General features: G+C 66.0%; 62 protein-coding genes and 2 pseudogenes (1 of these 64 running past the window's edge). 30 read left to right on the top strand and 34 right to left on the bottom strand.

Features of this window, described 5'->3' with window-relative positions:
- The first annotated feature begins 87 nt into the window (after positions 1–87).
- From WS89_RS25640 to WS89_RS25595, 10 genes are all read left to right on the top strand, one after another.
- Positions 88–438 carry a RidA family protein gene (locus WS89_RS25640; protein WP_059794321.1) on the top strand — a complete coding sequence of 117 codons (351 nt, stop codon included), beginning with the start codon at positions 88–90 and terminating at the stop codon, positions 436–438.
- A gap of 23 nt (positions 439–461) precedes the next feature.
- Positions 462–1,706, top strand: coding sequence for a D-amino acid dehydrogenase (locus tag WS89_RS25635; protein ID WP_059506133.1), 1,245 nt, complete (start codon positions 462–464; stop codon positions 1,704–1,706).
- The gene (locus WS89_RS25630) at positions 1,703–2,500 is read left to right on the top strand and encodes a maleate cis-trans isomerase family protein (protein WP_059794318.1); all 798 of its coding nucleotides are present in this window, start codon (positions 1,703–1,705) and stop codon (positions 2,498–2,500) included. The genes WS89_RS25635 and WS89_RS25630 overlap by 4 nt, the downstream gene beginning before the upstream one ends.
- A 90-nt stretch (positions 2,501–2,590) precedes the next feature.
- On the top strand, positions 2,591–3,292 hold the full coding sequence (locus WS89_RS25625; RefSeq protein ID WP_059506129.1) for a GntR family transcriptional regulator: 702 nt from the start codon (positions 2,591–2,593) through the stop codon (positions 3,290–3,292).
- Between the two features lie 155 nt (positions 3,293–3,447).
- The gene (locus tag WS89_RS25620) at positions 3,448–4,332 is read left to right on the top strand and encodes a glycosyltransferase family 2 protein (RefSeq protein WP_034209155.1); all 885 of its coding nucleotides are present in this window, start codon (positions 3,448–3,450) and stop codon (positions 4,330–4,332) included.
- A gap of 78 nt (positions 4,333–4,410) precedes the next feature.
- Positions 4,411–5,346, top strand: a complete 936-nt coding sequence (locus WS89_RS25615) for a dihydrodipicolinate synthase family protein (RefSeq protein ID WP_059794315.1) — start codon at positions 4,411–4,413, stop codon at positions 5,344–5,346.
- Positions 5,347–5,450: 104 nt separating this feature from the next.
- Complete coding sequence (gene rhmD / locus WS89_RS25610) at positions 5,451–6,629, top strand: L-rhamnonate dehydratase (protein ID WP_059794312.1); 1,179 nt, start codon at positions 5,451–5,453, stop codon at positions 6,627–6,629.
- A 93-nt stretch (positions 6,630–6,722) separates the two neighbouring features.
- On the top strand, positions 6,723–7,511 hold the full coding sequence (locus tag WS89_RS25605; protein WP_059794309.1) for an SDR family NAD(P)-dependent oxidoreductase: 789 nt from the start codon (positions 6,723–6,725) through the stop codon (positions 7,509–7,511).
- A gap of 17 nt (positions 7,512–7,528) precedes the next feature.
- Entirely contained in the window at positions 7,529–7,843 is a 315-nt protein-coding gene (rhaM, locus tag WS89_RS25600) for an L-rhamnose mutarotase (RefSeq protein WP_034209484.1), read from the top strand.
- Between the two features lie 88 nt (positions 7,844–7,931).
- Entirely contained in the window at positions 7,932–8,828 is an 897-nt protein-coding gene (locus tag WS89_RS25595) for an amidohydrolase family protein (protein ID WP_059794307.1), read from the top strand.
- 209 nt (positions 8,829–9,037) lie between these two features.
- Here the strand turns inward: WS89_RS25595 and WS89_RS25590 are convergent, their stop codons facing one another.
- A complete protein-coding gene (locus WS89_RS25590; RefSeq protein WP_059794304.1) occupies positions 9,038–9,892 on the bottom strand; it encodes an SDR family oxidoreductase in 855 nt (284 codons plus the stop codon).
- 187 nt (positions 9,893–10,079) lie between these two features.
- Here WS89_RS25590 and WS89_RS25585 point away from each other — a divergent pair, with 187 nt between their 5' ends.
- Entirely contained in the window at positions 10,080–10,367 is a 288-nt protein-coding gene (locus WS89_RS25585) for a winged helix-turn-helix transcriptional regulator (protein WP_236872845.1), read from the top strand.
- Between the two features lie 375 nt (positions 10,368–10,742).
- On the opposite strand, the gene WS89_RS25580 is transcribed toward WS89_RS25585, so the two are convergent.
- From WS89_RS25580 to WS89_RS25555, 7 genes and pseudogenes are all read right to left on the bottom strand, one after another.
- Positions 10,743–11,057, bottom strand: a complete 315-nt coding sequence (locus WS89_RS25580; protein WP_059506115.1) for a hypothetical protein — start codon at positions 11,055–11,057, stop codon at positions 10,743–10,745.
- A 132-nt stretch (positions 11,058–11,189) separates the two neighbouring features.
- Entirely contained in the window at positions 11,190–13,235 is a 2,046-nt protein-coding gene (gene tkt, locus WS89_RS25575; RefSeq protein ID WP_059794301.1) for a transketolase, read from the bottom strand.
- A 562-nt stretch (positions 13,236–13,797) separates the two neighbouring features.
- Positions 13,798–14,181, bottom strand: a complete 384-nt coding sequence (locus WS89_RS33195; protein WP_082741968.1) for a type II toxin-antitoxin system VapC family toxin — start codon at positions 14,179–14,181, stop codon at positions 13,798–13,800.
- A complete protein-coding gene (locus WS89_RS25570) occupies positions 14,178–14,384 on the bottom strand; it encodes a DUF2191 domain-containing protein (RefSeq protein ID WP_059506299.1) in 207 nt (68 codons plus the stop codon). The genes WS89_RS33195 and WS89_RS25570 overlap by 4 nt, the downstream gene beginning before the upstream one ends.
- A 507-nt stretch (positions 14,385–14,891) precedes the next feature.
- Positions 14,892–15,632 (bottom strand): Crp/Fnr family transcriptional regulator, encoded by a 741-nt coding sequence (locus WS89_RS25565; RefSeq protein WP_059794297.1) that lies wholly within the window; start codon positions 15,630–15,632, stop codon positions 14,892–14,894.
- Between the two features lie 516 nt (positions 15,633–16,148).
- Positions 16,149–17,207: a helix-turn-helix domain-containing protein gene (locus tag WS89_RS25560; RefSeq protein WP_156440342.1), complete on the bottom strand. Its 1,059-nt coding sequence runs from the start codon at positions 17,205–17,207 to the stop codon at positions 16,149–16,151.
- 294 nt (positions 17,208–17,501) lie between these two features.
- A pseudogene (locus WS89_RS25555) lies at positions 17,502–17,750 on the bottom strand (efflux RND transporter permease subunit); the annotation flags it as partial.
- A gap of 454 nt (positions 17,751–18,204) precedes the next feature.
- Here WS89_RS25555 and WS89_RS25550 point away from each other — a divergent pair.
- The 6 genes from WS89_RS25550 to WS89_RS25525 all read left to right on the top strand — a co-directional run bounded on the left by WS89_RS25550 (position 18,205) and on the right by WS89_RS25525 (position 22,781).
- The gene (locus WS89_RS25550) at positions 18,205–19,113 is read left to right on the top strand and encodes a DUF6662 family protein (protein WP_059794288.1); all 909 of its coding nucleotides are present in this window, start codon (positions 18,205–18,207) and stop codon (positions 19,111–19,113) included.
- 11 nt (positions 19,114–19,124) lie between these two features.
- The gene (locus WS89_RS25545) at positions 19,125–19,646 is read left to right on the top strand and encodes an FMN-binding protein (protein ID WP_059794286.1); all 522 of its coding nucleotides are present in this window, start codon (positions 19,125–19,127) and stop codon (positions 19,644–19,646) included.
- Position 19,647: 1 nt separating this feature from the next.
- Entirely contained in the window at positions 19,648–20,478 is an 831-nt protein-coding gene (locus WS89_RS25540; RefSeq protein WP_059794282.1) for an FAD:protein FMN transferase, read from the top strand.
- Positions 20,475–21,038 (top strand): hypothetical protein, encoded by a 564-nt coding sequence (locus WS89_RS25535; RefSeq protein ID WP_179949819.1) that lies wholly within the window; start codon positions 20,475–20,477, stop codon positions 21,036–21,038. Before WS89_RS25540 ends, WS89_RS25535 begins: the two co-directional genes overlap by 4 nt.
- Positions 21,039–21,108: 70 nt before the next feature.
- A complete protein-coding gene (locus WS89_RS25530) occupies positions 21,109–21,420 on the top strand; it encodes a hypothetical protein (RefSeq protein WP_082741967.1) in 312 nt (103 codons plus the stop codon).
- 323 nt (positions 21,421–21,743) lie between these two features.
- Positions 21,744–22,781 carry a hypothetical protein gene (locus WS89_RS25525; RefSeq protein ID WP_257126929.1) on the top strand — a complete coding sequence of 346 codons (1,038 nt, stop codon included), beginning with the start codon at positions 21,744–21,746 and terminating at the stop codon, positions 22,779–22,781.
- A gap of 119 nt (positions 22,782–22,900) precedes the next feature.
- Here the strand turns inward: WS89_RS25525 and WS89_RS25520 are convergent, their stop codons facing one another.
- Complete coding sequence (locus WS89_RS25520) at positions 22,901–24,163, bottom strand: glycosyltransferase family 9 protein (RefSeq protein ID WP_059794277.1); 1,263 nt, start codon at positions 24,161–24,163, stop codon at positions 22,901–22,903.
- A gap of 472 nt (positions 24,164–24,635) precedes the next feature.
- Here WS89_RS25520 and WS89_RS25515 point away from each other — a divergent pair, with 472 nt between their 5' ends.
- Together WS89_RS25515 and WS89_RS25510 are read left to right on the top strand one after the other, a co-directional pair.
- Positions 24,636–24,956: a hypothetical protein gene (locus WS89_RS25515; protein WP_059794274.1), complete on the top strand. Its 321-nt coding sequence runs from the start codon at positions 24,636–24,638 to the stop codon at positions 24,954–24,956.
- A 538-nt stretch (positions 24,957–25,494) separates the two neighbouring features.
- Positions 25,495–26,678 (top strand): annotated as a pseudogene (locus WS89_RS25510) (porin).
- A 124-nt stretch (positions 26,679–26,802) separates the two neighbouring features.
- Here WS89_RS25510 and WS89_RS25505 read toward each other — a convergent pair.
- From WS89_RS25505 to WS89_RS25465, 9 genes are all read right to left on the bottom strand, one after another.
- Positions 26,803–27,690, bottom strand: coding sequence for an ABC transporter permease (locus WS89_RS25505; RefSeq protein ID WP_059794271.1), 888 nt, complete (start codon positions 27,688–27,690; stop codon positions 26,803–26,805).
- A complete protein-coding gene (locus tag WS89_RS25500) occupies positions 27,687–28,676 on the bottom strand; it encodes an ABC transporter ATP-binding protein (RefSeq protein WP_059794268.1) in 990 nt (329 codons plus the stop codon). Before WS89_RS25500 ends, WS89_RS25505 begins: the two co-directional genes overlap by 4 nt.
- Positions 28,677–28,743: 67 nt before the next feature.
- Complete coding sequence (locus tag WS89_RS25495; RefSeq protein WP_059794265.1) at positions 28,744–29,775, bottom strand: ABC transporter substrate-binding protein; 1,032 nt, start codon at positions 29,773–29,775, stop codon at positions 28,744–28,746.
- A 48-nt stretch (positions 29,776–29,823) separates the two neighbouring features.
- The gene (locus WS89_RS25490) at positions 29,824–30,750 is read right to left on the bottom strand and encodes a TauD/TfdA dioxygenase family protein (RefSeq protein WP_059794262.1); all 927 of its coding nucleotides are present in this window, start codon (positions 30,748–30,750) and stop codon (positions 29,824–29,826) included.
- Positions 30,751–30,950: 200 nt separating this feature from the next.
- Positions 30,951–31,955, bottom strand: coding sequence for an SDR family oxidoreductase (locus WS89_RS25485; RefSeq protein ID WP_059794259.1), 1,005 nt, complete (start codon positions 31,953–31,955; stop codon positions 30,951–30,953).
- A gap of 58 nt (positions 31,956–32,013) precedes the next feature.
- Positions 32,014–32,295 (bottom strand): hypothetical protein, encoded by a 282-nt coding sequence (locus WS89_RS25480; protein WP_059794255.1) that lies wholly within the window; start codon positions 32,293–32,295, stop codon positions 32,014–32,016.
- A 120-nt stretch (positions 32,296–32,415) separates the two neighbouring features.
- The gene (locus WS89_RS25475) at positions 32,416–32,685 is read right to left on the bottom strand and encodes a DUF2934 domain-containing protein (RefSeq protein ID WP_179949653.1); all 270 of its coding nucleotides are present in this window, start codon (positions 32,683–32,685) and stop codon (positions 32,416–32,418) included.
- 26 nt (positions 32,686–32,711) lie between these two features.
- Entirely contained in the window at positions 32,712–33,137 is a 426-nt protein-coding gene (locus WS89_RS25470; RefSeq protein WP_059794252.1) for a CBS domain-containing protein, read from the bottom strand.
- Between the two features lie 71 nt (positions 33,138–33,208).
- The gene (locus WS89_RS25465; protein ID WP_059794250.1) at positions 33,209–33,919 is read right to left on the bottom strand and encodes an MgtC/SapB family protein; all 711 of its coding nucleotides are present in this window, start codon (positions 33,917–33,919) and stop codon (positions 33,209–33,211) included.
- 407 nt (positions 33,920–34,326) lie between these two features.
- On the opposite strand from WS89_RS25465, the gene WS89_RS25460 reads away from it, so the two are divergent.
- Entirely contained in the window at positions 34,327–34,611 is a 285-nt protein-coding gene (locus WS89_RS25460; protein WP_059499329.1) for a helix-turn-helix domain-containing protein, read from the top strand.
- Entirely contained in the window at positions 34,601–35,905 is a 1,305-nt protein-coding gene (locus WS89_RS25455) for a HipA domain-containing protein (RefSeq protein WP_059794247.1), read from the top strand. Before WS89_RS25460 ends, WS89_RS25455 begins: the two co-directional genes overlap by 11 nt.
- A 63-nt stretch (positions 35,906–35,968) precedes the next feature.
- Here WS89_RS25455 and WS89_RS25450 read toward each other — a convergent pair whose 3' ends face one another.
- The gene (locus WS89_RS25450; RefSeq protein WP_059794245.1) at positions 35,969–36,934 is read right to left on the bottom strand and encodes an SDR family NAD(P)-dependent oxidoreductase; all 966 of its coding nucleotides are present in this window, start codon (positions 36,932–36,934) and stop codon (positions 35,969–35,971) included.
- Between the two features lie 139 nt (positions 36,935–37,073).
- On the opposite strand from WS89_RS25450, the gene WS89_RS25445 reads away from it, so the two are divergent.
- Positions 37,074–37,994 (top strand): AraC family transcriptional regulator, encoded by a 921-nt coding sequence (locus WS89_RS25445; protein ID WP_059499326.1) that lies wholly within the window; start codon positions 37,074–37,076, stop codon positions 37,992–37,994.
- Between the two features lie 159 nt (positions 37,995–38,153).
- Here the strand turns inward: WS89_RS25445 and WS89_RS25440 are convergent, their stop codons facing one another.
- Both WS89_RS25440 and WS89_RS25435 read right to left on the bottom strand, forming a co-directional pair.
- Positions 38,154–38,366, bottom strand: a complete 213-nt coding sequence (locus WS89_RS25440; protein ID WP_006489184.1) for a twin transmembrane helix small protein — start codon at positions 38,364–38,366, stop codon at positions 38,154–38,156.
- Positions 38,363–38,713, bottom strand: coding sequence for a hypothetical protein (locus tag WS89_RS25435; protein ID WP_059779919.1), 351 nt, complete (start codon positions 38,711–38,713; stop codon positions 38,363–38,365). Before WS89_RS25435 ends, WS89_RS25440 begins: the two co-directional genes overlap by 4 nt.
- A gap of 240 nt (positions 38,714–38,953) precedes the next feature.
- Here WS89_RS25435 and WS89_RS25430 point away from each other — a divergent pair, with 240 nt between their 5' ends.
- Positions 38,954–39,712 (top strand): YoaK family protein, encoded by a 759-nt coding sequence (locus WS89_RS25430; protein ID WP_059499325.1) that lies wholly within the window; start codon positions 38,954–38,956, stop codon positions 39,710–39,712.
- An 89-nt stretch (positions 39,713–39,801) separates the two neighbouring features.
- Positions 39,802–39,987 (top strand): ribbon-helix-helix protein, CopG family, encoded by a 186-nt coding sequence (locus WS89_RS25425; RefSeq protein WP_006489181.1) that lies wholly within the window; start codon positions 39,802–39,804, stop codon positions 39,985–39,987.
- A gap of 57 nt (positions 39,988–40,044) precedes the next feature.
- Here WS89_RS25425 and WS89_RS25420 read toward each other — a convergent pair whose 3' ends face one another.
- Positions 40,045–40,881, bottom strand: coding sequence for a spermidine synthase (locus WS89_RS25420; RefSeq protein WP_059794242.1), 837 nt, complete (start codon positions 40,879–40,881; stop codon positions 40,045–40,047).
- Between the two features lie 66 nt (positions 40,882–40,947).
- On the bottom strand, positions 40,948–41,301 hold the full coding sequence (locus WS89_RS25415) for a zinc ribbon domain-containing protein YjdM (RefSeq protein WP_373558396.1): 354 nt from the start codon (positions 41,299–41,301) through the stop codon (positions 40,948–40,950).
- A gap of 358 nt (positions 41,302–41,659) precedes the next feature.
- Between WS89_RS25415 and WS89_RS34315 the strand changes: the two genes are divergently transcribed.
- The 3 genes from WS89_RS34315 to WS89_RS25400 all read left to right on the top strand — a co-directional run bounded on the left by WS89_RS34315 (position 41,660) and on the right by WS89_RS25400 (position 43,116).
- A complete protein-coding gene (locus tag WS89_RS34315; RefSeq protein ID WP_059794240.1) occupies positions 41,660–41,923 on the top strand; it encodes an HPr family phosphocarrier protein in 264 nt (87 codons plus the stop codon).
- 66 nt (positions 41,924–41,989) lie between these two features.
- Positions 41,990–42,211: a hypothetical protein gene (locus WS89_RS25405; protein WP_034209183.1), complete on the top strand. Its 222-nt coding sequence runs from the start codon at positions 41,990–41,992 to the stop codon at positions 42,209–42,211.
- 338 nt (positions 42,212–42,549) lie between these two features.
- Positions 42,550–43,116: a GNAT family N-acetyltransferase gene (locus tag WS89_RS25400; RefSeq protein ID WP_059794238.1), complete on the top strand. Its 567-nt coding sequence runs from the start codon at positions 42,550–42,552 to the stop codon at positions 43,114–43,116.
- A 21-nt stretch (positions 43,117–43,137) separates the two neighbouring features.
- On the opposite strand, the gene WS89_RS25395 is transcribed toward WS89_RS25400, so the two are convergent.
- Together WS89_RS25395 and WS89_RS25390 are read right to left on the bottom strand one after the other, a co-directional pair.
- The gene (locus tag WS89_RS25395) at positions 43,138–43,359 is read right to left on the bottom strand and encodes a hypothetical protein (protein WP_059794237.1); all 222 of its coding nucleotides are present in this window, start codon (positions 43,357–43,359) and stop codon (positions 43,138–43,140) included.
- Between the two features lie 23 nt (positions 43,360–43,382).
- Complete coding sequence (locus WS89_RS25390) at positions 43,383–43,715, bottom strand: hypothetical protein (RefSeq protein ID WP_059794235.1); 333 nt, start codon at positions 43,713–43,715, stop codon at positions 43,383–43,385.
- 589 nt (positions 43,716–44,304) lie between these two features.
- On the opposite strand from WS89_RS25390, the gene WS89_RS25385 reads away from it, so the two are divergent.
- Entirely contained in the window at positions 44,305–45,015 is a 711-nt protein-coding gene (locus tag WS89_RS25385) for a response regulator (protein WP_059499320.1), read from the top strand.
- Positions 45,016–45,080: 65 nt separating this feature from the next.
- Here the strand turns inward: WS89_RS25385 and WS89_RS25380 are convergent, their stop codons facing one another.
- The 3 genes from WS89_RS25380 to WS89_RS25370 form a co-directional block, all read right to left on the bottom strand.
- Positions 45,081–46,724: an efflux transporter outer membrane subunit gene (locus WS89_RS25380; protein ID WP_059499319.1), complete on the bottom strand. Its 1,644-nt coding sequence runs from the start codon at positions 46,722–46,724 to the stop codon at positions 45,081–45,083.
- Position 46,725: 1 nt separating this feature from the next.
- Complete coding sequence (locus tag WS89_RS25375; RefSeq protein ID WP_059794234.1) at positions 46,726–48,318, bottom strand: DHA2 family efflux MFS transporter permease subunit; 1,593 nt, start codon at positions 48,316–48,318, stop codon at positions 46,726–46,728.
- A gap of 85 nt (positions 48,319–48,403) precedes the next feature.
- Entirely contained in the window at positions 48,404–49,792 is a 1,389-nt protein-coding gene (locus tag WS89_RS25370; RefSeq protein WP_059794232.1) for an HlyD family secretion protein, read from the bottom strand.
- Positions 49,793–49,963: 171 nt separating this feature from the next.
- Here WS89_RS25370 and WS89_RS25365 point away from each other — a divergent pair, with 171 nt between their 5' ends.
- Together WS89_RS25365 and WS89_RS25360 are read left to right on the top strand one after the other, a co-directional pair.
- Positions 49,964–50,164: a hypothetical protein gene (locus WS89_RS25365; RefSeq protein ID WP_059499316.1), complete on the top strand. Its 201-nt coding sequence runs from the start codon at positions 49,964–49,966 to the stop codon at positions 50,162–50,164.
- Positions 50,165–50,363: 199 nt separating this feature from the next.
- Positions 50,364–50,837 carry an NUDIX hydrolase gene (locus WS89_RS25360; RefSeq protein WP_059499315.1) on the top strand — a complete coding sequence of 158 codons (474 nt, stop codon included), beginning with the start codon at positions 50,364–50,366 and terminating at the stop codon, positions 50,835–50,837.
- Here the strand turns inward: WS89_RS25360 and WS89_RS25355 are convergent.
- From WS89_RS25355 to WS89_RS25330, 6 genes are all read right to left on the bottom strand, one after another.
- Complete coding sequence (locus WS89_RS25355; RefSeq protein ID WP_059794230.1) at positions 50,812–51,294, bottom strand: hypothetical protein; 483 nt, start codon at positions 51,292–51,294, stop codon at positions 50,812–50,814. The genes WS89_RS25360 and WS89_RS25355 overlap by 26 nt on opposite strands.
- A gap of 111 nt (positions 51,295–51,405) precedes the next feature.
- A complete protein-coding gene (locus tag WS89_RS25350) occupies positions 51,406–51,885 on the bottom strand; it encodes a BON domain-containing protein (RefSeq protein WP_059794228.1) in 480 nt (159 codons plus the stop codon).
- A 181-nt stretch (positions 51,886–52,066) separates the two neighbouring features.
- Positions 52,067–52,570: a low affinity iron permease family protein gene (locus tag WS89_RS25345; protein WP_059499312.1), complete on the bottom strand. Its 504-nt coding sequence runs from the start codon at positions 52,568–52,570 to the stop codon at positions 52,067–52,069.
- A gap of 161 nt (positions 52,571–52,731) precedes the next feature.
- Entirely contained in the window at positions 52,732–53,472 is a 741-nt protein-coding gene (locus WS89_RS25340) for an FRG domain-containing protein (RefSeq protein WP_059794226.1), read from the bottom strand.
- 127 nt (positions 53,473–53,599) lie between these two features.
- Positions 53,600–53,983: a CopM family metallochaperone gene (copM, locus tag WS89_RS25335; RefSeq protein WP_059499348.1), complete on the bottom strand. Its 384-nt coding sequence runs from the start codon at positions 53,981–53,983 to the stop codon at positions 53,600–53,602.
- A gap of 98 nt (positions 53,984–54,081) precedes the next feature.
- Positions 54,082–54,418, bottom strand: partial view of a GMC family oxidoreductase gene (locus WS89_RS25330; RefSeq protein ID WP_059794224.1) — the 3' portion only. 1,334 nt of this gene lie beyond the right edge of the window; 337 of the gene's 1,671 nt are visible here — the last part of the coding sequence; the start codon falls outside the window, past its right edge; the stop codon is at positions 54,082–54,084.

Below are 54,418 nucleotides of genomic sequence, written 5' to 3'. Positions count from 1 at the left end.
CGAGAATATTTCTGAAAAAAGTGTATACAGAGGTGAATTGCAGTGCTTAAATCAGCCCAACTCGACACGACCTTGGAGGGCTGTCAGATGGTGGAGATCAAGCGATACGGCGCAGGTGAACGGATGAGCCAGCTGGTGGTCGCGGGCGGGCTGGCATTCGTCGCCGGGCAGGTGGCGGACGACACGTCGCTCGACGTTGCGGGGCAGACCCGGCAGATTCTCGACAAGATCGACCGGTTGCTCGAAAGCGCGGGGCTCGACAAGCGCCGGATCGTGTCCGCGAGCATCTGGCTGGCCGACTATCGCAGCTTCGCCGAGATGAACAGTGTGTGGGACGCGTGGGTGCCGAAGGGCGAGCCGCCGGCGCGCGCGTGCGTCGAATCGAAGCTCGCGTTTCCGCAGTACACGGTCGAGATCGCGGCGATCGCCGCGAGCTAGGACCAGGACAGGAGAACCGGACGATGAAGACGATCGTGCTCGGCGGCGGCATCGTCGGCGTGACCACTGCGTATTTTCTCGCGAAGGCGGGCGACGAGGTGACGGTGATCGAACGTCGCGACGGCGTCGCGCTCGAAACGAGCTTCGCGAATGCGGGGCTGATCGCGCCGGGCCATTCGTATACCTGGGCATCGCCGCGCGCGCCCAGGATTCTCTTCAAGTCGCTGTTTGCCGACGGCCAGGCGCTGCGGCTCAAATGGACGCCCGACTGGCGCATGTGGGCCTGGTGCGCGCTGTTCCTGCAGAACTGCACGGCCGAGCGCTCGCGACGCAATACGTCGATCAAGGTGCGGCTGTGTCGTTACGCGCAGCAGCGGCTTCAGCAGGCGACGCGCGACGAACGGCTCGAGTACGACCGGACGAGCGGCGGGCTGTTGTACCTGTATCGCGATCCGGCGTCGTTCGAGCGGGGCGTCGCGAACATGCGGATTCTGACCGACAACGGTCTGCCGCTCGACATCCTGGATGCGCGGGCCACCGTCGAACGCGAGCCGGCGCTGCGCCACGCGGCGGCCGGGATCGCGGGCGCGATCCATTGCCCGAGCGACGAGAGCGGCGACGCGCACCTCTTCACGCGCGCACTCGCCGAGCGCTGCCGCGCGCTCGGCGTCGAATTCCGCTTCGGCGCGTCGATCGACGGCGTGCGCGCGAGCGCCGATGCGATCGACTATGTCGAAACGTCGCAGGGGCGCGTGACCGGCGATCGATACGTGCTCGCACTCGGTGCGTACTCGCCGTTCGTCGCGCGCGCGCTCGGCTACCGGCTGCCGATCTATCCGGTCAAGGGGTACTCGGTCACGCTGCCGATCGGCGACACGCACGAGCCGCCCGCGCTCGGCGGCGTCGAGGAGAACCAGCTCGTCGCATGGGCGCGCTTCGGCGACCGGCTGCGGCTGACGGCGACCGCCGAGTTCAGCGGCTACGACACCACGCATTCGCCGCACGATTTCGCGCACATGCTCGCGACCGCGCAGGCACTGTTCCCGAACGGCGCGGACTACGCGAAGCCGTCGTACTGGGCCGGGCTGCGGCCGATGACGCCGGAGGGCACGCCGATCATCGGCGCATCCCGGCACCGCAACCTGTTTTTCAACACCGGCCACGGCCATATGGGCTGGACCATGTCGTGCGGCACCGCGAAGATCGTGGCGGATCTGATCCACGGCAAGCGGCCCGACATCGACATTACCGGGATGACCCTGCAATGAGCGAACTTCTGTCACCCTCCGAGGCGTCCGATCCGGGCGTCGGCGCCTACGCCCGCTTCGATTTCTCGCTCGACGCCGGCATCGCGCGGCGCGCGGCGATCGGCCTCGTCGTGCTGGCGACCGATCATACGATCGAATACGAGTGGCGGCGTCTGCTCGCGATCGATGGCGTCGCGTTCTACGAAAGCCGGATCGCGAATTCGGCCGAGATCACGGCCGAGACGCTCGCGCAGATGGACGGCGGGATCTGCGCCGCGGTCGAGTTGATCCGGCCGGGCGAGCGGCTCGACGTCGTCGCATTCGGCTGCACGTCGGCGTCGATGGTGCTGGGCGAGGAGCGCGTCTTCGAGCGCATCCGCGAGGCACGGCCCGGCGTCGCGTGCACCACGCCGATTACCGCGGCGCGCGTCGCGCTGACGGCGCTCGGCGCGCGTGGCGTCGCGCTGCTGACGCCGTACGAGCGCACGATCAACGATGCGATGGCCGCGTACCTGCGCGCGCGCGGCGTCGATATCGTGCGGGTCGGCTCGTTCGAGCACCGCGACGACAACGAGGTCGCCCGCATCGAGCGCGCGTCCATCGAGCATGCGGTGCTGACGCTCGCCGCCGATCCGGCCGTCGATGCCGTGTTCGTGTCGTGCACGAGCCTGCGCATCGTCGATGCGCTGGCCGACATCGAGGCGCGCGCAGGCAAACCCGTATTGTCGAGCAATCACGCGCTCGCGTGGCACGCACTGCGGCTCGCGGGCGTCGACGATCCCGTGCCGGGCTTCGGCAGCTTGCTGATGCGCTGACGCATGGCTCGTGCATGCAACAAGACGCGCGCGGGCGAACTGCCGGTGGATAATGACGCGCGGTGACAACAGGTGGATCCAGGAGACGAGATGTCGACTTCCGTTATGGCTGGCCGGGAGACCGCGGCGCCGATGCGCACGGGCCTCACGGTCAACGAGATTTACGAGCAGTTGAAACAGATGGCCGTGCTGTACGAGATCCGGCCGGGCGAACGGTTCAACGAACTGGAGCTCGCCGAGCGCTTCAACGTGAGTCGTACGCCGATTCGCGAGGCACTGAACCGGCTCGTTGCCGAAAACCTGCTGGTGTTCGTGCCGAACCGCGGTTTCTTCATTCGGGAACTGGAGGGGAAGGATGTGTTCGATCTGTTCGAATTACGTCGCTCGATCGAGACGACCGCGGCGATGCTCGCGTGCGAGCGCGCATCGGACAACGACATCAAGGCGCTGCGACGCTTCTGGAAGCAGGTGATGAAGAATGCCGCGCGAATGTCGTCGTCGGAGCTGGTCGTCAAGGACGAGGAGTTTCACCTGGAGCTGGCCGCGTTGTCGGGCAACGCCGAGATCGGCCGAGTGCTGCAAGGAATCAACGCGCGGATTCACTACGTGCGCTGGGTCGATGTCGATCAGCGACGCAACGAGGCGTTTACCGAGCATCTCGAGATTCTCGACGCGCTCGCGGAACGCGATGCGGCACGTTGCGCGGCGCTGACCGACACGCATATCCGCTGGCGGATGGAGGAGATCACGCGCGTCGTCCAGGCAAGCGTCGTCAAGCTGTACGCAAAATAAAACCAGACCGGCCGCGGCGCCTGCGACGCTCGCGCGCAGCACGCGAGCGGGGCAGCGCGGGCCGGTCGACGAGACAAGCAGTCGTGCAAAGGAGGACGGGCCGCCCGGATCGACCGGCGCGGCGCATCGCTACTTGATCGTCACGAGGTGCCGTCATGACACACGGTACGTTGGTCACGCTGTACAAGCCGTCCGCAGCGCAGATCGAGCATTTGCTGACCTTGCCCGCGAAAAGCCCCGCCGTCGTCGCGGTCGACAATTCACCCGTCGCCGATCGTGCGCTGTACGCACGGCTTGCCGAAGGCGGCGTCGACGTGATCGCGAATCACAATCGCGGCGGCATCGCCGGGGCGTTCAACGCCGGCGTCGAATTCCTGATCGGCCGCGGCTGCGACGTCTTCTTCATCTTCGATCAGGATTCGTACGTTCCGGACGACTATTTCGACCGAATGCTGGCCGGTTGCGCTCGGGTGGGCGACAGCCGCTTCCTGGTCGGGCCGCGGATCTTCAACCGCAATTTTCAGCGTGACCTGCCGTTGTTCACGGTGCGCCGCTGGTCCGCGCAGATCACGCCGATCCACGGCGGCGCGCATGGCCTGCTGTCGTGCTCGGTCATCATCTCGTCGGGCACCGCGATCTCGCTCGACGCGTATCGCGCGCTCGGCCGCTTTCGCGAGGATTTCTTCATCGACCACGTCGACGCCGAATACTGCATGCGCGCGCAAGCGCACGGCGTGCCGGTATGCGTCAACGCCGACGTGTCGCTGCCCCACGAACTCGGCAGCCCGTCCGCGCAGCAGCACTGGCCGCGTGTCGAGATATTCGACCAGAGTCCGCTGCGCCACTACTATGCGGCGCGCAACTGCATCCTCGTCGCCCGCGACTACTGGCGGCGCTATCCGGCGATGCTGCTGATCAATCTCATCACGCTCAAGCACGTCGCGTTCGTGCTGCTGCATGCGCGCAACAAGCGTCTGAAGCTGAAGGCGATCTATTGCGGCGTGACGGACGGGCTGCGAGGACGGTACGGGCGCGTGTGACGCGTGATTTATCGTGGTATTGGCGCACGACCCATGCACCATTAAATTCGGATCACTTATTATAAGAGAGGATTCCAGATGAGCTTGACCAAGCCGATTCACCGTCGCTATACGGGCGCGTTCTCCGTCGCGCCGACGATCTTCACCGAGTCGGGCGAGATCGACATGCCGGGCCAGAAGCGCTGCGTCGACTTCATCATCGACGCCGGAGCGGACGGCCTGTGCATCCTCGCGAACTACTCGGAACAGTTTTCGTTGACCGACGACGAGCGCGAGCGGCTCATCGCGGCGATCCTCGAGCACGTGGCGGGGCGCGTGCCGGTGATCGTGACGACCACGCATTTCAATCCGACGATCTGCGCGGCGCGCAGCCGCGCCGCGCAGGCGGCCGGTGCGGCGATGGTGATGGTGATGCCGCCGTACCACGGCGCGACGATTCGTTGCGGCGAGGCCGCGATCGAGCAGTTCTATGCGGAGCTCTCCGACGCGATCGCGATTCCGATCATGTACCAGGATGCGCCGATGAGCGGCACGCAGGTATCGGCCGCGTTTCTGGCGCGCATCGCGCACACGATTCCGAATCTGCGCTATTTCAAGATCGAGGTGCCGCAATCGGCGGCGAAGCTGCGCGAGCTGATCGCGCTCGGCGGCGATGCGATCGAAGGGCCGTTCGACGGCGAGGAAGCGATCACGCTGCTCGCCGATCTCGATGCGGGCGCGACCGGCAGCATCCTCGGCGGCGGCTACCCGGACGGGCTGCAGCCGATTCTCGCCGCGTATCTGGCCGGGCAGCGTGACGACGCGGTCGCGCGCTATGAGCAATGGCTGCCGTTGATCAATTACGAGAACCGTCAGGCCGGCCTGCTGGCGGCGAAGGCGCTGATGAAGGAGGGCGGCGTGATCGCATCGGACGCGCCGCGCCGCCCGCTCGCGCCGCTGCATCCGGCGACGCGCGCGGGCCTGATCGAGATTGCGCGACGCCTCGACGCATTGGTGCTGCGCTGGGCACGCTGACGCGGCCGCCTCGCGGCACGACGTGGCGATTTGCGCCGCAGCCGGTGCGCACGACGCGTACGGGCGGCCTTCGCACCCGATAACCCAACCAAGGAATCCGAAGAATGAGCATGCCGACGATACGCGCGGTCCGCGCGCTGACGGTGCGTGGTGGCGGTGCCGACTATCACGATCAGGATACCGGTCACTGGATCGACGACCACATTGCGACGCCGATGTCGCGCTACCCCGAATACCGGCAGAGCCGCCAGTCGTTCGGCATCAACGTGCTCGGCACGCTCGTGATCGAAGTCGAGGCCAGCGATGGAACGGTCGGGTTTGCGGTGACGACCGGCGGCGAGATCGGCGCGTTCATCGTCGAGCGGCATCTCGCGCGCTTCATCGAAGGGCAGCGCGTGACCGACATCGAGAAGATGTGGGACCAGATGTTCTACGCGACGCTGTACTACGGACGCAAGGGCGTCGTACTCAATGCGATTTCCGGCGTCGATCTCGCGCTGTGGGATCTGCTCGCGAAGGTCCGGCGGGAGCCCGTGCATCAGTTGCTCGGCGGCAAGGTGCGCGACGAGCTCGAGTTCTACGCGACCGGTGCGCGGCCCGATCTCGCGAAGGAGATGGGCTTCATCGGCGGCAAGCTGCCGTTGCATCACGGCCCGGCCGAGGGAGAGGCCGGCCTGCGCCGCAATCTCGAGGCGCTGGCCGAGATGCGTTCGCGCGTCGGCGCCGGTTTCTGGCTGATGCTCGATTGCTGGATGAGTCTCGACGTGCCGTATGCGACGCGGCTCGCGCACGAAGCGCACGCACTCGGTTTGAAATGGATCGAGGAATGCCTGCCGCCCGACGACTATTGGGGCTACGCGAAGCTGCGCCGCGACGTGCCGCGCGGCATGCTCGTCACGACCGGCGAGCACGAGGCGACCCGCTGGGGCTTCCGGATGCTGCTGGAGATGGAGTGCTGCGACATCATTCAGCCGGACGTGGGTTGGTGCGGCGGGCTCACCGAGCTGATCCGGATCTCGGCGCTCGCCGACGCGCGCGGCGTGCTGGTGATTCCGCACGGCTCGTCGGTCTACAGCTACCACTTCGTCGCGACGCGGCACAACAGCCCGTTCGCCGAATTCCTGATGATGGCGCCGCAGGCGGATCGTGTCGTGCCGATGTTCGATCCGCTGCTGCTCGACGAGCCGGTGCCGGTCGGCGGACGGATGAGGGTGCCCGACACGCCCGGCTTCGGCGTGCGCCTGAATCCGGACGTGCGCATGCAGCGCCCGTACGAACACTGAGCGCGCGCAGGCGTGCACTCGCATCGTGAGGCCGGCCGGCTCGAATGGCGGCGGCCGTTGCCGAACGCGTGATGGTCGAGAGAGGAGGGCGCAATGACGAAGTTGCTCGAAGACAGGATCGTCGTCGTGACAGGCGGATCGCGCGGGATCGGCCGCGCGATCGCGCTGGCGTGTGCGCGGCATGGCGCCGACATCGTCGTCAACTACTGGACCAACCCGCTGCTGCCTGCGCAGGCCGATCACGAGATCGACGCGCTCGTCGACGCGATCCGCGCGACGGGGCGCGACGCGCTGGCCGTACCGGGCGACGTCGCGCAGCCCGACACGGCCGGCGCGCTCGTCGCGGCCGCGGTCGAGCGATTCGGCCGGATCGACGTGCTGGCGAGCAATGCCGGAATCTGCCCGTTCCATGGCTTCCTGGACTTGCCGCCCGAACTGCTGCAAAGAACGATGGCAGTGAACCTGCACGGTGCGTTCTACATGACCCAGGCCGCCGCACGTCAAATGGCCGCGCAAGGGCGTGGCGGCGCGATCGTCGCGACGAGTTCGATCAGCGCGCTGGTCGGCGGCGGCATGCAGACGCACTACACGCCGACCAAGGCCGGCGTCCATGCGCTGATGCAGTCGTGCGCGGTTGCGCTCGCGCCGCATCGGATTCGCTGCAATTCGGTGCTGCCCGGCACGATCCGCACCGAGATCAACGACGACGATCTCGCCGCGCCCGGCAAGACCGAGTACTTCGAGCGCCGGATTCCGCTCGGCCGCCTCGGCGAGCCGGACGACGTCGCCGACTGCGTCGTGTTTCTCGCGTCCGACATGGCGCGCTACGTGAATGGCGCCGCGCTGCTCGTCGACGGCGGCATGTACGTGAACCTGCAATGACCCCGCGAGGCATGGGCATGGAAACGATCGCCTTCAGGATGCGCCTGCACCCCGGCAAGCAGGACGAATACCGGCGCCGGCACGATGCGATCTGGCCGGAACTGGCCGACGCGCTTCGTGCAGCGGGCATCTCGGACTACTGGATCTTTCTCGACGACGACACCCATCACCTATTCGCCGTGCTCAAACGGCCGGCCGATCATCGGATCGCGCAACTTGCCGAAACGGACGTGATGCGTCGCTGGTGGGCGTACATGGCCGACCTGATGGCGACCGGACCGGACGGACGTCCTGTGGAGAAAGCGCTGGCGCCGATGTTTCATCTGGAATGAGGTCGGCCCGTTCAACGGATCGGCAGCGCTCGACGTGCGCCGAACCGTTGCAGCGGATCATCGTGTCGCATGAACTCACGGAGCCCACATGCAGGTTGTCGATCCCCATGTCCATTTCTGGGACGCCGATGCGCTGAGTTACGGCTGGCTCGATCGCGCTCAGCCGGCATTCTCCGGCGCGGTGGCGGATTTGCCTCGCCGCTACCTGCCCGCGGACCTGCGTGCGGACGCCGGCGCGGATATCGACGTGCTGAAGGTCGTGCATGTCGAGGCGATCCACGATGCGTGGACGACGCCGAGCGAAGTCGACTGGCTGCAGGCGCTTGCCGAGGCGCCGGCGAGCGGCGGGATGCCGGACGGCATCGTCGCCGGCGTCGACCTGTTCGCGCCGGACGCACGCATCCGGCTCGCCGACGCGGCGGCGCATCCCAACGTGCGCGGCATCCGGCAAGTGTTGAACCGGCATCCGGACCCTTGGTACAACTACGTCGACGTGGACTATCTGGCCGAGCCGCGCTGGCGCGAGAACTTCGGCATGCTGAGCGAGTTCGGTTTGTCGTTCGACCTGCAGCTGTACCCGGCCCAGGTCGGCGCCGCGCTCGCCGTCATCGATGCGCACCCGGACACGCCCGTGATCGTCAACCATACGGGCATGTTCGTCGACCGGACCAGCGTGCACGGCTGGCGCGAATGGCGCGACGGACTGCGCGGGCTCGCGCGGCGAGCGAACGTGACGATGAAGCTGTCCGGGCTCGCGATGTTCGACCATCGTTGGTCGGTCGAGAGTTTCCGCCCGTACGTGCTGGAGGCGATCGACGTGTTCGGCGCGGCGCGCTGCATGTTCGCGTCGAATTTCCCGGTCGATCGGCTCCATGCCGGCTATCAAGCGCTCTGGCACGCCTATGCGGAGATCGTCGCGGGCGTCCGCGACGATGAGCGCGAAGCACTGTTCGTCCACAATGCGCTGCGAACTTACCGGTTGTGAGCCACGTGCCACTGTGAACGTCAACGGACGTGCAATGCGCGCGTCGTCGATCGGCGTGATTTGCACCGCGCCGCAACGCGCGCATCCGCCGGTTCCGACGGGCCGCGAGCAGCGAGGCAGCCGGCGAGATCGATGCGGCTGTGCAGGCGCCGGCCACACTGCCCGACGTCGAGCGGTGCTGGCCCGCGCCTTCCCGGAGCTTGCCTGCTTTAACCGCGCAACGCAGTCGCGACGACGTTCGCCAACGGCGTCGTGGGTCGACCGATCAGTCGCGCGAGGGCGCCGCCGTCGTCGAACAGCGCACCGCGCGAGGCGGCCACGTCGGCATCGGCCAGGATGCCGGCAAGCTCGGGCGGCAACCCGGCGCTCGTCAGCGCGTCCGCATAGGCGTCCTGCGCAAGATCGTTGTAGACAACGGTCTTGCCGGACTGCCGCGAAACCTCCGCGACCAGCTGCGCCAGCGTGAACGCATCGTCGGCCGCGAGTTCATACGTCTTTCCTGCGTGGCCGTCCGTCGTCAGTACCACGGCTGCCGCCTCGGCATAGTCCTTCCGCGCGGCGGCAGAGAAGCGCCCCGCCTTGGCGGCCCCGATGAACGCGCCGTGCTCGAGCGCCGCTGGAAGGGCCATCAGGTGGTTCTCGGTGTACCAGCCATTGCGAAGGATGACGGCGGGGAGGCCCGACGCCGCAATGACTTCTTCCGTCTGCCGATGCTCGATCGCGAGCCGGGCAGGCGAAGTGTCGGCGTGCAGCATGCTCGTATAGGAGAGCAACGAGACGCCGGCCTGCCCGGCCGCATCGATCACCGCGCGATGCAACGGCAAGCGGCCGGCGACTTCGGTCGACGAGATCAGCAGGAGCTTGTCGACACCGACGAACGCGGTGGCGAGCGTTTCAGGCCGCTTGTAGTCGGCCTCGCGCACCACCACGCCGCACGCCTCGAGGTCGCGCGCCTTCGCGGGATCCCTGACCGCCGCGACGATCCGGCTGGCCGGCACGGTTTCAAGCAACGCGTCGATCACAAGGCGCCCGAGTTGTCCGGATGCTCCCGTTATTGCATACATGTTCGTTCTCTCCGTGTATCGGTAGGTGAGGTTCCAAGTGTAGGGATGAAGGTTTCCGTTGGAAACCACCTATCCATCGGTTACCATCATTTTCAAGTAACCAAATGGAAACCTCGGTGGGACGACGATGGGCTTGAGAATGCGAAAGAAGGTGGAGCCGCTTCCCGGCTGTCCGATGTCGAAATGCATGGCGTTGATCGGCGGCCTGTGGACGCCCGAACTGATCTGGTGCCTGAGCAACGGCCCGCGTCGGTTTTCGGAGTTGCGGCGCGACAACCCGACCATCACCGCGAAGGTGCTGACCGGCAGGCTGCGCGATCTCGAGGAGCGGGGCGTGATCCGGCGAAGCGTGTTGCCGACGTCGCCGCCGTCCGTGGAATACGAGTTGACGTCGCTGGGCCGGGAACTGCTGCCGGCGATTACGTCGATCGTGGAAGTCGGGTCGCGTCTGCTGCTTCGCGACCGGCCGCGCTAGCCATTCGTAACGAGACCGAGAGCCAGCGCTTCAACGAGATTGGTTGAGGAAGATGATGGGCGCTCAGGAAACTATTTCGCGCGACACAGTGCCGGCTGGTCGAAGCAATCGCTCGAAGACGAACGGGTTGGGCGCGCGCCACCTCGTCTTCGTCGGTACTTTCGAGAAGTAAGCATCGCGCGGATTGAGTTCGTCTCCACGGACCTGCTCGGCGCGGAAGGGCGCCCACCATGCTGAAGAGGGCGTGTACGACATTGGCGAGACCTGCACCGGAACCGCACAGCCCACGATCATGACAAGCGGGTCGCGACTCAACGGGCCGGCCAACAGCCGGCTCGCGGCAATCAATCCGCCCGATCCCGCCGACGCAACGCTTTACGCGTCTTTCAGCCAGGGCATTTCCACGGGTGACACGACCAGTTGCCGGAATTCGCGTTTCAAATCGAAGATGAAGCCGACGAGGATCATGGAGTCGGCGTAAGGAATCGGAAAGACATGCGGATTTTCCGGCGTACGCAGCGGGCGCTCCGGCGTGTCCGCCGTCGCCGCGGCGTTCTCGCGAACGCTTTCCAGCTCGTCGGCCATGGCCGCGCCACTGACTTGCAGCACACGGCTACGCAGGTCGCTGAAGGGCTCGATGCGCGCAGCGTCTTCGTGGTATTCGGGCACTTCATAAACGAACCAGGACATTATCGTCTCCCATGAGAAGGGGCGCTATTCTAACGCTACGCGAGAATCCATCGAAAATCGACCGCGCCCACTTCTCCAGGCACATCCACGAACCCTGCGAGGTCATCGCATCTCGAGCGGATCGCAGCAATGTCACACTTCGGATAACACCTGACGCGCCGCGCGAACAACCGCATCGACCGTAATGTCGAACTTGTCGTACACGTCCTTGATTTTCCCGGACTCGCCGAAGCTGTGCATGCCGACGAACCGGCCTTCCGGACCGATGTACCGCTCCCATCCCAGTTCGACCGCCGCCTCGACCGCCACCCTCGCGGGAGAAGCGCCCAGCACGGCCCGTTGGTAATCGCGTGGCTGTTCCTCGAAGAGCAGGCGGCACGGCATCGATACGACGGCCGTCGGCACGCCTTCGTGCTGCAGGACGTCGCGTGCCTGGACGGCGAGGTCGACCTCCGAACCTGTCGCGAGCAACGTGAGTTGGCGCGGCCCGCCATCGGCCTCCCGCAAAATATAGGCACCGCGTGCCGACTTGTTTTCGTTTCCAGGCTCGTTGCGCAGGAGCGGGACCGGCTGTCGTGACAATGCGAGGAGGGCAGCCCGGCGGGGCTGTTCGAGAATCAGTTCCCAGCACTCTGCCGTTTCGACTGGGTCGGCTGGCCGATAGACCGCGAGTTGGGGAATGGCCCGAAGGGCGGCAAGGTGCTCGACGGGTTGATGAGTCGGGCCATCTTCTCCGAGACCGATGGAATCGTGCGTCATCACGAAGATGGACCGCACCCGCATCATCGCGCTCAACCGGATCGCCGGTCGGCAGTAGTCCGAAAAACAAAGGAATGTGCCGCCGTACGGAATGAGGCCGCCATGAAGGGCAATGCCGTTCATGGCGGCGGCCATGCCGTGTTCGCGGACGCCGTAATGAAGGTATGAACCGTTGAACCGGCCGGGCTCGATCGCGATTTGCTTCTTCGTCTTCGTATTGTTGGACTGCGTAAGGTCGGCCGAGCCGCCCAGCAATTCCGGAATCGCGTCGACGAGATAGTCGAGCACCGCACCGCTGGCCTTGCGGGTGGCCATTGCACTGCCACCGGCAATAAACGCCTGCCGTGCCGCCGCAATCGCCGCCTTCCAGTTATCCGGAAGCTTTCCGGCATTGCGCCGGTCGAATTCGGTACGCAGCGCATGCGGCGCCTGGCGGACGCGCTCCTCCCACGCGAGTCTCGTCTTGCGGCCACGCGCGCCGATCTCCCGCCATGCTTGCAGCAGGTCATCCGGGATTTCAAACGGCGGCGAATGCCAATCGAGCGCCTGGCGTGCGCCCGAGATTTCATCCTCGCCCGGGGCATCGCTATGGGCTTTCTCGGTTCCAGCCTTCGTCGGAAAGCCGAATCCGATGATCGTCCTGCATGCGATCAAGGTCGGTCGATCATGCGTTGTCCGGGCGGTCTCGATGGCGTTCCGTATCGCATCCGTGTCGTGGCCGTCGATTTCCAGGACGTGCCATCCAGCTGCGTGAAAGCGCTCGATCTCGTTGTCCGAGACTGCGAGCTTGGTGGCGCCGTCGATCGAAATCGAATTGTTGTCCCAGAACGCGATCAGTCGGCCCAACCGGAGGTGGCCGGCCAACGAAATGGCCTCGTGGCTGATGCCTTCCATCAGACAACCGTCACCGAGAAATACGTACGTGTAGTGATCGACGAGATCGTCGCCGAAGTGCGCATTCATGACGCGCTCGGCCAACGCCATGCCGACGGAGTCCGCAATGCCTTGTCCGAGGGGGCCGGTAGTCAGTTCGATTCCCTCGGCGTGCGAGTACTCCGGATGACCGGGTGTCTTGCTGCCGACTTGCCGGAACCGCTTCAGCTCGTCGATGGTCATGTCCGAATAGCCCGTCAGATAGAGAAGGCTGTAGAGGAGCATCGACGCGTGTCCGTTGGAAAGCACAAACCGGTCTCGGTCGATCCAGTGAGGGTCCGATGCATCGAATTGCATGAACTCCTTGAACAGGACCGTCGCGACGTCAGCCAACCCCATTGGCGCACCAGGATGACCGCTGTTGGCTTTTTGGACTGCGTCCATGGTGAGGAAGCGGATGCAGTTCGCCAGCGCGCGCAGATGTGGGTCTCGTGGGGACGGCACCGCTTTCGCAGTCGTCCCGGAATTTGCGGTGGGATCGCTCATCGGTTCTCCTGTGTTGGCTGGGAAAGATGAGGCCACGGTGCAATATGCATACCTTCTCGACGATGGCGAGGATATAGGGAGATGTTCGAAGCGTTTGCCTTCGACTTAATCGTTGATGGGGTGCGCGTCCCCGTCATTGCCTGGATGCAACGTGTCGGGAAGGATGTCGACCTCGTCTCGGTATCCACACGAGATCCACGCCAACTGCCCCTGCTTTAATAGCGGTTCAGTTCGATTCAGCCCGCCGCGCGACCAACTCGACGCATGCGAAACTTAACGCAGTGTCCGGGATGGGGCGCCACCACACTATGTCCCCAAAGCAGAAAGAGATGGAGCAGGCGCTAAAAGGCATTCTGGATTGGTAACGGGCCGTGACCTATCAACGCCACGCACTGCGGACGTGCAACGAATGGGTAGGCTGGCAGTCTGATCTGGTTTTTCTGGCACTTGCCGCACGGATGGGCGGCCCGCCCAGAAGCGGGCGGCCTAATCGCGAGCAGCGAAGCGGGACCGCGCCTAGGCACGGCGACAGACCGCGCAAAGAAGTCGGCAACTGCTTCGCTCAATGCAGGTCAGGCGGTACGTAGTGAACCCCGAATTGCTCTGCCAGTTGCGCGAGCCGCCGATCGCGCGTCCAGAGTCGGGTGTTCGGGGTCAACAGCACCGATGCAAGCAGCGTGCAATCCACGGCACCGCATCCGCGCCCATACAGCCGTTCCCGCTCGATCCAGTCCGCTACTTCGCCTGGCGTCGCGCGGCGCGTTTGGCGCAATAACGCGAGATCTCCCAGCGTTCGTGCCCGCGGTTCGGGCGGCGTCCCGCACGTGAGCTCAAGTATCACCAGTGGATGTGTAAGGACGTTATCGACGCTCAGAAGTTGGATAAGCGCTGGTAGTGGCCGCCGGAAATGCTCGGCCCACACGGACGTGTCGACCAACACACTCATCGGACGATTACCTCGGGAGCGCGGCGCGGGACATCTGCCATGTCGGGCGCGCGACCGCCCAGGGCGGCCAGGCGTTGACCGGCCTGGACGCGCACGAAGGTTTCAAGTGCCGTCCGGAATAGGTCGGCCGGCGGCATGCCAGGTTCCGCGAGTTCGAGTGCGCGCGCATAGAGAGCGTCGTCGACGGTGACGGTGGTACGCATGATGGCTCCTTTGATGCTTTTCCGCATCAATTTTAGCATCAATTCAACAACGATTCAGTCATTGACAAGCGGATCACCAATCGGCCTGAAGTGGGGCCGTGACGCCTTCGCCAAGGAGATCCGACTACGGTGGCGTTAGAAGTTGGCGAACGTCGCTGGCGCCCGCATGGGCAACCGTTTCGATCTCTATGCTCGCACCAAGGCGGGTGTGAGGTGTCGTCAAGCATGTCGTGCCACCACGATAATTGTGTAATGGGCTGCTGCACAATTACCGGCACTGGAAAGCCGTTGCGACCGAAGGCTTATTTGTATTATTTCGGCGTAGCCGGAAACCGACATGCCTGCCTAGTCCGGACTGTAAATTTTAAGAGGACCCCAATAAAGCGATAAACAACATTATGTTAAATCACAATGCAGCATCGAAAAACGTCAAGCCCCTTCGTCACTTGCGGCCCGCAGCAACATCAAATTCACCTTGTGCGCCCCGATGCCGATGCGCCGTTCGGATCAGTTGTGCGTCGCGGCAGGCACGTCCGTGCACGTCGACAGACAGAGCTTGATCTCGTCTCGCACGACATCCTGACAGCCGCACGATGCCTTCTCGAGACCGCGGAGATCGCCAAGTTCAATGGAACCGCGATACTGCCGGATCAAGCCGAGCTTCTGCAGTTGGCCCAACGCGTCCGTGATCGTTTCTCGGCGCACGCCGAGCATCTGCGCGAGCATGTGGTGCGTGATCTGAATCTCGATGCTGCGTGACCGGTCGTATGCAAGCAGGAACCATCGGCACAACTGGTGCTTGAGCACATGATGGCGACTGCAGAGCGTGATCTGAGACATCTGCGCCATCAGCAGCCGCACGCAGGCGAACACGAGTTGGCGAATCTCCGGCGACGCATCGAACGCGACGTCGAATACACGGCGATCGAGCCTGTAGGCGGCCCCGTCGCGACACACGACGACGCGGCGCGGCATCCTGCCGCGGCCGCCGATCACATCGTCGCACACCACGCTTTCGCTACCGATTCCTGCTACTTCGAGCGTCATGCCGCCGGACGCCACGTACTGCAGAGAAATCGCCGTCGTCACGGGTAGATAAACCGCAGCGAGCATTTTGCCCGGTTCGCAGAGCACTTCTCCGGATTTGAGATGCACGAGTTGCAGGTGAGCGGCCAGCGTGGCGCGCTCGTCATGGCCGAGCATCGCGAGAAACCAGTTGGCGTCGAAACTATGGGAAAGCTCGATCATAAACGGCTGCTATCATGAAACGTGCCGATGAAAAGACAATATCGACCGTGAATTTTACGAGCCGGAAAGACAAATCCCGTATGGCGTTATCCCCAACCGCTTCTTCATTTTCACGCCCATGCAAAACCATAAAGAAGGCGGGCTGCCGAACGACAGCGCCGCCATAAAGGTCATTAATGTAGACCAGGCACGAACGCGCCATACAGGATAGAACGGCGCGTCAATGGAATTCTACGCGCGCGAATCGACATATTTCCGATCCGTCATGAAATTGGATCATTTAAATACTAATCTGGGACTTTTCGTAGAGTTGTAAGGCCGTTGTCACGCTCGCCTTGCGGTTCGTCGGACGAAATCGCGACGAAGACGGCATAGTTCGCAGGACACTGCGCCGCCCCCGCCCCATCACGCGAGCCGAGAAATGAGACCCTTGCCCGTCAATCCGTCCGCTCGATGGCGGACCTCGCCAGCCTCGTTGGCTTCAGCAGCCCGTTTCATCGCGTCATTCGTGCCGGATCAACCGTGATCAAGAAAGGCGGTCATCCACGCGCTGAATGTAGGGTTCTGCAGATCGGTCGATACGCTGGGTTGCATTCGCGCGCAACGCACTGCCCGATCTTGCATCTCCCTTGGGGTGCAATCAAACTCCGCCTTGAAGACTCGACTGAAGTGTTTCTCGTTCACGAAACCATGACGACGCGCGACCTCTCCGATCCGCGCACGCAACGACGTTGGATCCGCCAGCGCGCTGCGCGCGCGACGCAGTCTCTTTTGGAGGATGACGTGTGACACACCTGCGCCCGTCGTCGATTCGAACAGACGATATAGACTCGAGCGGGAAATACCTATTTCCTTGCAGATTCGGTCCGGTCCAAGATCCGGCTCCAACAGATGTGCGTCGATGTAGCGTTTCACGCGTTCAAATCGGAGCGCATCAAGTTCGGACTGCGCTTGAGCCAGTGAATCCGCGGCCGGCTGCAGGCAGGCTCGCAAGATATCGGCCGTCGCCTGCGCAACGTACGGCATTTCTGCGACGGACATCCGTGCGAGACGGGCGTGTAGCGACTGCATGTAATCCGCCAGCAGACCGGCGAGGCCGCTCGTCAGCGTTTGACCGTGAAGTGCGGACATGTCCACTGGAAGAATGCTTCTCGGTACGATCATATAAATCGTGTCACCGAGTGTTACCGAATAGTCAGCTGTCTTCGCCCGGTCCAGAAAAAGCAACTGGCCGCCGCATACGTTCACTTCGCGCGTACCAGCCCAGCCTTGTATGAGTTCGGATTGATGCAACTCCAGGCAGTAGTAGTCGAGGCCGTCCGCACGAATGTGCCGTGTCGAACGTCGGGCGCGATGCGGGACCTGCCTCGCGGAATTCTTCCATATCCGCTGCCCTGCTACGAATTGACCGAGCTGAACGGCCTGCATCGATGCGTCGAAGTGGACGGTGGGGTCGTCCGGCGCTTCAAGGTCGATTATGCCGTTCAGCTGATTCCGCCATGCATCGAATTTTTCGTGCTGCGATAGAGGTTCCGTCGAAAATCGAAAAATGGGGAGCGACGCGTTGTTGTCCACGGACGACCCTGCTTTTGATGCCCACAATGGAAAAATGATACTTGGTCACCTATAACACCATTGTCAAACATCGTCATATTTCGAGCGCATTCAGGGCTTTCGGCGATAAATGGGCCGCTAACAACTCGAGTTACCGGTTTCACCCTTCGAGCCGCTCATTCATTTTCAATGTCCATTTTATTTTATTCTGAAAAATATATTCTTCTTCGCAGAATATCGCCCCGAGAATTCCGTACATTGAAGCATGGGCATTTCATTCATATAACCCGCCTTCATCTTTCAATCCGGCATAACTCACTCCCCGACCACCTCGGCCTGACGATCGTCGCGCTTCGTCACCGCCACCCGCCGGCCGTTTCGCCCGATCGACGCCACCACCCGAAACGCCACCGGCGCAAACCCCAGCCCGCACATCGTTGCGGCCAGCACGCCCCCAAACGCGCCTGTCCCGATCGACCGCCGGCTCTCCGCACCCGCGCCCGTCGCCAGCACCAGCGGCACAACGCCGAGCAAAAACGCCATCGACGTCATCACGATCGGCCGCCGACCGTCCCAATGGACCTCGCATCTTTACATGTCGCCTGCGCACAACAGGTTGATCGTCTGGCCACGGTCCCGCATTTCTAACAATCTCATTTCTTAATTTAAACAATAACATTACTTCCAACCCGGTGCCGCAGCGTGTTATCCGCAACGGCCGCGAGGTGGAAATCCCACGGCGCCGGCCTGACGGCGCGTACGTCGAGCCGCAGCCGCTTGCACCGGCACTTGACCTCACATTCAGCCGTGATTCGCCAAATATTACAAATAACTTTCTTGTCACGAGCAATTTTCCGCAACAATCTGCACCGTTAATTTCTTCATATGAAATAAATGCATTGCGAATGAGAATTGCTTCTATTAGCATTCGCCGCCGGTAATTAACCGTAATAAATCAAGGAGGCACACCGTGCGTGGCTTCGCAGCCTGACGAAGCCCGCATCGCGTGGCAAACGACATGAGAAGACAAGCATCCCGTACGTCCACGAAACTGGCCGCAGCGTTCGGACTGGCGGCCGCGTGTGCGGCCGGCGCCGCGCACGCCGGCGAATCGCCGTTCGGCTGGATCTACACCGCCGACGTGATGCCGAAAGGCCATTTCGAACTGGAACACAGCTCGTTCTTGCAGCAAGGCCAGACGCAAGGCACCTACAACTATCTGAAGAACCGCGAGGAGATCGAGTACGGCTTGACGGATCGCTTGCAGTTGTCCGGCTACGTGAACTGGAGCTACACGAACGCATTCCGCAACGGCATCGACGGCATGACCGGCGGCCCCGGCACCGACCTCGGTCCCAACGACGATCCGGCCGGCCGCTATCGCAAGACGCGCTTCGACGGCGTATCGCTCGAAGCGATCTACCAGGTGCTGAACCCCGTGACGTCGCCGATCGGCCTCGCGTTCTACCTCGAGCCGGAAATCGGCCCGCGCGAGCGCGCGCTCGAGTGGCGAGTCATCCTGCAGAAGAACTTCCTCGACGACCGGCTGATCGTCGCCGCGAACATCATGGGCGAGCACGAGAAGGAAAAGACCGCGATGGGCGACGTCGAGCGCGCGTCGATGATCGACCTGACCGCGGGCGTGTCGTACCGGTTCACCAACAACCTGAGCGCCGGCGTCGAAATGCGCAACCATCGCGAGTTCAGCGGCTACTGGTACAACCGCCGCGAGCATTCCGCCTGGTTCCTCGGGCCGAACCTCCATTACGCGACCAAGCACTGGTGGGTGACCGCCGCGTGGCGCCATCAGATGCCGTGGGTGCAAACCTTCAACGAGGATCAGGAAGCCGTCAGCGCCGGCGGCCGCATCTTCGGCGAAGAGCATGCGCGCAACGAATTCATGGTCAAGGTCGGCGTGCCGTTCTGAGGAGAAGCGCGATGAAATGGATGCCCTTTGCCGTCCTGCCGGTCGCGCTCGCCGCGGCGCCCACGTATGCGGTCGAATACCTGAGCGTCGCGCAGGCGCAGGCTGCGATGTTCCCCGGCATCACGCTGTCGCCGGTCCTGCTGAAGCTGCCCGACACTGTGCGCGACGCGATGCTCGAGCGTTCCGGCGTGCATGAACCGTTCGACGAGAAAGGCGTGTGGAAAGCGCCGGACGGCGGCTGGTTCGTGCTCGACAAGGTTGTCGGCAAGCACGAGAAGATCGCCTACGCCGTCGCGCTGAACGCGAACGGCAGCGTGCGCGGCATCGATATCCTGTCGTATCAGGAGACCTACGGCGCCGAAGTGCGCAACGCCGACTGGCGCGCGCAGTTCGTCGGCAAGACGTCGCACGACGCGATGCAACTCGGCAAGGACGTGCGCAACATCAGCGGCGCGACATTGTCCTGCAAGCACATCACGCAAGGCCTGAAGCGCGTGCTCGCGCTGCACGAGCTCGCGCTCGCGAGGATGTGAGATGCCTGCGCGCGCCCGTCCGCTGCTCGGCACGATCGTCGAGATGCACGTCGACGAACGCGCGGGCGGCGATGCGCTGCCGCATGCGTTCGAGCAGGTCGCGCAAGTCGAGCGGCTGATGAGCTTCCACCGTGCGGACAGCGACCTGGGCCGCCTCCACGCCGCCGCGCTCGATACGCCCGTCGCCGTGCATCCGTGGACATTCCACGTATTGCGGCACGCGCAGCGGCTGTTCCGGCTAAGCGGCGGACTCTTCGATCCGACGGTCGCGCGCACGCTCGTCGCACGCGGGCTTCTTCCCGCGCCGGCCGGCCGCGTGCCCGACGCCAGCGCCTGCTTCGACGCGGTCGAACTGCACGCGGCATGCCGCGTCGTGCGCCGCCGGGATGTATGGATCGATCTCGGCGGCATCGCGAAAGGCTTCGCAGTCGACATCGCGGTCGCCACGCTCCGCCGGGCGGGCGCGACGGCGGGAGCGGTGTCGGCGGGCGGCGATCTTCGCGTGTTCGGCGACGCGCCGCAGCCCATTTCCATACGCACCCCCGACGCGCCAGCGCGCTCCCGGGTGCTCGGCCTCCTGACGCGCGGCGCGGTGGCGACGAGCGGCCGCTACTTCGCGTCGAGCTTCGGTTTTCCCGACGACGCGCAGACGATCGTCGCGACGGCGCCGCATGCCACACACACCGCCGCGCACTATGCGAGCGTGTCGGTCGTCGCGCCCCGCTGCATCTGGGCCGACGCGCTCACCAAGCTCGTGATGCTTACCGGCGCCGACGCGCCGCTGACGGCACACGTTCTTCAATCCCATCACGCACACGCGGTCACATCATGACAACCTCGTCCCGTCCCGGCCAGCGCAAAGGCACCGGCATCCTGCTGCATCCCGCGCACTACCGCCTGACGCTCGCGATCCTGACGATCGTCGCGCTAAGCGGACTCGTTTACTGCGGCGTGCGCGATGTAGCGCAGGTCGAGGACTGGCCGTGGTCGCATCCACTGCTGCAGGCTCACGGCGCGTTTTCGTTCCTCAGCCTGATCCTCCTTGGCTCGCTGCTGCCGCAACATATCCGCTTCGCGTGGAACGCGCGGCGCAATCTCGTCACCGGTGTCATTGCCCTCAGCACGATGGCGATCCTCGCGATCAGCGCGTACGGGCTCTATTACGCGCCAGAGGAATGGCACCTGCTCATGAAGTGGACGCATATTGCGATCGGCGTCGCGCTGGTTGCCACGATCCCGCTGCATATAGTCGTCGGGCGCACGCGGCGAGTGCACGGCCATACGCGCGGTCACTCTCATGGCGTACCGCGCGAGCCGGGCGAAGCGAGCGCCGGCCGGCATCCGAAAGCCGACAACAAGCAAGCCGTGTACGCGGAGACGGCGGACGGCTGAACACACGTCCGGAACCGTCGGCATCAAGGAACGCGTCGCGCCTCCACTCAACTGATCCGATTAGCTCGCGATGGGATACTCACCCCGGACATTTCTGATCGCTGCGGACGACTCGATCTGCCGGCTTAGCAAGCGCTACTGGCAAATGCTCGGGCAGCCGGACAGCCACCGTCTGCCGGGTTTTGCCGGGCAGCGGGTGCGCATCGCAAACTTGCTCGTCCAGCTGGTGAACCGTGTCCCGACGCGTGTCGTGTATCGCGACTTCATGATCGTCACCTTTGATGCCGACGGCGCGCTCGACGTCGGCCAGATCGTGGAACGCATGGCCGTGCACGGCGATGTCATTTTGTCGGGCGGCACAGCCGGAACGGCCGCGACGTGAAGATCGTCGATGCGACGGCGCGCAGGGTGGTAAATGGACACCGTCGCCGGTGCTGGCAACGGCTCTCGAAGAGGCGGCACTTGGGCTACGACCGCGCCCTCGGATCTGAAGGGGCGCTTGGCCCAGCTACCCGGTGGGGCGTTAAATTTCCCTTTTAAATCATCTAATTAAGGTGATTTTGGCGAAAATTTCACGAATCCCGGCCGACCCTCACTGCCGGTCTATGCTGTAGCCGCATCGACGACGACCAAACAACCGGCCGTGGTCGCGAACATCGAGGCGGACCCGACATGCTCCGGCGTTCCGCCAGACGCGATGCTCGCATGGGTCGGCGTTCACGTCGCATTTCCTCTCCAGCCAACACCGCATTTCGTGATATTCCCGATCCGGGAAGCCGGCTTCCTGAACTGAACGAACCGACAACGCGTTATATTCTGGTCCCAGGCAGGACCACTCCGGAGCCTCCCGCCATCGCCACCCTTCCCTACGCGCTTCTTCACCCCGAGAGAACGATAAAAATGGACCACGCGCAATATTTCAACCAAAGCTCGATCCAGGCCGCGAATCTTCGCCTGCACTACCTATCGCAGTTGCTGCGCGAGCAGACGGGCTCGATCGTCCAGTACGGCATCCTGCGCGGGTTTCCCATCGGTTTCAGTCATTGGGCGGAAGTCGCGGTCGGCGGCTATCTGCTCGGCACCTACGAGATCGCCGTTTGCGCGATCCTGGAAGCGCTCGGGTCGCCTGAAAAGGTGCTGGTCGATCTCGGGGCCGCCGACGGCATTTTCGGCATCGGCCTAGTCAGGAACAACGTCTTTGCGCGCAGCCTGTGTTTCGAGATGGACGAGCAACGCCGCCACGCGATCCAGCACCGCGCCGCGGAAATGGGGCTGGCGGACCGCGTCGCCGTCTACGGAAAGGCCGATCGCAACCTGCCCGCGATCCTGTCGGAGCACGGCGGGGAGCCGGCCGGACGGGTCATCCTGTGCGATATCGAAGGCGCCGAGTTCGACCTGTTCGACGACGCGCTGCTGGAGCAGCTCTCCGGCAGCCACGTCATCGTCGAAATCCACGACTTCCTGCTTGCCGACCCGGAGCAAGCCGCTCGCGCGTTCGATGAATTGAGTCAGCGCGCGAGCAAGTACTTCAACGTGTACGAGATCCGCGACGGGCTGCGGGACATTCGCAACATCCCGTTGCTGCGACACTGGTCGGACTGGGACGCATGGCTGATGTGCGTCGAGGCGCGCTACCGGATGATGCGGTGGCTCTGGCTCGAGCCGAAAAGCCAGCCGCGGCGCTCCGATCACGACATCGATCGTCTGATCCTCGACTACCAGCGCCGAATTTTCGCCGTGTGACGGACGCGCGCGGCGTGTATCCGCCGCGCGCGTCCGGCAACGTCACGATCGGGCGCATCCGGGCGAATCGCCGCCCGCTCGAACGAATGCGCGCTGACGATGGATGTGGACGGTAGCGCCTACCCGATTGCATCGTCGCCGGACAACGCCTGCGCCATCTCCGATATCGGCCTGCTCCAGTCACCCAATGTCGCTTGCCGATACAACTGCATCGACCTGTACCACGGCGTGTCTCGATGGCAGTTGGACCAACGCTCGTCGCACGCCGCCGACAGCAGTACCCACACTGGCCGTCCGAGCGCGCCGGCGAGGTGGGCAGGCCCCGTATCCACCGTGATCAACAAATCGAGCGAATCGAGGATCACGGCCGTGTCTCCGAGATCGCTCAGCTCGTCACTGATGACGCCAATGCCATGTTTATCGAGCACCGCATATTCGTCGTCGGTGATCTTGCCGAACTGCAGCGCATGGAAGCGGCTCTGGGGCGCACCGAACAACGGCGCAAGTTGCTCCAGCGAGATCGATCGATAGGGTTCATGGCGCACCGAGGTACCGCTACGCCAGATCAGGCCAATTTCGCGAACGCCGTGGCGTCGATTTTTGAAAATGTCGGCAATCCGCGCCGTCATTTCCCGTCCGGCCGGTGCCTGCAAGTATGAATCGGTGTAGCAGGGAAAGTATGGCGTCGCCTGATAGCGCACGAAGAGGTCGAAGGTACAGATGACGCAATCACTTTGGTCGATCGCACTGCGGGCATCTTCTACGACGGTGATCCAATCCCATGCGGAAAATATCGCCGCCAGTGTGTTCGGCGCCTGCAACACGACAGCCTGTGCCCCTTCGTCCCGCAAGAGATGCAAATACCGAGAAAACATGATCACGTCGCCCAGTCCCCCCTCCTGAACGACGAGGACACGCTTTCCCGCGACCGATTCGTCGAATCGCAGAAGCTTGCCGACGATTTTTTCGTACTCGACGGTATCGCTCCGATAGATATTGGAAACGATAGCGGCTCGGCTCCAGGTATCGCGTAGCCGTCGGCTCAGGGCGTGGGCCTCGCGAAAACGACCTTGAGCGTATTGCGAGATCGCGAGTTCGACCTGCACGATTCTGAGATCAGGCTCATGATCGAGTTCGGTGATGGCTCGAGTCAATAGCGTTTCGGCCTGCGAAAAAAGGCCGAGATAGTTCATGTCGATGCCGATCTGCGCGCGAAAGAATGGCTCTTCAATGCGATCCGCGAGTTCCTTCATCAGTCGAATCGCTTCCTCCGCGTGGCCCGACAACCTGAGCGCGCGGCCCAGCGCGAGGCCGGTGCTCGCGGACTTCTCGCGAAGGTAGGCGTTGTATGCAACGTCGAGCGCGAATTGATCGCTTGTCAATTTATCCCCGCATGGAATTCCGGTAATTCGGTTTCTATATACGATCGAGTTTTATTTTGGGCGCCGTCGACACGACGACGTATCGCGGTCGCCATTTGCGGTATCCGCCACCGCCACGCGATTCCCCCGTACCGGCAGCTTGCGGTCGCAGGCTGCGGGAAATATGCCGCTTGCGCGCGCGACCTCAATCCGCGAACGCGACAGGAAGACGGCCGGCCGTCGGCGGCATACCGCTACGACGCCGCGGTCACTTGCCGAACCTTACACTTTGCCCGCGCGACATAAAAGCCCTCCGCCCGGGAACATTTGTCAAATAACTTGAATGCCCGACAACGGGCCGACGATTTCCCTTAACATCCGCCGTCATGTCGGCTCACGTCGAACACGGTCGGCCGACCGTCGGGCATCGGCTATCGATCGTTCTATTGGACGCCCACCCGGCACCGATTTCATCCGCACCCCAGGACCGATCATGTTCCAGACTCCAGGAGATTCCTTCGTCAACGGTTCGTTGCTGGGCCTGTGCGTCGAGGTGCCGATTGCCGTGCTGGTTTCGCTGGCCATGCACGGTGTCGACTGGAACGGCCCGCGCGTCGCGATGCTCGTCGCCACGCCCGTGCTGATCGCGTGCGTTGCGCTGCTGACCCGTCCGGTCGCATTCAGCACGGTATGGAAGCACAAGCGCTCGCCTTTCGAGCTCGACGACAATCTCCGCGCCTCGATCTATGGCCGGCTCTGCGGGATCGCGCTCGGCGTGGTGTTCGGCATCATGGTCGCGACGACGTTCTCCTGATCCGGTCGCCCGAACCTTCCGGCGAAACCCGCATCGCCACCGGTCGGCAAGCGCTTCCCGTTTCCTTGCGTCATCCCGCCGCAACCGGCGGATCGAACGACGTATCCCACAACGGCGCGACACGGGCCGGGCCGTTCAACACGCCGATGCGGGCAAACAGGCCCGCTCCCGCCCTACCAACGTTTCGCGGAATCGATATGCGAACGTGCGTAGCGCATCGGTCGGCCCTCGCCTAGCGAGGCGTTGCGTAAACGCATCGTCATGCGAACGACGGGTATTGCGCACATCGAACGATTTCATCGATCGATATGACCGCACACGTGCATTTTCGACACGCAACGTTCGCGGTCCGCGCGATGCGTTCGCCACAGCAGGCGTGCCGGACGCGATCGTTGCGCACATGCCGGGCCGACGGCAACGCACATTACAAATCGGCCGCGCAGCGATTTACAAACCACGGATCGGCCGTTCGTCGGCGCGTTCGTCGTCAATAGCATCGTGATCCTCACAAACGTATCGATAACGACAGAGGATGGTCATGATCAAAAAAACGGTGGCGCTGGGTTTGGTTTCGATCGGTTCGGTCAGCGCGCATGCGCAAAGTTCGGTGACGTTGTACGGCGTGGTCGACGCCGGCATCGCGTATACGAACAACCAGGGCGGCGCGAGCAACATCCAGCAGACGAGCGGCAAGCTGAGCGGCAGCCGCTGGGGCCTGAAGGGCGCGGAGGATCTCGGCGGCGGCCTGCAGGCGATCTTCACGCTGGAAAGCGGGTTCCGGCCGAGCGATGGCGGGCTCGGCCAGGGCGGCCGCCTGCTCGGCCGGTCCGCGTACGTGGGCTCGGCAAGAAAGGCCTCGGCACGCTGACGTTCGGCCGTCAGTACGAGCCGATCACCGATCTCGTCGCGCAGTACTCGGGGGCCGGTTTCTGGTCGCCGGCCACGCACGTGGGCGACAACGACAACATGAACCAGAGCTTCCGGTTGAACAACGCGGTGAAGTTCCGCAGCGACGCGATCGCCGGCTTCACGGCCGACCTGCTCTATGCATTCAGCAACCAGGCCAATGGCGGCGCGGGCACCGGATTCTCGAACAACAACGCATGGGGCGCATCGGCGAACTACGTGAACGGCCCGCTGTCGATCGGCGGCGGCTATGTGCGATTCAACCATCCCAATGCGACGTCGAATACGAGCGGCGCGGTGGGCGGCGCGACCTCGAGCACCGGCAACGACTACAGCGGCGCGTTCTTCTACGGGCTGAACGGCGGCGTACTGAAGCAGCAGATCGGCGCGGTGGGCGCGAACTACGCGCTCGGCCGTACGACGCTCGGCTTCGCATGGAGCCACACGCAGCTCGACTATCTCGACGGCTCGTCGCGCAAGCTCAACAACTACGACTTGAACGCACGCTACCAGATCACGCCGGCGGCGACGCTGATCGGCGTCTATACGTTTACCGACGGGCGCGCGAGCGGCTTGCCGGGCACGAGCGGTCAGACGCTGAAGCCGCGCTGGCACCAGTTCACGCTCGGGTTCGACTATGCGTTGTCGAAGCGCACCGATATCTACGTGTCGGGGATCTACCAGCTCGCGGCTGGCGATGCGAGCACCTCGACGCCGGGCGGCTATCGCAAGATCGCGGCGATCTCGAACATCGGCAGCGCGTCGTCGACGAACCGCCAGCTTGCGTTCGTCAGCGGGCTGCGCGTGAAGTTCTGACGGCACCTGCATCGGATGCGGCGCGACAAGCGCCATCCGTAGCGTATCGGGACGCCCCGGCGCATATGAAAAGCCGCTTTCGGCCTACGTCATGCATGCGCCGGGATCGATCGCGCCCGGCGCGTCAGTGCTGGATGCCCCAGCGCCGCACGGTCGCGCGTTCGAGCGTATCGAACACGAGGTTCTCGATCAGCAGCCCGATCACGATGACGGCCGCGAGGCCCGCGAACACGCGATCCGTATACAGCTCGTTGCGGTTCTGGAAGATGTACCAGCCGAGGCCGCCCTGCCCGGCGCTCGCGCCGAACACGAGTTCGGCCGCGATCAGCGTGCGCCATGCGAAGGCCCAGCCGACGCGCAAGCCGGACAGGATCGACGGCAGCGCGGCCGGCACGAGGATCAGCGCGATCTGGCGCAGCCCCGTGAGTCCGTAGTTGCGCCCCGCCATTTTCAGCGTGGCGGGCACGCCGGCAAAGCCGGTATACATGCTGAGCGCGAGCGGCCACAGCACCGCATGCACGAGCACGAACAGCAGGCTGCCGGTACCGAGCCCGAACCACAGCAGCGCGATCGGCAGCAACGCGATCGACGGCAGCGGATTGAACATCGACGTGAGCATCGTGAGCAGATCGCGGCCGATGCGCGTGGATACCGCAAGCGACGTCAGCGCGAACGCCAGCAGCACGCCCAGCGCATAGCCGCGCAGCAGCACCGACATCGAGATGCCGGTCTTGACCAGCAGTTCGCCCGACTCGATGCCTTGCACGAACGCGGCCAGCGTTGCGCCGAAAGTCGGGACGAGCAGATCGTTCGCGACGATGCGCGCGACGATCTCCCATGCGGCGATCAGCACGAGCGCGATGACGCTGCGGCGAAACCACGCGGCGGCGCCGATGCGGCGCATGAGCGGCGCCGGCGCCGCGCGCTCGGCGTCGGGCAGCACGTCGAGCGTGCGCGTGTATTCGGCGCGCACGGGCGGCAGCGGCGGCAGGAGGGGATCGAGCGTACTCACGATGCGGCGTCCTCCGTCGTCGGTGCGTGGGGTGCGTCGGTGTCGAACAGCAGGCGATGGATCCGCGCGACGTTGTCGCGGAAGTCGCCGGTGTCGACGTCGTCGAGCGAATGCTCGTGACTGTTGAGCTCGGCGCGCACGCGGCCCGGATGCGGCGACAGCAGCAGAATCCGGTTGCCGACCACGAGCGCCTCCTCGATCGAATGCGTGACGAACAGCAGCGTGAAGCGGAATTCGTCCCACAGCCGCAGCAGTTCCTCCTGCATCTTGCGGCGCGTGAGCGCGTCGAGCGCGGCGAACGGTTCGTCCATCAGGAGCACGCGCGGCTGCATCGCCAGCGCCCGTGCAATCGCGACACGTTGTTTCATGCCGCCCGACAGCGTATGCGGATAGGCGTCCGCAAACGTGCCGAGGCCGACCTTGTCGAGATAGTGCAGCGCGCGCTCGCGTGCTTCGGCACGCGACAGCTTCGCGGCAGCGCGCAACGGAAACGCGACGTTCTCGACGACCGTCTTCCACGGCGGCAACTGGTCGAACTCCTGGAACACGACGATGCGGTCCGGCCCCGGCCCGCGTACCGGCCGGCCGTCGAGCGCGATCGAACCCGAGACGGGCTCGATGAAGCCGGCGATCGCCTTCAGCAGCGTCGACTTCCCGCACCCCGACGGGCCGAGCAGCACGAAGCGGTCGCTGCCGTACACGTCGAAGCTCACCCGATGCGTCGCGCGAACGATCCGCGCGCCGCTGCGGTATTCGAGGCTGACCTCGTCGATGGCGAGCAGGCGTTCGCTGTGCGTGCCGGCGGGCGCGGCGTTCCCTGCGGGCCGGCCGGCGGCACGTATGTCGGGCGCGGCGGATGCGGCCGGCGACGCGCCGTCACGCGCCGCATAGGGCGGCAACCAGGTTCGGGGAGAAGTGGCGTTCACGATCGAATCTCTTGCGGGCAAAGCATCAACATACGGCCGGGCGTCGTGCGGACCAACCATCGATTGTGCATATCGAAACCGCGCCGACGCATAAGCGTCGATCGCGGCGTCGCAGCATCGGCGCCGCTCAACTGCCGCCGGCCGTCGCGGGATCGTCGAAGAAGTAGTCGCGCCACGACTTCGGTTCGTTGCGGATCGCACCGGTGCGATGCATGAACTGCGCGAGCGGCAGCGTATTCTGCGGCGCGGTCTTGAACTGCACCTGCGGATTGCGCAGGATCTTCAGCAGCAGCGCGCGATCGATCTTCGACGCGTTCACGCGAATATAGGTATCGGCCGCCCGCTCCGGATCGGCCGCGATCTGCCGGGCGGCATCGGCCAGCGCGGCGACGAACGCGCGGTAGGTCTTCGGGTTGTCGTCGCGGAATTTCTCGGTCGCGTACAGCACCGTCGCGGAGCTCGGGCCGCCGAGCACGTCATACGAATTCAGCACGATGTGCGCGTTCGGGTTGCCGGCGAGTTCCTGCTCCTGGAACGGCGGATTGCCGAAGTGACCGGTGATCACGTTGCTGTTCGCGAGAATCGCGGCCGTCGCGTCGGGATGCGGAATCGCCTGCGTGAGTGCGTCGAGCTTGTCGAACTGCTTGTCGCCCCACTGCTTCGCGGCCGCATACTGCAGCACGCGCGACTGCACCGACACGCCGACCGCCGGCACCGCGATCCGGTCCTTCGCGCTCAGGTCGGCGATCGTCTTCACGTTCGGGTTGCTGCTCACGAGGTAGTACGGAAAATTGCCGAGCGACGCGACGCCCTTCACGTTCTGCCGGCCGCGCGTGCGGTCCCACACGGTCAAGAGCGGGCCGACGCCCGCGCCCGCGACGTCCACCGCGCCGGACAACAGCGCGTCGTTCACGGCCGCGCCGCCCGACAACCGCACCCAGTCGACCTTGATGTCGAGGCCGGCCTTGCGCCCCTCCTTCTCGATCAGTTGCTGGTCGCGCGCGACGTTCAGCATCAGGTAGACGACGCCGAACTGCTCGGCGATGCGGATGCGGCCCTCGGCGTGCGCAGCTTGCGGGATCGCCGCGCCCGCGAAAGCGAGCGCGGCGGTGAGCGTGGCCGCCAGCGCGCGACGCGCCGGCAAAAACGAAAACGACATCGGAACTCCGGTCAGGAAGGGGCGAAAATGAACGACGCGGCGCGCGGCTCAGAAAGGCGCGTCGCCTTCGATCGTCGTGCGGTACAGTTTGCGGCGCAGGTGGTCGGGCGTGCCGGCGGCGAGATGCATCAGTGAACGGTTGTCCCAGAACACCAGGTCGTGGTCGCGCCATGCGTGTCGATACAGGTGCTCGGCGCGCACGCTGTGCGCGAACAATTCATCGAGCAGCGCGCGGCTTTCGTCGTCGGGCAACCCGACGATGCGCGTCGTGAAATGCTCGCTGACGAACAGCGCCTTGCGGCCGGTTTCCGGATGCGTGCGCACGACCGGATGAACGACCGCCGCGACCTGCGCGATCTGCTCGGGCGACAGGTTGGGCCGCCACGGGCTGCGCGCCTGCAATTCCGCATAACGCGCCAGATACGTATGCTCCGCGCGCCGCCCTTCGATCGCGCGGCGCAGATGGGCCGGCAGCGTGTCCCATGCGAGATGCATGTTCGCGAACAGCGTGTCGCCGCCTTCCGCCGGCAGTTCCTGCGCGTGCAGCAGCGAACCGAGGCTCGGCTTTTCCTTGTACGACAGGTCGGAATGCCAGAAATGGCCGGCGTCGCCGAGCCCGATCGGTTTACCGTTCTCGACGATGTTCGACACGATCAGCACTTCCGGGTGGCCGGCCAGCGCGAACTGGTGCAACACGTGAATCTGCAGCGGACCGAAGCGGCGGCTGAACGCGATGTGCTCGTCCGGCGTGATGCGCTGATCGCGAAATACCAGCACGTGGTGATCGAGATGCGCACGATGGATGCGCGCGAAATCGTCGGCACCGAGCGGTTTCGACAGGTCGAGGCCGATCACTTCGGCGCCGAGCGGCGCGTCGAACGGCACGATGTCGAAGTGCTGCGCCACGCCGTCCGGCCGCAAGGCGGGATGCCCGGTGGAAAGCGTTGCGGCGTCGCGGAGGGCGGTAGTCGTCACGGCACGGCTCCTGATTCGGTCAAAACGCGAATCTACGAGGGCGTGCCGGCGGGCGTCAACGAAGCGATTCGGATACGTTTATCTGCTGCGGTGATAAAGATCGCTGCTCGCGCATACGGCGCCGATTCGGGCGGAATCGGCGATCGGCGTCGATGGCGGGAGGTTCCGGCCGCGTCCGGCCGCGTCGCGCCGCCAGCCAACTAAGGTTGCCCGGCGCCACCCGACGCGCCATAGATCTGCCCGGTCACATAGCTCGCGCGCGACGACAGCAGCTCGACATAGATCGACGCGATCTCGGCCGGTTGTCCCGGCCGCCCCATCGGCACCTGTTCGCCGAACGTCTCCACGTTGTGCGTCGTCTGTCCGCCGCTGACCTGCAACGGCGTCCAGAACGGCCCCGGCGCGACGCCGTTCACGCGGATGCCGCGCTTGATCATCTGCTTCGCGAGCCCCTTCGTGAAATTCGCGATCGCCGCTTTCGTCATCGCGTAGTCCAGCAGATTCGCGGACGGGTCGTACGCATTGACCGACGTCGTATTGACGATCGCCGAACCGGGCGGCATGTGCGCAATCGCGGCCCGCGTGATCCAGAACATCGCGTAAAGGTTGGTGCGCAGCGTCCAGTCGAACTGCTCCGTGCTGATGTCGAGGATCGATTCGTGGCTCTGCTGGCGAGCCGCGTTGTTCACGAGAATGTCGAGCCCGCCGAGCGCGGCGACCGCCCGCTCGACGAGCCCGTTGCATGCGCCTTCGCTGCGGATGTCGACCGGCAGCGGCACCGCCTTGCGTCCCGCGCTGCGGATGAGGTCCACGACTTCGCGCGCATCGGGCTCCTCGTCGGGCAGATAGACGATCGCGACGTCCGCGCCTTCTCGTGCACAGGCGATCGCTACCGCGCGGCCGATGCCCGAGTCGCCGCCGGTGATCAGCGCCTTGCGGCCGTCGAGCCGGCCGCTGCCGCGATAGCTGCGCTCGCCGTGATCAGGACGCGGCGTCATGCGGCCCGCAAGGCCCGGCCACGGCTGGTGCTGCTGCGGAAACGGCGCATGCGGATAGAGCGTGCGCGGATCGCGCGGCGCCGTATCGCCGGCGTCGGGCGGGCCGCCCGTTTGCGCGATCGTCGGCAGCGCGACGCTGGCGACCAGTCCGGCCGTCGTGCCCTGCACCCATTTGCGACGGGATTCGGAAACTTCGTCTGATGACATGATGGACTCCGGTGCGTGGATGGCGGAACGGAACGGGGCGATTCCGGCGGCGGCGCCGCTACAGCGGTCGCGGCCGGTTGCCCGAATCGTCGGGCGCGTCGTGTTCGTCCGGCCACGGCTTGCCGGCCGGATCGCGCGCCTCGGTCTGGTGCGGATCGTCCGGCACGACCTTGCGCGCCTGATCGTCCGGAATCGTGTCCAGCTCGCCGCCGCCGGGCGCATGGCCTGAGCGCGCGGTCGATGCGCGGCCGGGTGTCGGCTTGCGCCGGTCCGGCGCGCCGGCCGCCTCGCGTGCCGGGTCGGGCGACGCGGGGTTCTTTCGTCGAGTGTCCTGGGTCATGACTATCTCCCTGTTCGGATGGTGTCGGGCCGACCACGCGCGGGGTGCACGGGATCCGTAATCGCACGTGGTCCGCCTGCGTCGTCCCGCGGCTGCCGCTGGGTCGCGGCCGGACACGTTTCACCGCCGGCGCCGCCTTTCGTGCGCGACCTCGCCGGTCGGCACCGCGTCGACGTCCTGCAGCGGCTCGCCGGGGTTGCGGCGCTTCGCGGACTGATCGGCCGGCAAATCCTCCGTCTGCCCGGCGCGCCCGTCCACGCTGCCGCCTTCCGCATCGAGTTGCTGCTCGGCCCGCCGCCAGTATTCGTCGGCGCTGCCGTCCGGCGCGCCATCCGCCTGCCACAGCCGGTATGCGCGCTCGCGGATCTGCGTTTCCCTGTCTTCGTTCATGCCGTTCTCCGTGTCTGCCATGGCGATCACCGATCCGGGCGCGACGGCGCCGACACCGCGCCGAGCGTCGACGACATTCCGCCGTCCGCGGCGGTAGCCAGATCGCCCAGCGCGACGATGCCGACCAGCCGCTTCTGTCGGTCGACCACCGGCACGCGGCGAATCTGCGCGTCTTCCATCTTCTTTTGCACCGCCGAAACGTCGTCGTCCTCGTAACACCAGTTCGCGGGTCCGCTGACGACGCCCTCGACCGCCTCGTCCGGCGGCACGCCCATCGACACCGCGCGCACGACGATGTCGCGGTCCGTCAGCATGCCGATCAGCCGTGTGCCGTCGCACACGGGCAGCGCGCCGACGTTCAGGTCGTTCATCAGCCTGGCCGCATCGCGCAGGCTCTGCGTCGGGCCGATGGTCGCGGCGTCGCGTGTCATCACTTCCGATACACGTGTCATGTTTCGCTCCTTGGAAAGCCGCCCACGGCGGCCTGCTGCACGAGCATCGCGCGTTCCGGCCGTCGCGCGGGTCAGTTCTCCGCCGAGCAGCGGACCGACGTGAGGCCGGCCGATTCGAGGATCCGCATCAGTTGCTTCATCATCACGTCGGCGTCGGCCGCTTCGCGCCACTGCACGAACATCTCCTCCTCGCGCGCCGCGCATGCAGTCGTTTCGCGAAAACTCCTCGTTCGGCACGTGAAACCCGCGTCGCGCAATTTCCCGCCCAGTTGGTTGCGCGCGGCCGACCCCAGCGGATATTCGACCGTGACCAGCGCGGTCCTGGTGCGCCGCAAGCGCTGCTCGACGAACCGCAGCGGCCAGACAACCAGCAGCGCCAGCACCAGCCCGAGCGCACCGAGCGACAACTGGCCGCCGCCGATGCACAGCCCGATGACCGTCACGAACCACAGCGTCGCGGCGGTCGTGACGCCGGACACGAGGCCGTCGCGATGAAGGATCGCGCCGCCGCCGATGAAGCCCATCCCGGTCAGGATGCCGAGCGGCAGCCGCATCAGGTCGAGCACCGAGAACGCGCCCTCCGGTTTGCCCGCTTGCAGCAACAGCGCATTGACCTGCAGCATCGACAGGCACGCGGCGAGGCAGACGAGGATCGTCGTGCGCAGTCCGGCCGTCTTGCCGGATTCGCTGCGATCGATGCCGATCAGCCCACCCGCGATGAGCGCCAGCAGGATCCTGACGAGAACGTCGTGCCACTGCAGTACGACCGGCATCGGTTCCATGCGCGCCTCCCCATGCGAATCGTCATGTGCCGGGGCGCGAACGCCGCCGACGACGCTGAACCGAGCAAGCATCGGGCCCGCGTTCGGGATATGGCGGCGCGTGTAGCGAGTCGGACGGAATTGTAGAAAGGGGCGTTCCGCGCGAGAGCGGCGAACGGCTGCCGTTGGTGGTGGCCCGCGCTTTGCGACGACCGGACAAAATGCGTTCGATCGCTCGCTTTCCGTATCCGATCGGATACGGACATTCTCTCCGCAATCATTTCACGACATTCGGTTCCCGATCGGGTACGAAACGACGCCCCGGGCGTCGCGACTACTTTTTCGTTCCCGCACGAATACGAATTGATGCCCGCGCCCGCGAGTTATGCAATACTGTTCCCGATCAGATACGAAGCACGGAGAACGTCATGTCGGAGTCCCGGTCCGTCGACACGATCGGCGCGCTCGCCCACCTCATTCGCGCGACGCGGATCCAGCAGGGATTCACGCGGGACGAGCTCGCGAACGCGACCGGGCTGTCGCCAAAATTCATCAGCCAGGTGGAAGCCGGCAAGCCGACCGCGCAAATCGGCAAGGTCATGCTGTTGCTCGGCGAACTGGGGGTGCGGCTGTATGCCGAATCGTCGATCGAGATTTCCGAAGCCACCGCGCTGAAGGCCGCGCAACGCCGCAGGAGCAGCCATGGCGGCTAGAACGCTGATCGCGTCCGCGAACGGCGTGCGCATGGGCACGCTGACCGACGACAAAGGCATCTGGTCGTTCGCGTACGACGCGAACTGGCTCGCGTCGCCCGCCGCGTATCCGCTGTCGCCGGCCTTCCCGCTTCGCGCCGGCGTCTTCACCGACACGTCGACCGATCGCCCGGTCCAGTGGTTCTTCGACAACCTGCTGCCGGAGGAAGGCATGCGTACGTCGCTCGCGCGCGAGGCGAAGGTCGATGCGGCCGACGCGTGGGGCCTGCTCGCGTACTTCGGCCGCGAATCGGCCGGCGCGCTGACGCTGCTGGCCGACGGCGAGCACGAAGCGGCCGGCGGCCTGCAACCGCTGCCGCTCGACGAGCTCGAACGCCGGATTCAGGCGATGCCCGAGCGCGCGCTGACGGCCACTGCACCCAAGCGCATGTCGGCGGCCGGCGCGCAGCAAAAGCTCCTGCTGGTGCTGCGCGGCGATGCGCCCGACTACGCGCTGTTCGAGCCGGTCGGCAGCGAGCCGTCGATGCACCTGCTCAAACCCGACATGCGCGCGGCCGGCTATCCGCATTCGGCGATCAACGAGTTCTTCTGCATGCAGCTCGCGAAGAAGATGGGGCTCGACGTGCCCGACGTTCATTTCCTGCGCGCGCCGTCCGCCTGCTACGTGATCGACCGGTTCGACCGCGACGTCACGTCCGAACCGGCCGGGCGCGTGCATACGATCGACGCGATGCAACTGCTGAACTACCACCGCGGTTTCAAATACCAGCGGGCCAATGCGCAGGAGCTTGCCCGTGCGATCGACCGCACCAGCACGCGCGCGCTGACACGCCTGTCGGTGTTCCGCTGGACCGTGTTCAACGTGGTGGTCGGCAATGCCGACGCGCACCTGAAGAACCTGTCGTTCTTCGTCGACGCGCGCGGCTACCGACTCGCGCCGTTCTACGACATCGTCAGTACGGTCGCGTATCACACGCCGACGCACCGCCCCGGCCATCGCGGCGATCACTGGCCGCACTGCGAGCTGACGATGCCGCTCGGGCATGCGACGCGGTTCGCCGATATCGACGTGCAGGCGCTGGTCGCGTTCGGTCAGGCGCTCGGGCTCAGGGAGAAAGCGGCCGCCACTGAATTGCAGCGTTTTCTCGAACCGCTCGATCGTCACGTCGAGCAAACGCTCGATGAAGTGCGGAACGTCGCGCATCCGGACGCCGGGGAAATGCGGTTGCTGAATTCGATCGTTGCCATGCCGATCGCGGAGATGGGGCGCGTGCTGCGGCAGACGCGCGGATAGGCTGCCACGCGCGGGCGTCGTGCCGCCCCGATACCCGCGCGGCGCCCGGCGAATGTCGGGGCGTCAGCGGCGCGCCGCAAAAGCATCGACACCCGTCGCTGCCGCGGACCACGCCCACAGCCGCGACGCCTCCTCCGGATCGATCGCATGCGGCCGCACGCCCGATTCCTCGTTGCCGCGCGTCACCGCCGCAACGTCGCAATCCTCGCAATAGACGCCGCCGAGATCGGCGATGCGCGGCGACGTCGCCGCCCATACCTGAGTTGCCGCCCCCTGCGCAGGCGTCTTGAACGTCGGATCGACCGGCACGCCGTGCTCGTCGACCCAGCCCTGCGCCATCATTTCTTCTCGCGTCAGATGACGCTGCAGCGGCGTCGCGATCTTGCCGGGATGCAGCGAATACGCTCGGACACCGAACGGTGCCCCAAGCACGTCGAGCTGCACCGCGAACAATGCGTTGGCGGTTTTCGACTGCGCGTACGCCAGCCACTTGTCGTAACCGCGCGCGAACTCGATATCGTCCCAGCGGATCGGCGACAGCCGGTGCCCGAGCGACGACACCGCAATCACGCGCGCGCCGTCGCCGTGCGCCAGCACAGGCCACAGCCGGTTGACGAGCGCGTAGTGACCGAGGTGGTTGACGGCCATCTGCGCTTCCCGACCGTCGCCGACGCGCGTCTCGGGGCACGCCATGATGCCTGCGCTGTTGATGACGATATGCACGTTGCGCCGCGCGTCGACGAACCGCGCGGCGAATGCGGCCACGCTCGCGGCGTCGGCGAGTTCGAGCGGCGCGATCTCCACGCCGGCGATGCCGCGGGTCGCTTCGCGCGCGGCCGCGACGCTCCGTGCGCCGACGACGACGTGCGCGCCGGCTTGCGCCAGGGCACGCGTGGTTTCGAGGCCGAGGCCCGAATGGCCGCCCGTGACGACGGCGGTCTTGCCGTGCAGGTCGACGCCGGCCAGGACGTCGCTCGCCGTCGAGGCGGCGTCGAATCCGGAATGAAGAGGGTGCTGCCTGCTCGTCATTGAAGGCTCCAGGAATGGTGCGCGAAGCACGCGGCCGCCCATCGGCCGCGTCACCGCACGAGATCATTCTCCGGCCGTACAACCGGACTGTGAATGCAATAGAATCCGGTTTTTCGTCGAGATCGTCCGGGGGCTGTGCGTGGACCCGCTATCGGAAGTGCTGTCGCTGCTGGAGACGCGCGACTCGTTTTTCACCGGCTTGCGGGCCGGCGGCCCGTGGGCGGTCGACCTTCCCCCACCCGACGGGATCAAGTTCAATGCGGTGGTCGAAGGCAGTTGCTGGCTGACCGTCGACGGTGCGGGACCGCCCGTCCGGCTGCGCGCGGGGGACTGCTTCCTGCTCGCCGCGCCGCGGGCGTTTTCGCTGGCGAGCGATCCGTCGGTCGCGCCGATCCCGGCCGCCGACATGTACCGGCATGTCGAACGCGGTATCGCGCACTATGGCGAACCGGCCGACTGCTTTCTGATCGGCGGCCGCTTCGCGTACGAGGAAGGCATGCCGCTGCTGCTCGGCAATCTGCCGCCCGTGGTGATCGTGAGCGGTGATTCCGAATCGGCGGCGGTGTTGCGCTGGTCGCTACAGCAACTCGCACGGGAATTCGACGCGTCGTCGCCGGGCGGGTCGCTGATGGTTCGGCATCTCGGCCACATGATGCTCGTACAGATTCTGCGGCGCTATGTGGACGCCGGCGCGAATGGCGATGTCGGGTGGCTTGCCGGGTTCGCGGATTCGCGGGTCAGCGCGGCGCTGGCCGCGATTCACGCCGCGCCCGAGCGACGCTGGACCGTCGACGCCCTGGCGGCCTGCTGCCACGTGTCGCGTTCCACGTTCGCGCTGCATTTCAAGCGGCGGCTCGGGTTCGGGCCGCTCGAATACGTGCTGCGGTGGCGGATACAGATGGCGATGCGCGAACTGCGCCGCTCGAACGCGCCGGTATCGGCGATCGCGCAGCGGCTCGGCTACGACTCGGATAGCGCGTTCGGTCATGCGTTCAAGCGCATCGTGGGTTGTTCGCCGCGCGCATATCGTCACGGCGTGACGAGCGAGTCGGGCAGCTAGCGTCGTTACCGCACCCCGGGCATGCGAGTTTGCGATTCCATCGACGCCACGCATTCGCATCGCGACTATCGGGATAAGTATTCTTATCACAATAGCTTCATTATCAGATCAAACCAGCGTTTGCGAAAACGCCCCGCCTGCGGCGAGGCGTCCACCGGTTCATCGCCCGATCGGCAATCCGGTCGGTTCGATCCAGCCGAGCTTGTATGCGATCAGCAGCGACAGAAACAGCGTGACCGACAACCCGACGCGCGCGGCGAGCGACCACGCCATCCGCTTGGACTTGCCGCGATCGTGATTCATGAAGTACAGCGCGAAGATCAGGCTCGCGATGATCATCGCGAATGCCACAGAGACCAGCAGGGTTTTCATTGCCGTTGCCTTTGAAGTTCCGAATCGGCCCGAATCAGTTCGGCCAGTTTGTGCCGCTCGTCGGCGACGCCGCCGACGCCCGATGCCGGCCAGTCCAGCGCGACGCCGTTGCCGAGCGAATCGCGCACGAGTGCCTGATAGCGCCGGTCGTTGATCGTGCCGTGCTCCATCGTGTCCGAGATCTCGCGCCGGAACGGCAGCGGGAAACTCGCGTACGCGCGCGACAGCGCCGCGTATTGTCTCGCATCGATTTCTTTCGACGATGGTATGACAGTCCAGATCACCACGGCGACGATGGCCGTGAACGGAATCGCCGTGTAGCGAAGGATGAACTTGATCGGGGTCATGAAGCGGTGAGCAGAAGTGATCGCAAGCGCGCGCCGCACAGCGGCGAAACGGCCAGCCAGCGGCACTTTGCATCATTGTACTGAAAGCACCATCCAGCCAACAGAGTATGATAATGACATTACCATGTTGATCACATGATTCGATGGCCCGGCATCCGCTGCGGGCGGTGTGCCCGTCACGCCGCCCGCAGCGGTTTTCCGCCCGTACCCGCGAACCCGCGACGATTGAGCGAAGCCCTTATGCCAGCGCAGTACTTCCGAAACCTGACGGGGAAACACCGTAGTGCGACCGCGAACCGCCAGCTCGGGTTTTCGCTCGCGTTCGTCGCCGGCGCGGCCAATGCCGGCGGTTTTCTCGCGGTCAAGCAGTACACGTCGCACATGAGCGGGATCGTGTCGGCGATCGCCGACCAGACGGCGCTCGGCGACGTGCGGTTCGCGCTCGCCGGCATCAGCTCGCTCGGGTCGTTCCTGATCGGCGCCAGTTGCTCGGCAATCCTCGTCAACTGGGGGCGCCGCCGCGGGCTGCACAGCCAGTTCATGCTGCCGCTGCTGGTCGAAGCCGCGCTGCTGTTGCTGTTCGGGCTGCTCGGCAGCCATCTCGCGCTGTGGGAAACCTTCTTCGTGCCGGTGACCGTGACGCTGCTGTGCTTCATCATGGGGCTGCAGAACGCGACGATCACGAAGCTGTCGGGCGCGGAGATTCGCACGACGCACGTGACGGGCATCGTGACCGACCTTGGCATCGAACTCGGGAAGCTGTTCTACTGGAACCGCTCCGCCATCGACGTCGACGCGCACGCGGTGATCGCCAACCGTTCGAAACTGAGGATTCACGCGACGATGCTCGCGTCGTTCTTCGTCGGCGGCCTCGCCGGCGCCATCGGTTTCAAGCACGTGGGCTACGTATCGACCGTGCCGCTCGCCGCGATGCTGGTCACGCTGGCGATCGTGCCGGTGATCGACGACCTGCTCGCGCTGCTGCGCAGCAGACGCTGATCGTGCGCTACGGGCGGTGCTTGCGCACGCTAACGCCGAAAGCGGATCGATTATAATTTGATTAACATATCGACCACCCTCGCCCCGTCATGGAAACGAAAACCGCCCGCCTGACCGTCCTGATCGATCCCGCGAAGAAGGAAGCCTTCGAGATGCTCTGCGCGGAGCAGGATCTTACGCCATCGCAAGTCGTGCGGCAGTTGATCCGCGAATATCTCGACCGGCACGGCGTCACGTACAAGACCCGCAGCGCGATCGGCAAGCGCGTGAAGTAAGCGCGACCGCAAAGGCGCGCGCCGCCGCTCAGTGCCCCCAGGTATCCGCAACGACCGTTACGCGCCGATCTCCCAGCATTCGTGCGACTGCGCGCGCCAGACCAGCCGGCGTGGATCGATGCCCTCGCCGTGCTTCATGCGCCTCGCGGTGGCCGCCAGCTTCAGCTCGCCGGCCTGCGGGCAGGCGAGCGCCCGCTCCAGCAGGATACGCAACGACGGCAGCCGGCTGCCGTCCTTCCATGCGAATGCAACGAAGTTGTTGTCGTCGCCGCACGGCGCCAGCGCATACGACGAACCGAATACCGCTCGCAGTTGCTCGAGGTGTTGCGGCAATGCCGGATCGTCGTCCATGAAGTTGATCGCGAGCACCCCGGACTCGCTCAGGCGCGCGCGGCACGCATCGAGGAAGGTGCGACCCGTACAGCGGCCGCGCATACCGTCGGCGACGAACGCATCGTGCAGGATCACGTCCGTGCGGACGTCCGCCCGTTCCAGATGATCCGCACCGTCCGCGCATACCACGCGAAAGCGCGCATCGTCGGCAGGAATCCTGAACACGTTGCGCAGCGCGATCACATCCGGATTGATCTCGACCGCGTCGATCGCCGTGCCGGGCAGGTGGCGATAGCAGTACTTCGCGAGCGAACCGCCGCCGAGCCCGAGCATGCAGATGTGTGCGGGCTCGGCCTGCAGCAGCAGGAAACCCATCATCACGCGCGTATAACCGAGCGTCAGCTGCACCGGATCGCGCAGCGACATGAAGCTTTGGGTGCTGAAATGATCGAAGTGCAGCGAGAGCGCGTGCTGCGTCTTCAGCACGAACGGCCGGCCGTCGTTCAGCGGCGTCGCCAGGAACCTGACGAACGCGTCGTAGGAAGTTCGATCCTCGGCCATGCGCGGGTACTCGGCTGAAAACGCGGCGGATGAAAACGCGGATGCAACGGTCGCCTAACCGCGCGCTCAGACCTTCTTCAGGTAGCACGCCTTCAGCATGAAGCCGCCCATGTCGGTCTTGCAATCGACTTCGTGATCGCCGCCGACGAGCCGGATGCTCTTGACCTTGGTGCCCATCTTCAGCGTGATCGACGAACCCTTCACGCGCAGATCCTTGATCAGCACCACCGAATCGCCGTCCGACAGCACGTTGCCGTTCGCGTCCTTGACGACGTCGCCTGCCGGTTCGTCGCCGGCCTCGGCGCCGGCGTCGGCCGACCATTCATGGCCGCAGTCCGCGCACACGGTCAGCGCGACGTCAGGGTAAGTGTTTTCCATCGCGCATTGCGGGCAGGCGGGGGCGTTCATTGCGGTTTCCATTCGGGGAGGCATTCGGGTCGATCGACGATGCCGGGCGAGCAGGTTGCGCGCCCGGAGGTGCGGCGACTCGCCCGCGGCAGGACCGCAGGCCGGCATCGGCGCACACGGCATTATAATGCAATTCACATGATCGGGCCGATGCATTATAATCGTCCACTTTCGACAATCCGCGAATTTGAACGCACCTTTGCAGCCGATGTCGGCAAGTTCGCGCCGAATGACGCATGCAATCCGCCCGGCCGGCGCCTCGCAACCCTGCGGGAAATCTGCGCGCCGGCCGCCCGAGGTCCCGCAGCACGTGCGCAACCGTGCATGTCGCGCGCTGCCGCGCCCACCCGCCCGGAGGCTTTCCAGCATCGTGGCAACCGTCGTGTACGTTGAAATCGGCCCCGCATGGAACCGCAATCGGGGTCGCGCCGCGCGCGACGCGGCCGTCGCCGCGGCACGCCGCTTCGAGAGCGACATCCAGTTGATCGCGAACGGGCTCGGCAGCAACGCAAAAGACAGCGGCGCGATTGCGGCGCTCCAGGTTCACGGCGGCACGTCGGCCCAGGTGCTCGCCATCGGCCCCGACGAGGAAGCGGCGCTGCACGCGCTGCTGCCGTTGCTCCAGGCAAGCTGATGCTCGGCGCCGCCGATCCCGCGGCCGCGCGCCGTCCACCCCGAAACGCCATTTCCCGAGGAAGCGATGAACGACAACCTGACGTCCAACACCCCCAACCTGTCGGCCTCCGCGATCTGGGCGCTCGAACGCCTCGCCGATGTTCGCTACGGCCGCGACGCGCCGGCGCTCGGCTGGTCGATCGAACAGGAACTCGTCGGCGCGGGCTTCGTCAGCCATGCGGCGAACGGACGCTCCGGCGCGTCGATCACCGCGCAGGGGCGCAATTTCCTGAAGAGCCGCAAGTAACCCGCCATTCGGCACGGGCACGATCTCGCGTTGTACGCAACACGCAGGCGCGTCGATTGCCGTTGTCAGCAAGCGGACCGACAACTCACCCCAGGCCGTGTTCGCACCGGTATTCGCCACACGGCGGCGAACGGCCCCGCATTCGTCGAGCGCCCCGCGTGACGCGCACCAGACCGCGACGCCGTCACGCGAGCCGGTCCGTGCGAGCACCGCCGGCCCCCGGCCATCCGCATGATGCGGTCGCATGCGCCGATGCGGACGGGGATTGCATCCACATCGCCGTTTAGCGGTATCGTACGGGGCTCAAGCGCGGCGCCCTGCGTCGCCATCCCTTCCTCATGGAACGCCCGATGACATTCAGCGCCGCCCCCTCCGTCTCGTCCCCGCCCGTTCTCGATACGCCGCGCCTGATTCTCGAAGGCCATCCGCTCGGCGACTTCGATGCACTCGCCGCGATGTGGGCGGAACCCGGCGTCGTCGCGCACATCTTCAACGGCGAGCCTTCCAAGCCGCGCGACTCGTGGATGCGCATGCTCGCGTATCGCGGGCTGTGGCCGCTGCTCGGCTATGGCTACTGGGCGATCCGCGAAAAGGCGTCGGGCCGCTATGTCGGCGATCTCGGCTTCGCGGATTTCCACCGGAACATCGAGCCGCCGATTCGCGGCGTGCCGGAAGCCGGCTGGGCGCTGGCGACGTGGGCGCAGGGCAACGGCTACGCGACCGAGGCGCTCGCGGCCGCGCTCGGATGGCTCGACGCGCAGCAGCGGTTCGAGCGCAGCGTATGCCTGATCGCGCCGACCAACGTCGCATCGATTCGGGTCGCGGAGAAAGCCGGTTACGGCGAGCCGCAGCGCATCCGCTTCAACGACGCCGATTCGTTGATGTTTTCGCGAAAGTGTCGCTGAGCGAGGCGAGCCGGCGCCGGGTCAATCGGCGACCGGTTCGTAGCAATGCATGAACAGGCCGTCGTCCATCGGCCAGCAGTTGCCGCATTCGTCGCGCAGGATCCAGTCGCCCGGCTTCACCGAGCGCCAGCCTTCCGGCGTCGCGACCGCCCACTTGCCGTGACGGCGCTCTACCCGTTCATGGTCGCCGTCGGCGAACCAGCGCGTTGCCTCGACTTGCCCGGCGCGTTTTCTGAATTTCATGCCACCACCGAAAGAAACGAATCTCAGTGTCGCGTTTCCGCGGCACCGGTGTCGTGCGACTGCGGCCGCACACTCGGCGCGCTCGTTGTCGCGCGGGCCGCGTGCAACGCCGCCCAGCCTTCCGCGATGAGCGCCTCCAGCGTGTCGCGCGCGACGGTGGAGATCCGGACGTCGATCTCCTGCAGTTTCATCAGCGCCGACACGACCTCGTCCGGTTGATCGGGCGCGAGCGCAACGATGAACGCCGAACGCCTCTCGGCAGCCCGGACGGCCTCGCTCCAGTCGGCACGCGCCACCGCTGCTTCGATCGCATGCGTGAGCGACTCGAGACTCAGGACGACTTGCAACGGCGTCATTTCGCCTCCCCGTGAATAATTCGCACTGTCCGCTTGCCCGCTCGCCGGGAGCCGGCGCGGCGTCGATCCGACCCGTGCGCCTCCGGTCACGCATGCGCGCAGCATGACTCGACGTGTCGCCGAAGCAGGCAGTCGATGCGACCGGGAAACGGACGCCACCGCAGTATGCGATGCGCGCGAGTCAGGTTCGGGAATTGTAGGGAGCGAGACGCGGCAACGTCGGTAATATTTTGTAATGATATGTCGACTAACCTTGCCTGGCTTAGGTTCGGCCGGTGCGGGCGAGATTCGCGACGCCGGATTGGCGCAAACGTTTTCGTCTGAAGGATGCCCGCTCGCGCATCGTCGCGCGCGCCGCGCCGGATCTCGCATCGACCCGTTTCGATCTCACCCGCGGCCCGGCGCCGCCCGCCCCGCACTTTCCCCCTTCCAGCAGCGATTGGCCCATAGCTCAGTTCACCGAACGATTCAGATTTCGTCACATACCGCCGGAATGTTGCGCAGTATCATCCACGTCGCTTCGGCTACGACGCGCTCGGACTGGGCCTGACCGCTCGCCACCTTCCCGTTTTGCCCCCTTCGCTTACCGATGCCGATCCGAATCCTGCTCGTCGAAGACGACGTCCCGCTGTCCGCGCTGATCGCCGACTATCTGCGCAAGCATCATTACCAGGTGGATACGCTGTACGACGGTGCCGGCGCGGTGCCGGCGATCGTCGCGAGCCGCCCCGACCTGGTGCTGCTCGACGTCAACCTGCCGGGCAAGGACGGTTTCGAGATCTGCCGCGAAGCGCGCGTGCATTACGACGGTATCGTGATCATGGTGACGGGCCGCGACGAACCGTTCGACGAATTGCTCGGCCTGGAACTCGGTGCGGACGATTTTCTCCGCAAGCCGGTCGAGCCGCGCCTGCTGCTCGCGCGGATCAAGGCGCAGTTGCGGCGCACGCGCGTGCCGGCGAGCGACCCCGTGCCCGATACGCCGCAGCGATACGTATTCGGCAAGTTTTCGATCGACCGGGCCGATCGCCGCGTGCATCTTCCCGACGGCAGCGTGCCGCGTTTGACGTCGACCGAATTCGACCTGCTGTGGGCCCTCGTGTGCCGCGCGGGCGAGGTGGTCAGCCGGGAAGAGCTGACACTGCTGCTGCGCGGCATCGCGTTCGACGGCCTCGATCGTTCGATCGACGGCCGCATCTCGAAGCTGCGCCGCAAGCTGCGCGACGATGCGAACGAACCGAAACGGATCAAGACCATCCGCTCCAGGGGCTATCAGTTCAGCAAGCACGCGTGGGATTGAGGCCGCGCGTGGACCGACGAACGGCATCGCACGCGCGGCCCGCGATGTCCGGCGCGCGCTCGCAGCTATTGCGGGCGAGCCGTACCGGTATCCGCATTCGTGCCCGCGCCGGCCTGCCATCCGCCGCCGAGCGCCTTGTACAGCGCGACGAGATCGGTCGTCGTCTGCAACGCACCCTGCTCGGCCTGCTGCCGGCCCTCCGACCATTGCCGCTCGGCGTCCAGCACGTCGAGGAACGGCGACAAACCCTTTCGGTAACGATCGCGCGCGAGGTCCAGCGCGCCCTGTTCGGCCTTCACCGCATCGTCGAGCGCGGCCGCGCGCGCCTGATCGGTGCGGTACACGGCCAACGCATTGTCGACGTCGCGCAGCGCGACGAGCACCGCCTGCCGGTAGGCGAGCGCCGCCTCGGCCTGGCGCGCCTGCGACAGCCGCAGGTTCGACACGAGCGCGCCGCCGGAAAAGATCGGCAGGGACACGGCCGGGCCGAACGCATAGAACAGATGCGACCAGTGCGCGAGTTCGCGCACGTGCGACGCGCGCAGGCCGACCTGCCCCGTCAGCGAAATGTCCGGATAGAACTGTGCGACCGCGACACCGACGTCGGCGGTGGCCGCATGCAGTTCGGCCTCCGCGCGGCGGATGTCGGGGCGCCGGCGCGCGAGCGTCGACGGCAAGCCGACGGGTACGGTCGGCGGCACGTCCGGCAACGCGCGCGGGGCGGCAAGCCAGTCGTCGAGCGCGCCCGGCGCGCCGCCGACCAGGTACGCGAGACCGTTGCGCAGCAGCACGATCTGCTGGTCGAACTGCGGCAGTTGGGCGCGAATCTGCGCGAGCCGCGCGTCGGCGCTGCGCACGTCGAGATCGCTCGCGAGACCATGCGCGGCCTGCTCGCGCGTCAGGTCGAGCAGGTCGCGCTGCGCGCGTTGCAGGTCGTCGGCCAGCGCGCGCTGCGCTTGCGCGCCGCGCAGTTGCAGATAGGTCTGCGCGACCTCGGCCTCGAGCGACAGCAGCGCGTCGTCGCGGCTCGCGACCGCCGCGCTCGTCTGGGCGCCGGCCGCTTCGACCGAGCGGCGCACGCGCCCGAACAGGTCCAGTTCCCACGACGCGTCGAACCCGGCCTGCCACAGGTTGACCGGCGCTTCGAGGGCATCGAGCGCGCCGCGCGCGCCTTGCTGCACGCGCGCGCCGGTTCCCGGCCCGAACCGGTCGAGCGGCGATCCCGGCGCGCCGAGACGATCGACGCGCTGGTCGATGCCCTGCTCCTCGACGATGCCTTTCAGGCCGAGCTGTTCGCGCTGGTAGCTGGCGGTCGCACGCACGTCCGGCAAACCCTGCGCGGCCGCGGCGCGAACCTGCGCGCGCGCCTGTGCGATGCGCAGCACGGCGGCCTGCACATCGAGGTTGTCGTGCGCGGCGCGCTCGACGAGCCGGTCGAGCAGCGGATCGCCGAACGCGCGCCACCAGCGCGGATCGGGGTCGGCGTCGATCGTCGGCGAAGACCGGACGGCCACGCCGGATGCGGGGGCCGCCGCCCGGCCGTCCGCCTGCATCGCATGCCAGGTGTCCGGCGCGTCCGCGTGCGGCGGCTGGTAGTCGGGTCCGACGGTGCAGCTTGCGATACCGACGCATCCGATGAATATCGTCACCGCGCGACACGCGATAGCGCGAATCCAGCGGCGGTTGCGGTGCTCCCGATGCATGCGCATGTCAATGCCCTCCCGCGCCGCCCGCGGCCTTCGCCGGCGTGAACAGGAACGTCAGCGGAATGCTGAATGCGCAGAACACCGCGAGGATCGCGAACACGTCGATATACGCGAGGATCGTCGCCTGCGCGATGAATGTCTCGTACAGCCGCCCGTTCGCCGTCTGCAGCGCGGCCGGCGGCGGCGCGCCCGTCAGCGCGGCGATCGCGCGCGCGTTCTCCTGCAGCGCGTCCTGGAAGTTCTGCGACAGCGTCGACATGTGCGTGGACAGATGGGCCATGCGCGCCTGCGTGCGTTCGCGGATCAGGGCGGTCGACACCGAGATGCCGATCGAGCCCGCGACGTTGCGGAACATCGTGAACAGCGCGGACGCGTCGTCGTTGAGCCGCTGCGGCACGGTCAGGTACGCGAGCGTCGTGATCGGCACGAACATGAAGCCGATCGCGAGCGACTGCGCACACCGGATCATCATGAGGTGCGTGTAGTCGATGTCGGGCACCAGCGTGCGCGAATAGATCAGCGAGGCGCACAGCAGCACGAAACCGAACCCGACGAGATAGCGCGTCTGCACGTGCGGCATCAGCCGGCTCACGAGCGGAATCTCGAGCGTGATCAGCAGCGCGCCGGGCGACAGCACGAGGCCCGCGAGCGTCGCCGTGTAGCCGAGACGCTGCTGCGCGAGCTGCGGCACGATCACCGCGCTGCCGTACAGCACGGCCGCGAACGTCGCGATCGTCACGCAGCCGAGCGCGAAATTGCGATCGCGCAGGCACGACAGGTCGACCACCGGTTTCTTCGTGCGCAGCAGCCACAGCGTCGCGCCGATCAACCCGAGTGCGGACAGCACGGCAAACACGCGGATGAAGTTCGAGCCGAACCAGTCCTCGTCCTCGCCGCGATCGAGCATCACCTGCAGGCAACCGAGCCCGATCGCGATCAGCCCGATGCCGATGTAGTCGATGGAGATCCCGCGGTCGGCGCCGCGCCGCCACGGCGGATCCTCGACGAGCTGCATCACCGCGAGCACGGTCAGCGCGCCGATCGGCACGTTGAGCAGAAACACCCAGCGCCACGAGAAATGGTCGGTGATCCAGCCGCCGAGCGTCGGCCCGAGCACCGGCGCGACGACGATCGCGATCGCCGAGATCGAGAACGCGCGGTTGCGCTGCTCGGGCGGAAACGTATCGAGGATGATCGACTGCTGGTTCGGCTGCAGCCCGCCGCCGAACAACCCCTGCAGCACGCGGAACACGATCAGTTCGCCGAGGTTGGTCGCGACGCCGCACATGAACGAGCACACGGTAAACGCGGCGATGCACAGCAGGAAGTAGCGCTTGCGGCCGAGCATGCGCCCGAGGAAGCCCGAGATCGGCAGCACGATGCCGTTCGCGACGAGATACGACGTGAGCGTCCAGGTCGCCTCGTCGTAGCTCGCCGACATCGTGCCGGCGATGTGCGGCAGCGCGACGTTGACGATCGTCGTGTCGAGGATTTCCATGAACGCGGCGAGCGTGACGACGATCGCGATGAGCCACGGGTTCGCGGCGGGACGCCACGTGCCATCGGATGCGCCGCTGCGATCGGGCGGCCGGTTCATCGGCGGGCCTCGTCAGGCGGGAACGGCATGCGGGTATCGGGCATCGGATCGCTCCGGTCGAAACCGGCCGCGGCACGGCGGCCGGTCATTTCAGGTGGACGGTCGGCTCGACCGACAGGCCGAGACCGAGCGGCGGACGGGTCGGCAGCGGGCCGTCGAGCACGATCTTCACCGGCACGCGCTGCACGATCTTCACGAAGTTGCCGGTCGCGTTCTCGGTCGGAAACGCGGAGAAGCGCGAGCCGCTGCCGAGCTGGATGCTGTCGACGTGGCCGTGCAGGTCGAGATCGGGGTACGCGTCGACCGACACGTCGACGCGGTCGCCGATGCGCATCCGCTCGAGCTGCGACTCCTTGAAATTGGCGGTGATCCACACGCGCGGCGTGACGATCGAGAAGATCGACGTGCCCGGTTGCAGGAACGAGCCCAGTTGCACGTTGCGTCGCGTGACCCAGCCGTCGGACGGCGCACGCATTTCGCAATACGACAGGTTCAGGTTAGCCGTCTCGAGCTGCGCGCGCGCCTGCAGCACCTGCTGGCGGCGTTCCTCGACGGCCGTCTCGGCCTGCCGGATCTGCTGCGGCACGAGGCTCGCGGTACGCGCCTGCGCCTGGGCCATCGCGACGTTCGCGTCGGCGGTCGCGCGCTGCGCGTCGGCGGCGTCGATCGCCTGCTGCGACGTCGCGCGCGCATCGACCGCGCGCTGCCGCGTCTGCGCGGCGAGCGCCTGCCGGTACGCGGCTTCCGCGGATTCGATCTGCGCACGCGCCTGCCGGTACTGGGCCGGATACTGCACGCGCGCGATATCGAGCTGCACGCCCGCCGCGTCGAGCTGCGCCTGCGCGAGACCGAGCTGCGCCTGCGCCGCGTCGACCTGCGCGCGGTAGTCGCGCGGATCGATCTCGACGAGCACGTCGCCGCGCCGCACGAACGTGTTGTCGTCGATCGCCAGCCGCGTCACGTAGCCGGACACGTGCGGCGCGACCGCGACCGCGTTGCCGTCGGTATACGCATCGTCGGTGCTGACCTGGTTGCGCGTCGCGAACCACCAGACGAACCCGGCGACGAGCAGCACGACCACCACCGCGCCGAGGATGATCAGCGGCTTTTTGCCGGGGCGCTTGCGTTCGCCGTCGCCGTTGCCGCCCTCTCCGTCGCCGCCGGTGCGGCCGCCGCGATCGTCGTGCGGATGATCATCGCCGCCACCGCCGCCCGGGGCGTCGGTCGGGCGCTCGCCGTCGTTGCGACCCGGCGCGGCCGCCGAGCCGCTGCCGCCGCCGGACTGGCCGTCGCCCGCACGCGCGAGCTCGGTCGGCCAGCGGGCGTGCAGCGGCGTCGACAGGGCGACACCGGCCGCCGCCGACGCGAACGCGTCCGGCGCGCCGGTGCCGGGCGGTCCGGGCGTCAGCGCGCGCCGGACCGCGGCGCCAAATCGCTCACGAACGGACAACGGGCACAGGATCGCATCGGGCATAAACGGAACTCCAGGCGGTGGCCGCGAGCGTCATTGCCCGCGCCGACCTCAAGCGCGCGCTCAAGCAAACAGCGGACCCGGGGCGTGCTTCGCCCGAAACCGGCAGCCCGAACCCGGCACGCCCGATGCGCGACACGTACGCTTCGACGGCCCCGACAGGACTCGCGAACCATGAAGCGCTCGACCTCACTCGATACCGACACGCGCAACGAAGATCGCGGCGACAGCACGCCCGGCCCCGAAGGCAAGCGCCGTGGCACAGCCACGCCGCCGCCGCGCAGCGCCCGCGACCCGGCCGAAGGCAAGCCGGCGGAGCCGGAAGGCGGGACGCCGCCGCATCCCACGCCATCGAGCGAACACGGCGATTCGTGAGCGCCGCGCGCCGCACGGAATCGCCGCCCGCGTGGCCGCGACAGGCGGCGGCAGAAATGACAAGCCGTTGAAAAATCGCGGACGACGGCCCGACAGGCGGCCCCGAAACGCTCGCGCGACGGCCGGCGCGGCGGCGACGCAGGAACGCATGTTGCGGCACCGGATCATGGATCTTTCAATCACCCGTCGCCTGCCCTTCATGACGCTCCCCGACCCGTCCGATTTCCCTGTTCGCGCGGTACCGCTGGCGCCGTTGGCGAAGGAACGCGCGACGATCGTCTGCCATCGCAACCAACGCGTGCTGCTGGTCGCCCGCGGACCGTCGTCGCGCTGGACGCTGCCGGGCGGCGTGATTCGCCGGGGCGAATCGGCGCTCGACGCCGCGCATCGCGAACTTCGGGAGGAAACGGGGCTCGCCGATCTCGAGCTCGCCTATTTCTTCTACGTGGACGGCAGCGTGAAACGCCATCACGTATTCGTCGCGAACCTGCCGCGCGGCGCGCACGCGTGCCCGGGCCGGGAAATCGCGCTGTGCCGCTGGGTCGGGATCCACGCGGTGCCGCACTGGCCGGCGAGCGCGCCGACGCAGCGCATCATCCGTCAGTTCGCGGACCTGTGCGCCGCGTGCGGCCTGCCGCCGGCGCCGGTCACGCGTCTTTCGTCGCCTCGTTGAGTCCGGCGACCGGGGATTGCGGATCGCGCGCGAGCCCTTGCGCGAAGACCTTCAATCCTTCGAGAAGCGGCGTCAACGCATCCCACAGCGCCTCGTCGTGCAGCAGCCGGTAGATGCCGCGCACGCCGGGCGCGACATGCTCGTGCTGTGCCGGCTGCCATGCGCCGACGTGATGCAACGCGTCGGCTGCCGCAAACGCGGCGCGGCCGAACTGTTCCGGCGGAATGCGCGACAGCGCCGTCACGAGCATGGCGAGATTCTGCATGCCGCTCTGCATGCCGGGTTTGTCGAGCGCGTCGACGAACGTGTCGGCCAGCCGCGCGTTCGCGCTGACCACCTCGTTCGCGAAGCGCAGGAAACCGTGCCGATGCAGGCTGCCGAGCAGGTGTTCGAGCGCGTCGTGCGCGCCGGGCTCCGGATGCGGAGGCGTCGTGTCGGGGGGCTGGCGGTCGGTCATGGGCTTGCTCCGGTTGGGGCGCCAGGCCGCCGTCGTGCCGGCAGCCGTGCGTGCGCCGAATGCTTGTCGTATTCGTTCACCGGCCCGCCGGTGCGGGCAGCCGCCGCCGCGTCAGTGCGCATGACTGCCGGGCGGCGCCTTGTATTCGCTGCGCGCGCCCATCGCATCCTCGACGTGACGCACGCCATGCAATGCGGCGACGCCGTCGATCAATGCCTGCCGTTCGGACTCCTCGACCTGCCCGGTCAGGCACACGTTGCCGCGCTCGACGCTCACGTCGATGTCGCGCGGGCGACCGACGAGCCGGCCGAGCGCAGCACGCACGCGCTCGGCGACCTGCACGTCGCTCGCATCGCCCGCGAGCCAGTCCGCCCGCAGGCCGGCAATCGCGCCGCGCGCATGGTCGGCCGCCCGCTTCGCCTGCGTATTCGCATAATCGGCCACGCCATGCCGGCCCGCAACCGCCTTGTCGCGCAAATAAGCGCGTCGCCGCCGGCCGGACGAAGGATCGAGGAAGTACATCGCGGCCGCCCCGCACGCAACGGCCACCGCAAGATTCAACAACGGATTCGAAGGGGTTCTGGAGTTCATGGAGGCACCGTAGGCAATACCCGGGACAGCCGGGCTTCGTTTCGGTATGCAGCACGTGCCGTTCCCCGGTGCAAGCGTCGCGTGCAAGCCGTCGCGCGGCGATGCGGCGCCGGAAACGACAAGCGTTTGAAAAATCATCGGGCCGCGCATCGCTCGACCTGAAGACCGGAAAATCGGAAGATCAGGATTCGGGCGTGCCGGCCGTTTCCGCGCGCTTGCCGCCCGGCTCGTCCTCGCCGCGCTCGGCCGCGCGCTGCGCCATGTCGACGTAGGTTTGCGCCAGCGCGCGCAACTCTTCCTCCGACGCATCCTCGATCCCGATCAGCCGGTCGCTCGCCGCGCGCGTCACCGCGAGCAGTTCGTCGAGCTTCAGATGCAACGCCACGCTGTCGCGGTTCTGGTTGCGTTGCAGCAGGAACACCATCAGGAACGTGATGATCGTGGTGCCGGTATTGATGACGAGCTGCCACGCGTCGGAGTAGTGAAACACCGGCCCGCTCACGAGCCACAGCACGGTGATGGCGACCGCGCTGCCGAACGCCACCGGCGAGCCGGCCCAGGTGGTCACGCTCGACGCAAAACGTTCGAACGCGCGGGTGACGGCGTGCCCGGCCGGCCGGGAACCGGCGCCGGCCTCGCACGCCGTGTCGCGACGGTCGCGCGGTGGTTCGTTGGGTTCGCGCATGAGAGCCTCCGATTCGATGGTTGGTTTGAATGCGCATGAACCGCGTCGCCGCCCGCCGCGAAGCGCACGCAAGCGAGGGCCGCTCGGGGTTCGGTCCCGTCTGCGCGCCGTCGAGACGAGCATCGCGCGTGCCCGCCCGCACACCCCATCCGGCGGCGGCTTCACTGCGGCGCGTGCGTGTCCTCGTCGTCCGGGAAAAAGCGCGTGTCGGTCAGCTGTGCGATGCCGTCGAGATCCGGAAAGATCGTCGCGACGCTCACGCCGACGCCGGCAAGCTCCTGCCGGATCGTCGCGAACCGGGCGCCCGGCACGACGATGCGCATGAGGCGGCAGGCGAAGTCCGCATGCTCGTCGAGCGGCACGAAACGCTCGGCGCCGGCGTCGTAACAGTGAATCGTGAACCAGCCATCCTGCGCGGTGATTCTCGGCATCACGTGGCGCGGCCGGAACACCTTGGTGCGCGCGACCTGCAGCGGGGCGCGCCGTTCGGCGGCGGTCGCGATGTCGTCGGCGTCGTGCGACAGGCACCACACCACGCCGTCGCCGCCCGATTCGCCCGCGCGCCTGACCGCGAACCACAGCGCGGCCAGTGCGTTGCCGGACCAGTCGAGCAGACGCGTGCGCATCCCGTGCTGCTGCGCGAGCGCGAGCCAGTCGCACGCATCGAGGTTCTGCCCGGGTTCGAGATGCGGCAGCGCGCGCCGCGTGAATTCGTCCAGCATCCGCGCTTCGACGTCTGGCGACGCGCGCTGCCGCGCGATGCCCGGCACGAGCGGCCAGCCGGCGTTGCACTGGCCGCGAAAGAGCCGCAGCGCCATCGTCCGACGCTGCGCGCCGATCACGGCCATGTAGTCGGCCACGCTGTCGATCGAGCGGCCTGCCGCCTCGTGCTCACCGTCCATGCGTCGCGCCTCCTGTCGCTTTTGCCCGTATTCGCGGCCGTCTCGGCGGCACGCGTTCGGCAGGGTCGCTTGCCGGATGCGGCGCGACCGGTACGGCCGGCTGCGTATCGCCGTATCGCATCGCGGCTCACGGCGTCTTGCCGTGCTCCTTCTGCCAGCGCTCCATCAACGCGATCTCGTCGCGCTGCGCGGCGACGATCCGGCTCGCGAGCTGCCGCAGCGTCGGGTCCTTGCCGTATTTGAGTTCGACCTGCGCCATGTCGATCGCGCCCTGGTGATGCGGCGCCATGTGCGCGACGAAATCGCGGTCGGCATCGCCCGTGTACGGCGCACTCTCCATCGCCTCCATCATTTTTCGGTCGGCGCGCTTGAACGCCTGCGTGGACGTGTCGGGCACGCTGACGGGATTGGCGGGGCGCAACTGCCCGGCCGCGGGCAGCGCCGACGCGCACGCCGCCAGCAGTGCGCAGGCGGCGCAACGGCGCAGGGATGAACGGTTGAATACTGGCATGAGACGATTCCTCGACAAGAAAGTGAACGGTTCGCTCGCGGCATCCTCGCTCGTAAGCACGCGTCGTATCGGTCGCTGCGGGGGCCGCGCCGCGCGATTCACCGCCATCGCGCTCGCGCATGCGAATCGCCGCGTGCGACCAGCGCGCGGATGCGGTCGGCGGTGCGGCACGCGATCGCCTGGATCGTCAGCGACGGATTCACGCCGCCCACCGTCGGAAACACCGAGCCGTCGCACACCCACAGGTTCGGTATGTCCCAACTGCGGCAATCGGCATCGACGACGCTCGTCGCCGGGTCGTCGCCCATCCGCACGGTGCCGGCGAGATGGCACGTGTCGTCCTCCTCGTGCCAGATGTCGCGCGCGCCGGCCGCTTCCAGCGAACGCCCCATCTGCGCGAGCGCATGGCGGATCATCCGGCGATCGTTGTCGTCG

This window comes from Burkholderia sp. MSMB1072 (assembly GCF_001524725.1).
GTDB lineage: Bacteria > Pseudomonadota > Gammaproteobacteria > Burkholderiales > Burkholderiaceae > Burkholderia.
This window is presented reverse-complemented; position numbering and strand designations above follow the sequence as displayed.

What these genes read in the sequence shown, in the direction of transcription:
- WS89_RS25595 (WP_059794307.1), top strand. Translation starts at nt 7,932, where the DNA reads ATGCAGGTTGTCGATCCCCATGTCCATTTCTGGGACGCCGATGCGCTG.
- WS89_RS25535 (WP_179949819.1), top strand. Translation starts at nt 20,475, where the DNA reads ATGACAACCTCGTCCCGTCCCGGCCAGCGCAAAGGCACCGGCATCCTG.
- WS89_RS25455 (WP_059794247.1), top strand. Translation starts at nt 34,601, where the DNA reads ATGGCGGCTAGAACGCTGATCGCGTCCGCGAACGGCGTGCGCATGGGC.
- WS89_RS25470 (WP_059794252.1), bottom strand. Translation starts at nt 33,137, where the DNA reads ATGACACGTGTATCGGAAGTGATGACACGCGACGCCGCGACCATCGGC.
- WS89_RS25400 (WP_059794238.1), top strand. Translation starts at nt 42,550, where the DNA reads ATGGAACGCCCGATGACATTCAGCGCCGCCCCCTCCGTCTCGTCCCCG.
- WS89_RS25420 (WP_059794242.1), bottom strand. Translation starts at nt 40,881, where the DNA reads ATGGCCGAGGATCGAACTTCCTACGACGCGTTCGTCAGGTTCCTGGCG.
- WS89_RS25365 (WP_059499316.1), top strand. Translation starts at nt 49,964, where the DNA reads ATGAAGCGCTCGACCTCACTCGATACCGACACGCGCAACGAAGATCGC.
- WS89_RS25525 (WP_257126929.1), top strand. Translation starts at nt 21,744, where the DNA reads ATGGGTCGGCGTTCACGTCGCATTTCCTCTCCAGCCAACACCGCATTT.
- WS89_RS25605 (WP_059794309.1), top strand. Translation starts at nt 6,723, where the DNA reads ATGACGAAGTTGCTCGAAGACAGGATCGTCGTCGTGACAGGCGGATCG.
- WS89_RS25615 (WP_059794315.1), top strand. Translation starts at nt 4,411, where the DNA reads ATGAGCTTGACCAAGCCGATTCACCGTCGCTATACGGGCGCGTTCTCC.
- WS89_RS25590 (WP_059794304.1), bottom strand. Translation starts at nt 9,892, where the DNA reads ATGTATGCAATAACGGGAGCATCCGGACAACTCGGGCGCCTTGTGATC.
- rhaM (WP_034209484.1), top strand. Translation starts at nt 7,529, where the DNA reads ATGGAAACGATCGCCTTCAGGATGCGCCTGCACCCCGGCAAGCAGGAC.
- WS89_RS25350 (WP_059794228.1), bottom strand. Translation starts at nt 51,885, where the DNA reads ATGAACTCCAGAACCCCTTCGAATCCGTTGTTGAATCTTGCGGTGGCC.
- WS89_RS25580 (WP_059506115.1), bottom strand. Translation starts at nt 11,057, where the DNA reads ATGTCCTGGTTCGTTTATGAAGTGCCCGAATACCACGAAGACGCTGCG.
- WS89_RS25355 (WP_059794230.1), bottom strand. Translation starts at nt 51,294, where the DNA reads ATGACCGACCGCCAGCCCCCCGACACGACGCCTCCGCATCCGGAGCCC.
- WS89_RS25385 (WP_059499320.1), top strand. Translation starts at nt 44,305, where the DNA reads ATGCCGATCCGAATCCTGCTCGTCGAAGACGACGTCCCGCTGTCCGCG.
- WS89_RS25370 (WP_059794232.1), bottom strand. Translation starts at nt 49,792, where the DNA reads ATGCCCGATGCGATCCTGTGCCCGTTGTCCGTTCGTGAGCGATTTGGC.
- WS89_RS25440 (WP_006489184.1), bottom strand. Translation starts at nt 38,366, where the DNA reads ATGAAAACCCTGCTGGTCTCTGTGGCATTCGCGATGATCATCGCGAGC.
- WS89_RS25360 (WP_059499315.1), top strand. Translation starts at nt 50,364, where the DNA reads ATGACGCTCCCCGACCCGTCCGATTTCCCTGTTCGCGCGGTACCGCTG.
- WS89_RS25480 (WP_059794255.1), bottom strand. Translation starts at nt 32,295, where the DNA reads ATGACCCAGGACACTCGACGAAAGAACCCCGCGTCGCCCGACCCGGCA.
- WS89_RS25435 (WP_059779919.1), bottom strand. Translation starts at nt 38,713, where the DNA reads ATGACCCCGATCAAGTTCATCCTTCGCTACACGGCGATTCCGTTCACG.
- WS89_RS25540 (WP_059794282.1), top strand. Translation starts at nt 19,648, where the DNA reads ATGCCTGCGCGCGCCCGTCCGCTGCTCGGCACGATCGTCGAGATGCAC.
- rhmD (WP_059794312.1), top strand. Translation starts at nt 5,451, where the DNA reads ATGAGCATGCCGACGATACGCGCGGTCCGCGCGCTGACGGTGCGTGGT.
- WS89_RS25630 (WP_059794318.1), top strand. Translation starts at nt 1,703, where the DNA reads ATGAGCGAACTTCTGTCACCCTCCGAGGCGTCCGATCCGGGCGTCGGC.
- WS89_RS25550 (WP_059794288.1), top strand. Translation starts at nt 18,205, where the DNA reads ATGAGAAGACAAGCATCCCGTACGTCCACGAAACTGGCCGCAGCGTTC.
- WS89_RS25530 (WP_082741967.1), top strand. Translation starts at nt 21,109, where the DNA reads ATGGGATACTCACCCCGGACATTTCTGATCGCTGCGGACGACTCGATC.
- WS89_RS25475 (WP_179949653.1), bottom strand. Translation starts at nt 32,685, where the DNA reads ATGAACGAAGACAGGGAAACGCAGATCCGCGAGCGCGCATACCGGCTG.
- WS89_RS25625 (WP_059506129.1), top strand. Translation starts at nt 2,591, where the DNA reads ATGTCGACTTCCGTTATGGCTGGCCGGGAGACCGCGGCGCCGATGCGC.
- WS89_RS25570 (WP_059506299.1), bottom strand. Translation starts at nt 14,384, where the DNA reads ATGCGTACCACCGTCACCGTCGACGACGCTCTCTATGCGCGCGCACTC.
- WS89_RS25430 (WP_059499325.1), top strand. Translation starts at nt 38,954, where the DNA reads ATGCCAGCGCAGTACTTCCGAAACCTGACGGGGAAACACCGTAGTGCG.
- WS89_RS25460 (WP_059499329.1), top strand. Translation starts at nt 34,327, where the DNA reads ATGTCGGAGTCCCGGTCCGTCGACACGATCGGCGCGCTCGCCCACCTC.
- WS89_RS25465 (WP_059794250.1), bottom strand. Translation starts at nt 33,919, where the DNA reads ATGGAACCGATGCCGGTCGTACTGCAGTGGCACGACGTTCTCGTCAGG.
- copM (WP_059499348.1), bottom strand. Translation starts at nt 53,983, where the DNA reads ATGCCAGTATTCAACCGTTCATCCCTGCGCCGTTGCGCCGCCTGCGCA.
- WS89_RS25380 (WP_059499319.1), bottom strand. Translation starts at nt 46,724, where the DNA reads ATGCGCATGCATCGGGAGCACCGCAACCGCCGCTGGATTCGCGCTATC.
- WS89_RS25500 (WP_059794268.1), bottom strand. Translation starts at nt 28,676, where the DNA reads ATGGTTGGTCCGCACGACGCCCGGCCGTATGTTGATGCTTTGCCCGCA.
- WS89_RS25450 (WP_059794245.1), bottom strand. Translation starts at nt 36,934, where the DNA reads ATGACGAGCAGGCAGCACCCTCTTCATTCCGGATTCGACGCCGCCTCG.
- WS89_RS25495 (WP_059794265.1), bottom strand. Translation starts at nt 29,775, where the DNA reads ATGTCGTTTTCGTTTTTGCCGGCGCGTCGCGCGCTGGCGGCCACGCTC.
- WS89_RS25425 (WP_006489181.1), top strand. Translation starts at nt 39,802, where the DNA reads ATGGAAACGAAAACCGCCCGCCTGACCGTCCTGATCGATCCCGCGAAG.
- WS89_RS25545 (WP_059794286.1), top strand. Translation starts at nt 19,125, where the DNA reads ATGAAATGGATGCCCTTTGCCGTCCTGCCGGTCGCGCTCGCCGCGGCG.
- WS89_RS25485 (WP_059794259.1), bottom strand. Translation starts at nt 31,955, where the DNA reads ATGTCATCAGACGAAGTTTCCGAATCCCGTCGCAAATGGGTGCAGGGC.
- tkt (WP_059794301.1), bottom strand. Translation starts at nt 13,235, where the DNA reads ATGAGCGATCCCACCGCAAATTCCGGGACGACTGCGAAAGCGGTGCCG.
- WS89_RS25565 (WP_059794297.1), bottom strand. Translation starts at nt 15,632, where the DNA reads ATGATCGAGCTTTCCCATAGTTTCGACGCCAACTGGTTTCTCGCGATG.
- WS89_RS25620 (WP_034209155.1), top strand. Translation starts at nt 3,448, where the DNA reads ATGACACACGGTACGTTGGTCACGCTGTACAAGCCGTCCGCAGCGCAG.
- WS89_RS25515 (WP_059794274.1), top strand. Translation starts at nt 24,636, where the DNA reads ATGTTCCAGACTCCAGGAGATTCCTTCGTCAACGGTTCGTTGCTGGGC.
- WS89_RS25395 (WP_059794237.1), bottom strand. Translation starts at nt 43,359, where the DNA reads ATGAAATTCAGAAAACGCGCCGGGCAAGTCGAGGCAACGCGCTGGTTC.
- WS89_RS25635 (WP_059506133.1), top strand. Translation starts at nt 462, where the DNA reads ATGAAGACGATCGTGCTCGGCGGCGGCATCGTCGGCGTGACCACTGCG.
- WS89_RS25405 (WP_034209183.1), top strand. Translation starts at nt 41,990, where the DNA reads ATGAACGACAACCTGACGTCCAACACCCCCAACCTGTCGGCCTCCGCG.
- WS89_RS25345 (WP_059499312.1), bottom strand. Translation starts at nt 52,570, where the DNA reads ATGCGCGAACCCAACGAACCACCGCGCGACCGTCGCGACACGGCGTGC.
- WS89_RS25390 (WP_059794235.1), bottom strand. Translation starts at nt 43,715, where the DNA reads ATGACGCCGTTGCAAGTCGTCCTGAGTCTCGAGTCGCTCACGCATGCG.
- WS89_RS25640 (WP_059794321.1), top strand. Translation starts at nt 88, where the DNA reads ATGGTGGAGATCAAGCGATACGGCGCAGGTGAACGGATGAGCCAGCTG.
- WS89_RS25340 (WP_059794226.1), bottom strand. Translation starts at nt 53,472, where the DNA reads ATGGACGGTGAGCACGAGGCGGCAGGCCGCTCGATCGACAGCGTGGCC.
- WS89_RS25415 (WP_373558396.1), bottom strand. Translation starts at nt 41,301, where the DNA reads ATGGAAACCGCAATGAACGCCCCCGCCTGCCCGCAATGCGCGATGGAA.
- WS89_RS33195 (WP_082741968.1), bottom strand. Translation starts at nt 14,181, where the DNA reads ATGAGTGTGTTGGTCGACACGTCCGTGTGGGCCGAGCATTTCCGGCGG.
- WS89_RS25375 (WP_059794234.1), bottom strand. Translation starts at nt 48,318, where the DNA reads ATGAACCGGCCGCCCGATCGCAGCGGCGCATCCGATGGCACGTGGCGT.
- WS89_RS25585 (WP_236872845.1), top strand. Translation starts at nt 10,080, where the DNA reads ATGGCGTTGATCGGCGGCCTGTGGACGCCCGAACTGATCTGGTGCCTG.